The following is a 56411-nucleotide window of genomic DNA, read 5'->3' as shown; positions in this document are numbered from 1 at the left end:
GTGAACAGGCCGGCGCCGGAGTACAGATCCGCCACCGTTGCGCCGACGACGTCGCCGACACCGGCCCGGACCGCGTCGACCAGCACCGCCGGAGCCGCTCGGTGCACCTGCCAGAACCCGGCCGCGGACACGCGGTAGACGTTGTCGCCGACCCGCTCGTGGACGGACGACCGCGCGTTGGGACGGGTGTCCGGGCGGCCGCGGCGCAGGTCGAACGGGACACCCTCCAGCAGCACCAGCGGCTCGTCACCGCCGGCAGGCGCGACTGCCTCGATCCGCGCCCCGGCGGGCCAGCGGCGCTCGAACAGGTCGAGCCCGGCGATCGTCTCGGTGGCGAGCGGCATGGACTCCAGCGCCTGGACGTCGTGCGACCGGAAGCGCCGCATGCCGCCACGGCCGGAGCCGTCGGCCACGAGGTCGATCCGGGTGCGGTAGGCCAGCCCGTCACGCTCCTCGTCGCCCGGCGCGGCCAGCACCGGCACGTCCAGCTCGACGTGCGCCAGCCGGCGCAGCTGCTCGTCGAGCACCGCCGCCTTCCAGGCGCGCTGCGCAGGCAGCGCCACATGGGCGAGCTCACCGCCGCCCACACCGCCGGGCCCCGCCGCCGGCCAGACGGACGGCACCCGGTCCGGCGAAGCCTCCAGCACCTCGACGGCGTCGGCGCGCCAGAACCGGCGTCCCTCGCCCGACTCGGTCAGCCGAGCGCGCACCCGCTCGCCGGGCAGGCTGTGCCGCACGAACACCACGCGCCCGTGCAGGCGCGCGACGCAGTGGCCCCCGTGCGCGACCGGACCGACCTCCAGCTCGACCAGGGCGTCACCAGGCACGTGGCACTGTCCCCGGGGTGCGCTCCTCGAGGCCGGTCTGGCCTTCGCTCGACGCCAGCTGCCACGGGACCGACGCGACCACGACGCCCGGCGTGAACAGCAGGCGTCCCTTCAGCCGCAACGCGCTCTGGTTGTGCAGCAGGGCCTCCCACCAGTGCCCGACCACGTACTCGGGGATGTACACCACGACGAGGTCGCGCGGGCTCTCACGGTGGATCGACCGGACGTAGGCGACCACCGGCCGGGTGATCTCGCGGAACGGCGAGTCCAGCACCTTCAGCGGGACCGGCACCTCGAGCCGCTCCCACGCGGTCCGCAGCGCCGCCACCTCCTCCGGCTCCACGCCGACGGTCACCGCCTCGAGCACCTGCGGCCGGGACGCCCGGGCGTACGAGAGCGCCCGCATCGTCGGCCGGTGCAGGTGGGAGACGAGCACGATCGCGTGCACGCGGCTCGGCAGCGCCTTCGCGGAGCCGACGTCCTGCAGCGCCAGCTCGCGGCGCACGCGCGTGTAGTGCTTGTGGATCGCCTGCATGAGCAGGAACACCGCCGCCATGGCGAGGATCGCGATGTACGCGCCGCGCACGAACTTGGTGATCAGGACGACGAGGAGCACGGCGGACGTCATGCAGAAGCCGAACGCGTTGATGATCCGCGACCGCTTCATCGCCGCACGCTTCGCCGCGTCCTGCTCGGTTCGCAGCTCGCGCGTCCAGTGCCGCGTCATGCCGAGCTGGCTCAGCGTGAAGGAGACGAACACGCCGACGATGTAGAGCTGGATCAGCCGGGTGACCTGCGCGTCGAACGCCCAGATCAGGATGACCGCGCCGGCCGCGAGGGTGACGATGCCGTTGGAGAACGCGAGCCGGTCACCGCGGGTGTGCAGCTGCCGGGGCAGGTACCCGTCGCGGGCCAGGATCGAGCCGAGCACGGGGAAGCCGTTGAAGGCGGTGTTCGCCGCCAGGGTCAGGATGAGACCCGTCACCACGGCGGTGATGGCGAACATCCAGCCGGCGCCGTGGAACACCGACGCGGCGAGCTGGCTGATCACCGGGTGCTGCACGTAGGAGTCGCCGACGGGAACCCCGTCGCGCAGCAGCTGCTCGGACGGCCGGTCCGCGAAGGTGACGCCGGTCGCGCGGGACAGCAGCAGGATCGACATGATCATCGTGATCGAGATGCCGCCGAGCAGGGCCAGGGTGGTGGCGGCGTTCTTCGACTTCGGCTTGCGGAAGGCCGGCACGCCGTTGGAGATCGCCTCGACACCGGTGAGGGCCGCCGAGCCGGACGCGAAGGCCCGCAGCACCAGGAAGGCGCCTCCCAGGCCGGTGACCCCGGTCTGGTACCCCGCCTCCGGGTCGAGGGTGAAGCCGGCGCTCTCGGCCATCGGGAGGTGCCCGGTCATGTAGCGGATCGCGCCGACCACGGCCAGCAGGCCGATGACGCCCATGAAGCAGTACACCGGGATGGCGAACGCCGTCCCGGACTCCTTGACCCCACGCAGGTTGATCAGCATCAGCACGACCACCAGCCCGATGGCGAAGTCTCGCTCGTGACCCTGCAGGGCGGGGATCGCCGTCGCCGCGTACTGGGCGCCCGAGGAGATGGACACGGCCACCGTCAGCACGTAGTCGACCAGCAGCGCGCTCGCGACGGTGACGCCCGCGTTCGGACCCAGGTTCACGGTGGCGACCTCGTAGTCGCCGCCGCCAGAGGGGTAGGCGTGCACGTTCTGCCGGTAGGAGGCGACGACGGTCACCATGACGACGACCACGGCGACGCCGATCCAGGGCGAGACGACCAGCGCGGCCACCCCGGCGATGGACAGGGTCAGCAGGATCTCGTCCGGGGCGTACGCGACCGACGAGAGTGCGTCGGAGGCGAACACCGGCAGGGCGATGCGCTTGGGCAGCAGCGTGTGACCGAGGCGGTCGCTGCGCATGGGACGGCCCAGCAGGAGCCGCTTGGCCGCATCGGCGATCTCGGACACGAGGCCAGATCGTATGCCCCGGGTGCGCCCGCCACAGCCCGGCCCGGCGGGTCGCCAGGCTGGCCCTGGTGCGGACCCTGACGGTCCTCGAGCGGCCGTTCGGCGCCGGCCCGCCGCCCGTGGGGCCCCCTCACCGCCGGGCCGCGGCCCTCCGACCGAGGCTGTAGCGTGACCGCCTGTGCACTTCGTCATCATGGGCTGCGGCCGCGTCGGCGCGACGCTGGCCCTCTCGCTCGAGGGCCGCGGCCACTCCGTCGCGGTGATCGACCAGAACCCCGAGGCGTTCCGCCGGCTCGACTCGAGCTTCGAGGGCAAGAAGGTCACGGGCCTCGGCTTCGACCGCGACACGCTGACGGGCGCCGGGATCGAGGACGCGTTCGCGTTCGCCGCCGTCTCCGACGGTGACAACTCGAACATCCTCGCCGCGCGCGTGGTGCGCGAGACGTTCGGGGTGCAGAACGTCGTCGCGCGCATCTACGACCCGCACCGCGCGGAGATCTACCAGCGGTTGGGCATCCCGACGGTCGCGACGGTCCGCTGGACCGCCGACCAGGTGCTGCGCCGCATGCTGCCGATGGGCGCGCAGGACCAGTACCGGGACGCCTCCGGCCACATCAGCCTGGCCCAGGTGGACGTCCACGCCGGCTGGATCGGCCGACCGCTGCGCGCGATCGAGGCAGCCACCGGGGCGCGCGTCGCCTACGTCACCCGGTACGGCGACGGCATCCTCCCGGCCGCCGACACGGTGCTGCAGGAGAACGACGTGCTGCACGTGCTGCAGCGTGTCGAGGACATGGACGCCGTCGAGCGCGTGCTCGGCACCGCACCGGGGGTGACGGAGTGAGGGTCGTGATCGCGGGTGCGGGATCCGTGGGCCGGTCGATCGCGCGCGAGCTGCTCGCGCACGAGCACCAGGTCACGCTGATCGACCGGCAGCCGTCCGCTATGCGGGTCGCCCAGGTGCCGGACGCCGAGTGGCTGCTGGCCGACGCGTGCGAGCTACCGACGCTGCGCGAGGTCAAGGCGGACGAGTGCGACGTGATGGTCGCCGCGACCGGTGACGACAAGGCGAACCTGGTCGTCGCGCTGCTGGCGAAGACCGAGTTCGGCGTGCCGCGCACGGTCGCGCGGGTGAACAACCCGAAGAACGAGTGGATGTTCGACGAGGCGTGGGGTGTCGACGTCGCCGTCTCGACGCCACGGATCATGACGGCGATGGTCGAGGAGGCCGTCGCCGTCGGCGACCTGGTGAAGATCTTCACCTTCCATCAGTCGCGCGCGGACATCCTCGAGCTCACGCTGCCGTCGGACTCGCCGCTGGTCGGCGTGCGCGTCGGCGAGATCGTCTGGCCGACCGACACGGTGCTCGCCGCGATCGTGCGCGACACCCGACCGCTGGCACCGAGCGCGGACGACACCCTCGAGGGTCGCGACGAGCTCCTGTTCGTCACCGGGCGGGATGCTCAGGAGCAGCAGCTGGAGGACCTTCTGCTGCACGGACCATCCGCCAGCTGACCCAGAGCACCAGCGCCGTCAGCGGCAGGCCCATCGCCAGCTTGGCGGTCCCGAGCCAGGCGACGTCCGACTGCAGGTAGAGCGGGACCTGGACGGCCAGCCGGACGGCGAACATGCCGACCCAGGGCCAGGTGGCCAGGGCGTACGCGCGGCGCCGCGACCGGTCGCCGCGCCAGGCGAGCACCGCGGACCACGGGCCGCCCGACAGGGGGCCGTCCTTGGCGAACAGGCCGACGACCAGACCGACCAGCGGGAAGCCGAGGACGATCGTCAGCGCCGTCCCGACGAGGTAGGCGCCATTGGTCAGCAGCCCGACCAGGAAGTAGTTGCTCGCGGCGCCGGACCGCCAGGCCCACACGACGCCGACGGCCACACCGAGCAGTCCCGAGAACGCCTGCGTCACCGGCGTCCGCTGCACCAGCCGCGCCACCACGGCCAGCACCGCCGCGGCCACCGCGGCGATCAGCGCCGGCCGCAGCCGCTCCCCCGCCACGAGGTACACCACGACGAAGAGCAGGCCCGGCGCCACCGACTCCACCACGCCGCGGACGCCGCCGAGCGCCTCCGTCGCGGAGAACTCCTCGCCGGTCAGCGCCCTGAGCCCACGCGCGGACGCGCCCTGCTGCTCACTCACCGGGTCGGGGCTGGAGCTCGTACCGGGGGTTGAAGACGGTCCGGCGCCCGTCGACCACGCACACGAGACCTTCGGCACGCAGTCGTCGTCCCGGGCTGATGCCGGCGATCTCCCGTCGGCCCAGCCAGACGAGGTCGAGCGTGCCGCTCCCGTCGTACAGCTCCGCCTCGAGGGCGGCCACGTTCTCCCGCGGGCGCAGGGTGACCGAGCGGACGACGCCGGACACCCGCGCACGGGTGCGGTCCCCCACCTTCTCGACAGGCGTGCAGCCGCCCATCCGACGCACCTGGTCGCGCTCCTCGTCGGCCTCGAGCTCGGCCTGGGAGGCGAGGAGGTGGTGCAGCCGTGACTTCAGGCTCATCGGGTCCTCATCTGATCTCGGTGATCTCGGGGCCGCGCCGCAACGGGTCGAAGTCCGGCTCGGCACCGCCCTCCGGACCGGCAGGTGCCGGTCCGCTCTGGTCCGGGAGACGCAGCGGCAGCAGATCGCGCGGGGGCCGGGCGTCGGTGCCTCGTACGACGACGATCTGCGCGAACACCTGCTCGAGCGCCGACGCCGCCTCCGGCTCGACGGCGGCCCTGCCGGTCAGCACGCCGCGCAGGAACCAGCGGGGGCCGTCGGCGCCGATGAACCGCGCGGGGCGGTGCCCGGTGCGGCCCTCGGGCGTCCGCACGGGCATGCGCGCGAGCAGCTCGCGGCCGAACGGGCCGGGCAGGTCGTCGACGGTGCCGCCCTGCTGCGTGATCGATGCGGCGATCTCGGTGCGGATCTCGTCCCAGATGCCCTCCGTCCGCGGTGCGGCGAAGGCCTGGACCTGCATGATCGAGCCGTCGAGGGCGACCGAGACGCCGGACACGGTGCGGCTGGCCTCGTCGATCTCCATCCGGAGCTCCATGCCCTCGATGCCGGGCAGCTGCACGGCACCGAGGTCGACCCGCGGCACGTCGACGGGGGCGTCCTCGACGTCCCACGGTCCCGTGGTGGGCGCGGACTGCGGGGACGACGTCTCGGGCGTCGTCACGTTCTCGTCCTGCGGGACGGCGTCGTCGGCGGCAGCACTCTTGCTGCCGCGCCGGAACAGGGCCACTCCATCTCCTCCCCGCCGTGCGCGTGCACGTCGGTCTCAGGCTCCAGTGTCGCTCTTCTGCGACGTGGACGTGCGATCGCCCGCTCCGCCGGCCGACTTCCAGCCCCCGCTCGAGCCGAACCCGCCGTCACCGCGGTGCGAGCCCGGCAGCCGCTCCGCCTCGACGAACCGTGCCCGCTCGACGCGCTGCACCACGAGCTGGGCGATCCGGTCCCCGCGGTGCAGCACCAGCTCGTGCTCGGTGTCCGTGTTGAGCAGGGTGACCGAGATCTCGCCGCGGTAGCCGGCGTCGACGGTGCCAGGGGCGTTCACGATGGTCAGCCCGTGCCGCGACGCCAGGCCGGAGCGCGGGTGCACGAAGGCGGCGTAGCCGTCGGGCAGCGCGATCGCCACCCCGGTCGGCACCGTGACCCGGCCCTGGGCAGGCACGGTCACGTCGATCCGGCTCACCAGGTCCGCTCCGGCGTCCCCGGGGTGGGCGTAGGAGGGCACCGGCAGCTCGGGGTCCAGCCTCAGCAGCAGCACCTCGACGGTCGGCTCGGTCACGGGTGCCGACCCTACAGGCCGCTCGACGGGTGCGATGCTGTCCGCATGGCCGACAGCAGACCCGTGGACGGGGCGACCGGGTCCCCTGGTGGCACCTCGTACACCGAACGGCTGTGGCTGGGTCCGCTCGGGTGGCTGCTCGTCGTCCTGTTCGGCATCGTGCTCGGCGTCGCCGTCCTGCCGGTGGACGACACCTTGGCCCTCGTGGTGGCCGTGCTCGGAGTCGCGGGCGGCCTGCTGGTCGCCGTGCTGACCACCACGCGGGTCGAGGTCGACCGCGGCACCCTGCGCGCCGGTGCGGCCCGGATCCCGGCCCGTCTGGTCGGTCCGGCGACCGTCCTGGAGGGCGAGGCGCTGCGCACGGAGCTCGGCCCGGCGCTGGATGCCCGGGCGTACCTCTGCCTGCGGGGCTGGGTGCACCGGGCCGTGCGGATCGAGCTGCACGACCCGCAGGACCCCACCCCGTACTGGGTGGTCAGCACGCGCCGACCCGACCGGTTGGTCGCCGCACTCTCGGCGGCAGGTGCTCGTACGTCCGCCCCGACCGGGGCGTGACCGCGCGGGCACGACGACGGCCGGCCCCGGAGGGACCGGCCGTCGGTGGAACGGTCGCGTGGTGCGGGACGGCTCAGGCGGCGCACTCCGAGCAGACGGGCTGGCCGTCGCGCTCGTAGGCGAGCTGGCTGCGGTGGTGCACCAGGAAGCAGCGCGAGCAGGTGAACTCGTCGGCCTGCCGGGGCAGCACGCGCACCGACAGCTCCTCGCCGGACAGGTCGGCACCGGGCAGCTCGAAGCCTTCGGCTGCTTCGGTCTCGTCCTCGTCCACCACGCCCGAGTTCTTGTCCGAGCGCCGGGCCTGGAGCTCCTGCAGCGAGTCCTCGCTGAGGTCCTCCTCCGTCTTGCGGGGCGCGTCGTAGTCGGTCGCCATGGGGGCTCACATTCCGTGGACTGGTCTGGGGTACGGGTGCTCAATGCTCAGCGGGCGCGGTTTGTTCCCCGCGCGGAGGGGATTGTGCACCACATCCCGAGGGGATGCGAACGCGGTGCCGGCCGGTCTCGCCGAGCACCTCGCCGAGCCCCGACGTCACTCGTCCGAGTCGGCGCCCAGCGCCTCGAGGAGAGCCACCACCTCGGCGACGAGGACGGGCGCACCGGCGACCGTCATCTCGGCGTCCGCGGGGCGACCGCGCAGCCCCGTCACGACGGCTCCGGCCTCCTGGGCGATCAACGAGCCCGCCGCCATGTCCCAGGGCTGCAGACCCCGTTCGTAGTGCAGGTCGAGGGTGCCCGCCGCCACCGAGCAGAGGTCGAGCGCCGCTGACCCGATGCGGCGGATGTCCCGCACGCGCGGCAGGAGGTCGGCCACCACGCGGGCCTGTGCGCGTCGACGCTGCGCGACGTAGCCGAAGCCCGTGCTGAGCAGGGCGTCCGGCAGTGCGGGTGCGGACGGCAGGTGCAGCGGTCGGCCGTCGAGGGACGCACCGGAACCGCGTCCCGCGGTGTACGTGATGCCGATGGTCGGGGCGTGGACGCATCCCGCCAGCACCGTCCACGTGTGCGGCGACGGCGCCACGGTGGGGTCGGGGGACGTGACCGCCGCGACGGAGACGGAGTACGACGGCAGGCCGTACAGGTAGTTGACCGTCCCGTCGATCGGGTCCACGACCCAGGTGATGCCCGTGCTGCCCGGCTCGAAGCCGCCCTCCTCGCCGAGCACGGCGTCCCCGGGCCGCAGCTCCGCGAGCCTGCGACGCAGCAGCGCCTCGGAGGCGAGGTCCATGGCGGTGACCACGTCCTGCGGGCTCGACTTCGTCGCGGCGACGGTGACCCGGTCCGGGCGTCCGTCGCCGACCAGGGCGCCGGCCTCCCGGGCCACCGCCTCGGCGACGGAGCGGAGCTCTGCGACAGCGTCGGGGTCCGTCGGGGTGCGGGGCTGGCTCACACCTCCATCCTGCCGCAGGGCTCGCGGCTCACCGGCCGAGGTGCGCCGCGCTGGGCCGGATGGGTGGCAACCTGGGCGCCGGAAGGGAGGCGAGAGGCCATGGGTGAGCTCGAGCTGGTGGGACTGCACGAGGACGGGGAGCACCTCGTGCTGTCCGGCCCCGACGGACAGCGGTTCCGGTTGCGCATCGACGAGCCGCTGCGGGCTGCCGTCCGCCGGGACCGTCCGCAGCTCGAACAGCTGCGGTCGGAGCGCGCAGGCACTCTCAGCCCCCGAGAGATCCAGGCGCGGATCCGTGCGGGTGCCACGGCGCAGGAGGTCGCGGACTCCGCAGGCCTGCCCGTCGAAGCGGTGCGTCGCTACGACGGTCCGGTGCTCGCCGAGCGCGAGTACATCGCCGAGCAGGCGCGGTCAGCGCACGTCGGGCACGAGAACGGCTCCCCCGCGCTGGGCGACCTGGTGACCGACCGTCTGGCCGCGCGTGGGGTCGACGTCAGCACGCTCGGCTGGGACGCGGCCCGTGACGGTGCGTCGCCGTGGACGGTCCTGGCGCACTTCGTCGTCGGAGGTGAGCCGCGCGAAGCCAGGTGGAGCTTCGACGCCGCCTCCCACGCTCTCGTCGCACTCGACGACGAGGCGCGGTGGCTGTCCGAGACCGAGCTCGACGAGCCCGTGGGACGGCGCCACCTGGCGGCGGTGCGCGACGTCGTCTTCGACTTCCGCGCAGATCCGGCACCGCTCGGCGGCGAGGTCGACGAGCCGGTCGTGGACGCGGTCGAACGAACGGCCGCCCTGCTCGACGACCTGCGCAGCCGCCGCGGCGTCCGTCAGGGCCTCGACGTCGAGGACGACGAGGACGACGGGGACCGGTTCGAGGGCTTCGGACCGCAGCGCGCGTTCGACCTCGGCACGTTCGAGCAGCAGGTGCCCGGCGCCCACCCCGTCGACGCCGACCCCGTCGCCGAGGCCCGGGTGCTGTCGGTGACGCACCTGCACGCGGCCGGCTCCGGCGAGACGGAGGACGCGGCCGGCGAGACGCCGCCGGTCGCGACGGTCCCGGCGCCTGCGCCGTCGCCGGACGAGCCGGCACCCGCGGCGGACCGCCCGCGGAGCCGGCGGGGCCGGGCCAAGGTGCCGAGCTGGGACGAGATCGTCTTCGGAGCCAAGCCCGAGTGAACCGGGCGGCTCAGACCTCGGCGGGCTGCCCGGTGGTGGCCGTCAGCAGGGTCTGAGCGGTCGGGGCGGCGGCACGGGCGGTCGCCGCCGTCATCCGGCGCATGTGGTGCCGGCGGCACAGCACCTCGTAGGCCACCTCGGCGGTGCCCGCGACGTCGCCGACGACCACCTGCTCCCCCTCGACCACCATCACGCCGCCCACGGTGCGGGCGTTGTGCGTGGCGCGCTGCCCGCACCAGCACAGGGCGCGCACCTGCAGCACCTCGACGCGGTCGGCGAGCTCGACGAGACGTGCCGACCCCGGGAACAGCCGGGCACGGAAGTCGGTGCTGATCCCGAACGCGAACACGTCCACGGCCAGCTCGTCGACGACCCGCGCCAGCTGGTCCACCTGCGCGGCGGTGTAGAACTGCGCCTCGTCCGCGATCAGGTAGTCGACCGGGCGACCGTGCGTGCGGCGGTGCACCACCTCGGCCCAGAAGTCCGTGCCGTCGTCCACCTCGTTCGCGCGCCGGGCCAGGCCGAGGCGCGAGGAGATGGTCGCGGTGCCCGCGCGGTCGTGGCGGGTGAACAGCACCCCGTCGCGCCCCCGTGCGGCGTGGTTGTGGTGCATCTGCAGCGCCAGCGTCGACTTCCCGCAGTCCATGGTGCCGGAGAAGAACACCAGCTCGGCCATCCGCGTCTCCCTCGAAGCTCTCTCACACCTGCGTGACGAGGCAGGGCACCAGCATCTCCTGGCGGGTCAGCGACCCGTGCACCCCGACCAGCCCCAGCGACGCGGGGGTCTGCGTCCGGGAGTCGACCACCGTGACCCGTCCGGTGGTGGCGACCACGACGTCGCCGATCACCGGCCGCACGCGGTCCGCCACGACGCCGAACCAGCCCGTCGCGACGGCCTCCTCGCGGGTCCGCACCACGGCCCCGTCTCCGAGCACGTCCTGCCAGCGCCGCACCACGTCGGCTGCCTCGGCGGCCGGGTCGAGGTGCAGGTGCAGCGCCCGCGGCTCCCCTGCCACGAGCGCGACACCCTCGGCGAGCGCCGGTGTGCCGGCGACGTCCCAGCGCAGCGACGGGTCGACGTCCACCATGCCGTGGTCGGCCGTGACCAGGAGCAGCGTGCCCGACGGCAGCAGCCGGGCGAGGCGGGCGAGCTGGGCGTCGAGGGCCTCGAGCGCGTCGCCCCACTCCCAGGAGTCGCAGCCTGCGTGATGGCCGACCTTGTCCACGTCGCCCCAGTAGAGGTAGGCCACCCCGGGCCGCCGCAGCTCACGGGCGACGACGTCGACGCGCTGGTCGAGCGACTCAGCCGGACGGTACGTCGCGCCGGAGAGCGCCGCCCGGGTCAGTCCCGACCCCTCGAAGCGCGCCGGCCCGACGCTGAGCACCCGCACGCCGGCGTCCGCCAGCCTGCCCAGCACGCTGCGCTCCGGCTGCCACGTCTCCGCCGGGGGAAGGTCCGTCCAGGAGACGAGGTTCCCCAGCCTGCCCGTCGCAGGGTCACGGACGGTGTATCCCAGCATCGCGGTGCGGCCCGGCGGGAGCCCGGTGCCGAAGGTGCCCATGGCCGTGGCGGTCGTCGACGGGAACGTGGTCGTCAGGGGCGCCGAGTCGAGCAGGAGGGACCGCAGGAACGGCGCGTGGCCCGACCGCTGCGAGAGGTTGGTGTGGCCGAGGCCGTCCACCAGCACGACGCACACCCGCTCGGCCGCCGGCAGGCCCAGGAGCGCGCGGGCGGCGGCGGTTCCGGGCAGGTCGACGCCGAGGGCGCCGGCCACGGCGGGGAGCACCTGTCCGAGCGACCGGCCGAGCAGGTCCGGCTCGATCAGCTCGTCGTCGGCACCAGGGGTGCGCGCACCACCGAGGAGATGCGTCACCGGGTTGCCGCGGTGGCGGCGGACAGCCTGCGGGCGAACGTCTGGGCCGCGCGCACGGCCTCCGCACCGTCCGCGACCGAGCTGACCCGGAGCACGACGTCGTCTGGGGCCAGGGTGCCGGTCAGCCCGTGGTCGGCCTCGCACTCCGGGTCCCCGCAGGTGGCCGGCTCGAGGTCCACGCGCGACACGGCGCCCCAGCCGATGACCATCGTGAGCTCCACCGCGCCGTGGCCCTGGCGGTGCCGCTGCGGGTCGTCGACCACGTGGGTGAGCGCCACCGACCGGAGCTCGCGCAGGGGCACGGCCTCGGTGGTGGCCGAGGCCGAGGCCGACGGGTGCTCGGCGTCCGGCGCGTGGTCGTCCACGTGGGCGACGACGAGGCGCGTCGGTGTGAGCACCAGGACGGTCACGTGACGGCGGACCTCCGCGTCGTCGAACGTGGTCTCCGGGTGCACGAGGTGCGCCTCGACGGACTCACCCGCGAGCGCGACGTCGAGCACGTCGGCCACCAGCTCGGGGTAGTACCCCGCCCGGTGCAGGTCGCGGTGCAGGTCCTTGTCCAGGGGTGTCACGGCAGGCACCGCACCATCCTCCCACCCCGCCGGGCGACGCCGCGGGTCACGAGCGCGGCAGGCGGCGGGTGGCGTCCGAACGGTCGGCGTGCGCGAGGGTCGCGGCCGCCGCGAGCACCACCGCACCGTGCTCGGCGACCACCACGGGGTTCAGCTCGAGACGGCGCAGCTCAGGCAGCCCGTCCGCGAGCACCGAGACGCGGGCGACCACCTCCTCCAGCGCCACGACGTCGAGGGCGGGCAGCCCGCGGTAGCCGAAGAGCCGCGGTGCCGTGCGGGGCGTCCGCACGAGCTGGCCGACGTCGACGTCCGTCAGGGGCGGCACGCCGTAGGCGGTGTCCCCCAGCAGGTCCGTGGCGTCTCCGGCGAGGCCGAAGCTGATCACAGGGCCGAACAGAGGGTCCTCGGCCGAGCGGATCACGCACGCGGAGCCGTGCGGCGCCATCGACTGGACCTCCAGGGGGTGGCCCGCGGGCGACGGTCCGAGCGAGGCGGCCAGCTCGAGCACCTCGGCCACGTCGGCCCGGAGCTCGGCCTCGTCACCCACGTCGAGCCGCACGCCCCCGAGGTCGGCACGGTGCCGCAGGGCCGGGACGGTCGTCTTGACCGCGACGGGCCACCCGAGCTCGTCCGCCGCGGCCACGGCGGAGTCTGCGTCGTCGACGCCGATCGTCCGCTGCACGCCGATGCCGGCGCAGGCCAGCAGCTGGGCGGTCCGGCTCGGCTCCAGCCGCACCTCCGGTCCCGCGTCGGCGGGCAGCCACTCGTCGACGAGACGACGCGCGGCCCGCAGGTCGAAGCCCTCGGGATGCAAGGGGGCACCCCGGTCCGCCGCCCGCCACCGGGCGTAGCGAGCGGCGTGGCCCAGCGCGAGCACCGCGTCGGCCGGCGTGGCGTATGCCGGCACGGTCCGTGGCGCGCCGTCGGGACCGGGCGCCGTCAGCTCGTCCGTCACACCGTGCAGACCGCTCATCACCGCCACCGTCGGACGTCCCGTGCGGGCTGCTGCCTCGGCGACCGCCCGCGCCACCGTCGGGTCGAGGTCCCCGACCACGGGGATCCGCACGGCGATCACGGCGTCGAGGTCGGGCTCGTCGTACAGCTCGTGCACCGCCCGGTCGAGCACCTCCGGTGCCGCGTCCTCCGGGACGAGGGACACGTGCCGCCCGATCCGGAGACCGTGCGTCGCGGCGAGCTCGGCGACCAGCGTCGCCGCCGACGCGGAGCTGGCCAGGATGCCGGTGCGGCGTCCCGACGGCAGCGGCTGGTGCGCCACGAGCTGCAGCACGTCGAACATCTGGTGGGTGTTGTCCACCCGGATCACGCCGGACTGGCGCATCACCTGGCTGAGCACCCGCGCCGGCGCCTGGGTCGCCCGCACGGCATGCCCGGGCGGCACCACCTGTCCCGAGCGGCCCGCCGTCATCACGACGACCGGCTTCACCGCCGCGAGCCGGCGCGCGACCCGGGAGAACTTGCGCGGGTTGCCGACCGACTCCATGTGCAGGCCCACCGCGAGGGTCTGCACGTCCTCTGCCCAGAACTGCATGAGGTCGTTGCCGGACACGTCCGCGCGGTGGCCCGCGGAGACGAACTGCGACAGGCCGAGGTTGCGGTGCTCGAGCGCTGCCAGGAGGGCGACCGAGAACGGTGCCGACTGGCAGAACAGCCCGATCCCACCGGGCCCGGGCACGCTGCGCGCCAGGGACACGTCCAGCGTGCCGTCCGGACCGGTCGCGAGCACCCCGTACGACGCCGGTCCGACCATCCGCATGCCGGCACCGTGCGCGGTCCGCAGCAGCCGACGTTGGCGCTCGAGGCCCGCTGCACCGTCCTCGGCGAAGCCCGACGACAGCAGCACGACCGCGCGCACCGACAACCGGGACAGTGCCCGGACCACCGGTTCGGCCCGCTCCCCCGCCACGGCCACCGCCGCGAGGTCCACCGGACCGGGTACCGCGTCGAGGTCCGGCCACCAGGCGGCTCCCGTGCCGGCGACCGACTCCGGCGGGACACCGGTGGCGTGGACGACGACCGCGCCGCTGGTCGCCGCCGCGGTCAGACCGGCGAGCACCCGCGTCACCATGCCGACGTGCAACGGCCGAGGGTCGTCGGTGCCGGGCCCGACGACGACGACGGACCTCGACTCGAGCAGCCCGCGCATCGACCGCGCCTCGGCCCGGTGTTCACGGTCGGCCATCACCTCCTGCGAGCGGTCGGTCGGGTCGATGCCGGACGACACGGCGACCACACCGTCCTCGGTCCGCTGGCGCACCTCGTAGCCGGCCTCTCGGAAGACCGAGATCATCCGGCCGTTCTGCGGCAGCACCTCGGCGACGAACCGGCGTACACCGCGCTCCCGCGCCGCTGCGGCCAGGTGCTCGAGCAGCACGGACGCCAGGCCGAGGCCCTGCCGCGCATCCGCGATGTTGAACGCGACCTCGGCGGTGTCCGGGTCGATCCGGTCGTACCGCGCGACGCCGATGATCCGTTCCTCGCCGGCCGACCCCGCCAGCGCGACCAGGGCCACCCGGTCGCGATGGTCCACGGTGACCAGCCGCTCGAGGTCCCGGTCGGACAGGCGACCGAGCGGTGCGAAGAACCGCAGGTAGGTGGATCGCTCCGACTGCCCGACGTGGAACGCCTGCAGGGCGTCGGCGTCCAGCGGGCGGATGGGGCGCACCCGCGCCGTGGAGCCGTCGTGCAGCACCACGTCCGCCTCCCAGGCGGCGGGGTAGCCCGCCGGGCCGTCGGGGGCCGTGGCGTCGGGGTACGACATGGTCCGAGGCTATCGGGCCGCCCTCACGGCGAGCCCGTGCGGGCGTGCCGTGCGGGTGCGACGCCGGTCGGCGACGACAATGGTCGCGATCCGCCCCCGCCCGACAGGAGTCCCGCCCGCATGGCGCGCCGCCCGGCCACCCCCTCGCTGCCTCCCGACGACCTCGTCGAGCACATCGTCGACATCGACGTCGCGAACGAGATGGAGGGCTCCTTCCTCGAGTACGCGTACTCGGTGATCTACGCCCGGGCCCTGCCGGACGCACGGGACGGGCTCAAGCCGGTGCAGCGCCGCATCCTGTTCCAGATGGGCGAGATGGGTCTGCGCCCCGACCGGCCCTACGTGAAGTCCGCCCGGGTGGTGGGCGACGTGATGGGCAAGCTGCACCCGCACGGCGACTCGGCGATCTACGACGCGATGGTGCGTCTGGCCCAGCCGTTCTCCCTGCGGCTGCCCCTGGTGGACGGGCACGGCAACTTCGGCTCCCTCGACGCAGGTCCGGCCGCACCCCGGTACACCGAGGCGCGCCTGGCGCCGGCCGCGCTGGCGATGACCCAGGGTGTCGACGAGGACGAGGTCGACTTCGTTCCGAACTACGACAACAAGCTGATGCAGCCCTCCGTGCTGCCGGCCGCGATCCCGAACCTCCTGGTCAACGGCGCGACCGGCATCGCCGTCGGCATGGCGACCAACATGGCCCCGCACAACCTGGTCGAGGTGATCGCCGCCGCCCGGCACCTGGTGCTGCACCCGGAGGCGAGCCTCGAGGACCTCATGCGGTTCGTGCCCGGGCCCGACCTGCCCGGTGGCGGCAAGATCGTCGGCCTGGACGGCGTGCGGGAGGCGTACCGCACCGGCCGTGGGGCGTTCCGGACGCGTGCGACCGCCCGGATCGAGAACGTGACACCCAAGCGCAAGGGCATCGTGTTCACGGAGCTGCCCTTCGGCGTCGGGCCGGAGAAGGTGATCGAGAAGATCTCCGAGGGCGTCAAGGCCAAGCGCATCTCGGGGATCAACGACGCCCTCGACCTGACGGACGGCACGCACGGCCTCCGCCTGGTCGTCGAGGTGAAGTCCGGCTTCGATCCCGATGCCGTGCTCGAGCAGCTGTACCGGCTCACGCCGCTCGAGGAGTCGTTCGCGATCAACAACGTCGCGCTGGTGGACGGTCAGCCGCGCACGCTGGGGCTGCGCGAGCTGCTGCAGGTGTGGGTGGACCACCGCGTGACCGTGGTGCGCCGCCGGTCGGCGTTCCGGCTGGCGCGACGGCAGGAGCGGCTGCACCTGGTCGAGGGCCTGCTGGTGGCGATCCTCGACATCGACGAGGTGATCCAGGTGATCCGCTCGTCGGACGACGCGGAGGCGGCCCGCGCCCGCCTGCGGACGGTCTTCGACCTGTCCGAGCCCCAGGCGGAGTACATCCTCGAGCTGCGGCTGCGGCGGCTGACGCGCTTCTCGCGCATCGAGCTGGAGCGGGAGCAGACCGAGCTGACGGCCGAGATCGCGCAGCTGCAGGCGCTGCTGGCCGACGACGCGCTGCTGCGCACGCAGGTGTCCGACGAGATGGCGCAGGTGGCTGCCGCGTACGGCACGCCTCGACGCACGATCCTGCTGGAGTCGGCGGGCGGCCCCTCCGTCAGCGGCGCCCCGGCTGCGCGCACCGCCGCCGGTGCCGCGCCGCTGCAGATCGCGGACTCCCCGTGCTGGGTGCTGCTGTCCGCCACCGGCCTGCTGGCCCGCACGGCGTCCGACGAGGTCCCGTCGCGCGGGGCCGACGGTCAGCGCCACCGGCACGACGCCCTCACGTCCGCCGTACCGACGACAGCGCGGTCCGAGGTCGGCGCCGTGACCGACCGGGGTCGGGTCGTCCGGGTCCCCGTGGTCGACCTGCCGGGGCTGCCTCCCACCGACGGAGCGCCGTCGCTGTCGGGCGGTGTGCCGGTGGGCGAGGTGATCGGTCTCGAGCGCGGCGAGCACGTCGTCGGGCTCGCCTCCCTCGCGGTCGACGCACCACCGCTCGCCCTCGCCACGGCGCAGGGCACCGTCAAGCGGGTGCTGCCGGGTGATGCGCCGGGCAACCGGGACTCGTGGGAGGTGATCGCCCTCAAGGAGGGCGACGCGGTGGTCGGTGCGGCCGCAGGCCCCGACGACGCCGAGCTGGTGCTGATCTCCTCGGACTCGTCGCTGCTGCGCTTCGGTGCCGCTGCGGTGCGCCCGCAGGGCAGGGCCGCCGGTGGCATGGCCGGCATCAACCTCGCCGCCGGCCGTCGGGTCGTGGCCTTCGCCGTGGTGCCGGCCGGTACGGCGGACGACGCCGTGGTCGCGACCGTCGCGGGAAGCGCGGACGCCCTGCCCGGCACGCAGGCGGGTACCGCCAAGGTGACGCCGTTCGCGCTGTACCCGTCAAAGGGCCGCGCGACCGGCGGCGTACGGTCCCAGCGGTTCCTGAAGGGTGAGGACACGCTGCTGCAGGCCTGGGTCGGCCCCGCACCCGCCCGCGCCACCGGCTCCGGCGGCCAGGCCGTCGCGCTGCCGGCTCTCGACGAGCGCCGTGACGGCTCGGGCACTCCCCTCGCCGCTCCGGTGCATGCGATCGGCTGACCGTGCACACCCCGTCCACCCTCGAGCTGCCACGGTCGGTGGTGCTCGCGCTGTGGCTGGCGGTCCGCGCGGATGCGACGACCGCCAGCGACGCGGTGGAGGGCGACGACGAGCCGCACACGGTGCTGGGCGTCGAGCCGCCCGATCTGCGCGGACTGCTCGCGGGTACGGCCCGCCCCGTCGCGCAGGCCGCCGCCGTGCTGCCGGTGCCGGGCGACCCCGCATCGGCGCCGCGAGAGGTGACGGAGGCCGCCACGGTGGCCGGCGAGGCGGTGCTGCTACGGACGGCCGACGGCGGCTGCCGCGCGCTGGTGCCGCACATCCAGCGGTTCGGCTCCGCGATCGACTTCGGTCACCTGGTCACGTGGACGGTGGTGGAGACGAGCGACTGGCGGCCCGGTGTGCTGGCGCACCTCGGATCGCTGGCGGACGCCGAGCGGGAGCTGCGCGAGGGTCTCGCGACCGCCACCGAGGCGCTGGTGGACCTGGACGTCGCCCGGTGGCGGCCGGAGGCTGCGGCGCAGATCGGCGCCGTCCGGGACGCGGTGCTGCCGGCGTCCCGACTGCCGGTGGGCATCGAGGGCCGTCGCGTCCGGGTGCTCGCCAGCGCCGCGCGGCTGCGCGCGATCGTGCGGCTCGCGACGCAGGACGACGGCGGCGCGGTGAACCTGTGGCAGGCCGACCAGCGGTCCACCGCGCTGCGCGAGGTGGACCGGGTGGCTCGTCGAGCGCTCGCCGCAGCCGCGACGACGTTGGACACCTGACCCGCCGCGCGACGACCGCTGCTCGGTCCCGCCCACCCGGGCGTCCTGGCGCGCGTCAGGCCAGCACGGACCGGTACACCTCGAGCGTCCGCTCACCGATGGCCGACCACGAGAAGTGGTCCTCCACCCGCTGCCGCGCCGCGTGTCCCCACTCGGCGGCCCGCACCGGGTCGGAGACCACCTCGGTGAGCGCGGCGGCGAGGTCCTGCACGAACCGGTCCGGGTCGGTGGGCGTCCCCGTCCCGTCCTGCACCTGGTCGATGGGCACCAGCCGACCGGTGACGCCGTCGTCGACCACCTCGGGGATGCCGCCCGTGGCCGTGCCGACCACCGGCAGGTCGACGGCCATCGCCTCGAGGTTGACGATGCCGAGCGGCTCGTACACCGACGGGCAGGCGAACACCGTCCCGTGCGACAGCACGGCCACGAGCTCGGCGCGGGGCAGCATCCGCTCGATCCACACCACGCCCGTGCGCCGCTCGCGCAACCGCTCCACCAGGCCGCTGACCTCGGCGAGGATCTCCGGGGTGTCCGGCGCGCCGGCGCAGAGCACCAGCTGGACGTCCGCCGGCAGCAGCTCGGCGGCACGCAGCAGGTAGGGCAGACCCTTCTGCCGGGTGATGCGCCCGACGAACACGACCGACGGCCGGCTCGGGTCGATGCCCAGCTCACGCACCGTCTGCTCGTCGCGTGCCAGGTCCGCCTCCGAGGTGGGCCGCCGCCAGGTCTGCAGGTCGATGCCGTTGTGCACCACGTGCACCTTCGCCGGGTCGACGGCCGGGTACGAGCGCAGGATGTCGGCCCGCATGCCACCGCTGACCGCGATCACCGCGGCGGCCGCCTCGTAGGCCGTCTTCTCCGCCCAGCTCGAGAGCGCGTAGCCGCCGCCGAGCTGCTCGGCCTTCCAGGGTCGCAGCGGTTCCAGGCTGTGCGCCGTCACCACGTGCGGCACGCCGTGCAGGAGCCCCGCCAGGTGGCCGGCGAGGTTGGCGTACCAGGTGTGCGAGTGCACCAGGTCGGTACCGGCCGTGATGCCGGCCACCATGGCCAGGTCCACGCCGAACGTCTGCAGGGCGGCGTTGGCGTCGCTCAGCTCGGCCGGGACGTCGTAGCCGTGGACGCCCGGGGCGTCCCGGGGTCCGTCGAAGCAGTGCACCTGGACGTCGACGACGTCACGCAGCACCGCGGTCAGCCCGGCGACGTGCACGCCGGCGCCGCCGTACACGTGCGGGGGGTACTCCCGGGTCAGCAGATCGACGCGCACGTCAGGCCTCCTCGCCAGGCCCCCGCGGGGCCACGGGCGACACGCTAGCGCGCCTTGCGGGAGCCGCCTCGCTGGCGCTGGTCCGTGGGCCTAGGGTTCGTGCCATGGCAACGCCGCGCGTCCTCGCTATCGTCCTCGCAGGTGGGGAGGGCAAGCGGCTGATGCCGCTCACCGCCCACCGAGCCAAGCCGGCGGTGCCCTTCGGCGGGATCTATCGCCTCGTCGACTTCGCCCTGTCGAACGTCATCAACTCCCGGTACCTGCACGTCATCGTGCTGACCCAGTACAAGTCGCACAGCCTGGACCGGCACGTGGCGCAGACGTGGCGGATGTCCCAGCTGCTGGGCAACTACGTCGCCGCCGTGCCCGCGCAGCAGCGGGTCGGCAAGCACTGGTACCTGGGCAGCGCGGACGCGATCTACCAGTGCCTGAACATCATCGACGACGAACGTCCCGACATCGTGGTGGTGGTCGGCGCCGACCACGTCTACCGCATGGACTTCTCCCAGATGGTCGACTCGCACATCGACTCGGGAGCCGAGCTGACGGTGGCCGGCATCCGGCAGCCGATCAGCTGGGCGGACCAGTTCGGCGTGATCGAGACCGCGGAGGACGACCCGACGCGCATCGCCGCCTTCCGCGAGAAGCCGAGCGACCCCGTCGGCCTGCCCGACTCCCCGGGCGAGATCCTCGCCTCGATGGGCAACTACGTGGCGAACGCCGACGCCCTGGTCCGGGCCGTCACGCTGGACGCCGAGGACGTCAACTCGCGCCACGACATGGGCGGCGACATCGTGCCGTACTTCGTCGGGCAGGGCACCGCAGGCGTCTACGACTTCATCCGCAACGACGTGCCCGGGTCCACCGACCGCGACCGCGACTACTGGCGGGACGTCGGCACCATCGACGCGTACTTCGACGCGAACCAGGACCTGATCTCCATCGAGCCGGTGTTCAACCTCTACAACGACGACTGGCCGCTCTACACGGGCTACATCGGGCTGCCCCCGGCGAAGTTCGTGCACGCCGGCCCCGGACGTCTGGGCCACGCCGCCGACTCCATCGTGTCCCCGGGCGTGCTCGTCTCCGGTGCGACGGTGGCCGGCTCCGTGCTGTCCCCCGGCGTGCGGCTGCACTCCTGGGCCCAGGTGACGGACTCGGTGCTGATGGACGGCGTGCAGGTGAACCGGTACGCGCAGGTGCACCGGGCGATCCTCGACAAGAACGTCATCGTCCCCGAGCGCGCCCGGGTGGGCCTGGACCACGAGCACGACCTCGCTCGCGGGTTCACCGTCACGGAGAGCGGCGTGACCGTCGTCCCCAAGGGCACCGTCATCGCGGACTGACACCACAGGACGCTCCCCCGCGCCGGCCCGCTAGCCTGCGCGCGTGACCACCATGCCCTTCGCGGCCCGTCCGGACCGGCTGGTGGTGATGGACGTGGACTCCACGCTCATCACCGGTGAGGTGATCGAGATGCTCGCCGGGCACGCGGGCAGCCGGGAGCAGGTCGCGGCGATCACCGACCGTGCGATGCGAGGGGAGCTCGACTTCGCCGCGTCTCTGCGGGAGCGTGTCGCCACGTTGGCCGGGCTGCCGTTGCGGGTGCTCAGCGAGGTCCTCGACGAGGTGGAGCTGACCCCGGGGGCCGAGGAGCTCGTCGCCGGGCTTCGGGAGCGGGGCTGGCCGCTCGGGCTGGTGTCCGGCGGGTTCATCGAGGTGGTCGGCCCGCTGGCGGAGCGGCTCGGGATCGAGCGGCGCCGGGCGAACCGGCTCGAGGTGGCGGGCGGCTACCTGACCGGACGCGTCGCAGGGGCGGTCGTCGACCGGGCCGCGAAGGCGGCGGCGCTGCGCGAGTGGGCGACGGAGCTGCGCGTACCGCTGGACCGGACGGTGGCGATCGGCGACGGGGCCAACGACCTGCAGATGATGGCGACGGCGGGGTTCTCCGTGGCGTTCAACGCCAAGCCGGTGGTGGCGGCGCAGGCGGACGCGGCCGTGACCGGACGGCTCGACGCGATCCTCGAGCTCCCGCCGCTGCTGGTGCCGCGCCCCCGCTAGCTCGCCCCCTCAGGGTCGGTGCACGGCCACCAGCCGCGCGCGGCCCCGGCCCAGGTCCGGCCAGCCGTCGTACGGCCGCAGCACGCTCCACGCCGCCGTCGGCACACCGGCGCGCACCTGCGCCACGGCGGCCGGGTCCGACCCGAGCGCGGCGAGCACCGCCGACACGGCCGAGATGGACGGCTCATGGCCGACCACGGCGACCGTCCGCGCGTCCGTGGGCGTCGTGCGCAACAGCTCCACGAGGTCGGAAGCGCCCGCGTCGTACACGTCGTCGCTCAGCAGCAGCCGGGCGTCCGCGCCGGAGGACCGGGCGACCAGCTCCCACGTCTGACGCGTCCGCAGCGCCGACGAGCACCAGACGACGTCGGGCAGCAGCCCCGCGGCCGCCCACCGGGCGCCGACCTGCGCCGCCTGCCGGCGTCCCTCCAGCGACAGCGGACGTTCGTGGTCCACCACGCCGTGCGGGCGGTCGGCCTTGGCGTGCCGGAGGAGCAGCAGCGTGCGCGTCGGCGCGGCAGCACCTGGCTGCACCGCCTCGGTCTCGTCGTCGGCCACCTGGGTCCCCCTCCCCCACGGCGGCCCGCGGGCTACTGGCCCATCGCGTGCACGCCACCGTCGACGTGCACGATCTCACCCGTCGTCGCGGGAAACCAGTCCGACAGGAGCGCGGCGACCGCGCGTGCCGTCGGCTCCGGGTCGTGGACGTCCCAGCCGAGCGGCGCCCGGTCCGGCCAGCCGCCCTCCATCGCCTCGAACCCCGGGATCGACTTGGCCGCGGTCGTGCGGATCGGCCCGGCGGACACCAGGTTCACGCGCACCCCCGACGGGCCGAGGTCGCGGGCGAGGTACCGGGCCGTGGACTCGAACGCCGCCTTGGCGACGCCCATCCAGTCGTAGACCGGCCAGGCGTAGCGGGCGTCGAAGGTGAGGCCGACGACGGCCGAGCCGCGCACGAGGAGGGGCTGGGCCGCCACCGCGAGGGACTTCAGCGAGAACGCGGACACGTGCAGCGCGGTCGCCACGTCGTCCCACTGGCCGGCGAGGAAGTTGCCGCCCATCACGGACTGCGGCGCGAACCCGATGGAGTGCACCACGCCGTCCAGGTGGTCGGTGTGCTCGCGCACCCGGCGGGCGAGCGCCGCGAGGTCGTCCTCGCTGGTCGCGTCGAGCTGGACGACCGGCACCGCCTCGGGGAGCCGCCGGGCGATCACCTCGGTCAGCCGGAACTGCCGCCCGAACGAGGTGAGCACCACGTGGGCGCCCTCCTGCTGGGCCAGGCGGGCGACGTGGAACGCGATCGAGGTGTCGGTGAGCACCCCGGTGATCAGCAGCGACTTGCCGTCCAGCAGACCCATGGCGGGACCCTTCGTCGATCGGATGCGTCAGGTGTCAAAGGTCGCGAGGCCGGGCGTCAGTGGCCCATGCCGAGGCCGCCGTCGACCGGGATGACGGCGCCGCTGATGTACGCGGCGAGCGGGGAGGCGAGGAACTCCACGACGCCGGCGATGTCGTCCACGTGGCCGAAGCGGCCGGCGGGGATCGCGGCGAGGTACGCCTGCTGCCGCTCCTGCGGGAGCGCCTGGGTCATGGCGGTGTCGATGAAGCCGGGTGCGACCACGTTGGCGGTGATGCCGCGGCCGCCGAGCTCGCGGGTGACCGAGCGAGCCATGCCGACCAGGGCCGCCTTCGAGGCCGAGTAGTTCACCTGGCCGGGGCCGCCGTACAGGCCGACGACCGACCCCATGAGGACGATCCGCCCGCGGCGCATCCGGATCATGCCCTTCGACGCGCGTCGCACCACCCGGAAGGCTCCGGCGAGGTTGACGTCCAGGACGTCGTCGAACTCCTGGTCGGTCATCCGCAGCAGCAGCTGGTCGCGCGTGATGCCCGCGTTGGCGACGAGCACCTCGACGGGTCCGTGGGCCGCCTCGACCTCGCTGAAGGCCGCGTCGACCGACGCGGTGTCGCGCACGTCCCCCACGACGGCCAGCGCACCCGCAGGCGAGTCGGCGGTCCGGTCCAGGGTGGCGACCTTGTCGCCCAGGGCGAGGAAGCGCTCGGCGATGGTGCGGCCGATGCCTCGTCCGGCACCGGTCACGAGGACGCTGCGGGGAGCACGGGCCGGCTGGGGCTGGGTCTCGTGGGAGGCAGGCACGGGTCACGACGCTAGCCGACGACGACGGCCGGAGGCCGGAGGGCGCGACTAACGTCGGCCGGTCCGCTGTTGTGGAAGGTCCACAAGGGACTGCCGACCTAGGATCTGTGGGTGAGCACGCCGAGCGGGCTGCCGCCGGAGCAGCCTCCGGTGCACCGCATCACCACAGCACCACCCTCGTTGTCGGCGGACCAGTCCCGCCGGCAGCGCAGCTACCTGATCCAGATGGGCATCCGGGTGGTGTGCTTCGTCGGGGCGGTGGCCACGTTCCACCGGGTGCCCGTGGTCGTGACGGTGCTGCTGGTGATCGGCGCCGTGGTGCTGCCGTACACGGCGGTGCTGGTGGCCAACGCCGGTCGTGAGCGGCAGGCGCGCGACGCGTCGTTCCTCGACCCGCGGCTGATCGGTTCGTCGCGCACGGACGGCCGCCCGGCCGCGCCAGACCCCAAGGACACCGGTACCACGGGCGACGGCACGGCGTCCCGTCCGACGCCCGAGGAACGACGACGGCAGGCCGGAGGAGACCGATGAGCGAGGCGGACCGGGGCACGGGCGTGCCGGACGCGGTCGGCGAGCTGGTCTGCAGCGGGCGCGGCTGCCGTCGGCCGGCGGCGTGGGGGCTGCTGTGGAACAACCCGCGCCTGCACACCCCGGACCGGCGCAAGGTCTGGCTCGCCTGCGAGGAGCACCGCGGCTCGCTGTCGGAGTACCTGCAGGTGCGGGCGTTCCTGCGGGACGTGGTGCCGGTCGGCGAGCTGGTGCAGTCGGACCAGGGCGGTCCCACACCGTGAGGCCGGCCGTCCGCCGGGCCCTCGGGCTGGTGCTGATCGGTGTCGTCGTGGCGGTGACCTGCACGTTCCTCGGTCGGTGGCAGTGGCACCGGCACGTGGTGAAGGACCGGCTGATCGCCGTCGTCCAGGCGAACTGGGCGGCAGCGCCGGTGCCGTTGAGCACCCTCGCGCCGCCGGGGGCCGGCCTGACGCCGGCGTCGGAGTGGCGCTCCGTCCGTGCGGAGGGTCACTACGTCCCCGCCGCCACGGTGCTGCTGCGCAACCGGCCGGTGGCGAGCCACTCGGCGTACCACGTGCTGGTGCCGTTCGTGACGCGGGACGGGTCCGTGCTGGTGGTCGACCGCGGCTGGGTGCCGATCGGCAGCAACGGGTCGACCGCGCCGACCCCTGCCGCGCCGCCGGCCGGCACGACCACCCTGGTCGGCCGCGTGCGCATGCCGGAGGCCGCGTCGACCCGTGGGGCGCCGGCGGGTCAGGTGCAGTCGATCGACGTCCCGCAGGTGCTCGCGGCCGCCGGAGCCGCTGCCCCCGCCGGCACCGCGTACCCCTTCTACGTGGCGGTCTCGACCGAGGACCCCGCCCCGGCGCAGGCGCTGGGCACCCTGGACCCGCCGGACACGGACCCCGGACCCCACCTGTCGTACGCGTTCCAGTGGTGGGTGTTCGCCCTGGGCGGGTTCGCCGCCTGCGTGTGGTCCGCGCGGCGCGAGCTTCTGGAGGAGCGCCAGGAGCGCGCCGCCGCACCGGCACGGCGCGTCGGCGACGCGGACGACGTCGCGGCCACGAGCGCGCCGGCGGCCCACGACGCGGGACGGGACGAGACGGCCGGCCCGACGACGGCACCGGCGGAGGGCTCGGGTGCGGCCGACGAGGGCCGTGCTGCGGCCGGGCCGTCGCACAAGCGGCCACGCCGCCGGCCCGGGCGTGACGAGCTCGCCGAGGACGCGTTGGTGGACGCGCAGCTCGGTGGCGGGTCGCCGGGCCGGCCACCCGGGCGTCCGGAGGACGCCGAGCCACGCTGAGCGGCGGCCGAGGCTCGGTACGACGTCGGCCGCTCCGGGTGGTCCCGCGCGGGTGGCGTCAGGCCAGCGCGATCAGGTCCAGGTAGTCCGGTCCCCACAGGTCCTCGGCACCGTCCGGGAGCAGCAGCACGCGCTCCGGGTTCAGCGCCGCGACGGCACCCTCGTCGTGGCTGACGAGCACGACTGCGCCCGCGTAGCCGCGCAGCGCGGCGAGGATCTCCTCGCGTGACGCCGGGTCCAGGTTGTTGGTCGGCTCGTCCAGCAGCAGCACGTTGGCGCTCGAGACCACCAGCGCCGCGAGCGCGAGCCTCGTCTTCTCCCCGCCGGAGAGCACGCTCGCGGGCTTGTCGGCGTCGTCCCCCGAGAAGAGGAACGAGCCGAGCACCGAGCGCACCTGCGTGTCGGTCAGGTCGGGGGCTGCCGAGCGAAGGTTCTCCACCACCGTGCGGGACAGGTCCAGGGTCTCGTGCTCCTGCGCGTAGTAGCCGAGCTTGAGGCCGTGACCAGGGCGGACCTCGCCGGTGTCGCTCGGCTCCAGGCCGCCGAGGATGCGCAGCAGCGTCGTCTTGCCCGCGCCGTTGAGGCCGAGCACGACCACCTTGGACCCGCGGTCGATCGCCAGGTCGACGTCGGTGAACACCTCGAGCGACCCGTACGACTTCGACAGGCCCTCCGCCGTCAGCGGGGTCTTGCCGCACGGCGCCGGGTCGGGGAACCGCAGGTGCGCCACCTTGTCGGACGCGCGCACCTGCTCCAGGCCGGACAGCAGCCGCTCGGCGCGCTTGGCCATGTTCTGCGCGGCGACGGCCTTGGTCGCCTTGGCGCGCATCTTGTCGGCCTGCGCCAGCAGAACCGCCGCCTTCTTCTCGGCGTTGGCGCGCTCCCGGCGGCGGCGCTTCTCGTCCGTCTCGCGCTGGGTCAGGTAGGCGTCCCAGCCGAGCGCGTACTGGTCGATCACCCCGCGGTTGGCATCGAGGTGGAACACCTTGTTGACGCAGGCGCGCAGCAGCTCGGCGTCGTGGCTGATGACGACGAACCCGCCGGAGTACGCCTTGAGCCAGTCGCGCAGCCAGGCGATCGAGTCCGCGTCGAGGTGGTTGGTCGGCTCGTCGAGCAGCAGGGTCTGGGCGCCCGAGAACAGGATCCGGGCGAGCTCTACCCGGCGGCGCTGACCGCCTGACAGCGTGCCGAGACCCTGCGACAGGACCCGGTCGTCCAGACCCAGGTTCGAGGTGATCCGGTGGGCCTCGCTCTCGGCGGCGTACCCGCCGGCGGCGGTGAACCGGGCCTCGAGGCGGGAGTACCGCTCCATCGCGGTCTCGCGGGTGGCGTCGTCGGCGCTGGCCATCGCGCCCTCGGTCTCCCGCATCGCCCGCACCACCTCGTCCAGCCCGCGGGCGGACAGCACGCGGTGCAGCGCCAGCTGGTCGGCGTCCCCCGTGCTCGGGTCCTGCGGCAGGTAGCCGATCTCACCGCCGCGGGTCACCTGACCACCCGTGGGCTGGCCCTGACCGGCGAGCACGCGCGTCAGGGTGGTCTTGCCCGCGCCGTTGCGGCCGACGAGGCCGATCCGGTCGCCGGCGGCGACGCGGAAGCTGGTGGGCTCGAGGAGGACGCGGGCGCCGATGCGCAGCTCCACGCCCTGGGCGACGATCACTGGTGGGTTCCTCCGACGACGGGCGCTCGGGCCTTGGGCCGGGGCACAAACGCCCGCCAGTCTACGACCGGCTAGCGTGACCGAGGTCCGAGCAGCCTCTCCTGCCGGCTACCGGTGCCACCCACACGGCGAGGCCCGGGCCACGACTGCCAGACGCTCGACGCGTCCGACCACCCGACCCTGACGACCGGAGCAGCCGATGTCCAGCGGATTCCCCCACCCGACGCCCGCCGACGACGCCGCCACCGGAGGGGCCGGCACCGACCGCCTGGCGGCCCTCGGGGTCGATGCCGTCCTGCCCGCACCCGTCAGCCGACGCTCCCCCGCCGGCGACATCGCCCTGGTGGGCGTGCTCGCGGCGTTCATCGCCGCCTGCGCGGTGCTGCCGCCGATCCCCACCGGCACGGCCGTACCGATCACGCTGCAGACGTTCGCCATCACGCTGGCGGGGCTGCTGCTGGGCGCACGGCGAGGCGCGCTGGCGGTCGCGCTCTACCTGGCGGTGGGGCTGGCGGGCGTCCCGGTGCTGGCCGGCGGCACCGGCGGCATCGGTGTGCTGGCCGGTCCGACGGTCGGCTACCTGGCGGCGTTCGTGCCCGCCACCGCGTTGACGGGGTGGTTCGCGGGTCTCGCGCGCAGGGCCCGGCCGGCACGTCGGTTCCTGGTGCTCGCGGCCGCCGGGGTGGCCGCCACCTGGCTCGTCGTCCGGCCGCTCGGCATCGCCGGCCTCGCCTGGCGCACCGGCATGTCGGTGCAGGGGGCGTTCGTCGTCGACCTGCGCTTCTGGCCTGGCGACCTGATCAAGTGCCTGCTGGCGGCGGCCGTCGCCGCAGCGGCGCTGCGGGCGTTCCCGGACCTGCTGCGCGACCGTCGGTGATCGAGCTCGACCGGGCGGAGGTGACCGTCTGGACCCCCGATCCGGTCAGCGGTCGCGACCGCACCGTCCGGATCCTCGGCCCCGTGACGCTGTCGCTCTCCGAGCGCAGGGTGGCCGTGGTGGGCGCGAACGGTTCCGGGAAGTCCACCCTCGCCCGGCTGCTCGACGCTCTGGTGCTGCCCTCCGCCGGCACGGTCCGGGTCGACGGTCTCGACACCGTGCGGGACGGGGCGGCGGTGCGCCGCCGGGTCGGCTTCCTGTTCACCGACCCCGACGCGCAGGTGGTGATGCCGACTCCGGCGGAGGACGTGGCGCTCTCGCTGCGCCGGACCACGGGCACCGCCGCGGAGCGCCGCTCGGCGGCCCGCGCCTGGCTCGACCGGTTCGGCCTCGCGGACCACGCGGACCTGCCGGTGCACGCGCTGTCCGCGGGCCAGCGGCAGCTGCTGGCGCTCGCCGCCGTGCTGGCCACCGAGCCGGCGGTGCTGGTGTGCGACGAGCCGACCACCCTGCTCGACCTGCGGTGGCGGCGCGTCGTGGACCAGCTCCTCGACGCCCTGGAGCAGCAGGTGGTGCTGGTCACCCACGACCTCGAGGCTGCGGCGCGGGCCGACCGGGTGCTGGTGGTCGACCAGGGGCAGGTGGTCCACGACGGTCCCCCCGGTCCCGCCCTGGGGCGGTACCGCGAGCTGATGAGCGAGGCGCCGCGCGCCGCCGGGGTGCGGGCGTCGTGAGTCGCCGTCGGGGCCGCGGAGCCTGGACGGGACCGCTCGGTCTCTACGTACCAGGGACCAGCCCGCTGCACCGCCTGCCGGTGTGGGCGTCCCTCTGCGGCACGGCGGCGTTCACGGCCGCGGTCGTCCTGGTCCCGGGCCTGCCGGCCGCGGCGGCCGGTGTGCTGGTCGCGTCGGCCGCTGCCGCGGTCGCCCGCCTGCCGTGGCGCCGGGTGGTGCTCGGCTTGCGGCCGGGTCTGGTCGCCGCGGCGTTCGTCGGCCTCGGTCGCTGGTGGACGAGCGGAGCCGCGGCCGGCGTGGCCGGCGCGCTCGACCTGCTCGCCGTGGTGCTCGCCGGCGTCGTGCTCGCGGCGACCACCCCGGCGGACGAGCTGGTGAGCGTGGTGACGGGTGCGACCACAGGTCTGCGGCGGTTCGGCGTCCGGCCGAGCTCGATCGCGCTCGGGGTCGCTCTCATGCTGCGCAGCGTCCCCGTGCTGGTCCAGGTCCTCGGGGAGTCCGCCGACGCGGCGCGGGCCCGCGGTCTGGACCGGTCACCGCGCGCGCTCGTCGTGCCGGCCGGGGTGCGGACCGTCGCGCATGCCCGACGGGTCGGGGAGGCGCTCGCCGCCCGTGGGCTGCCGGACGACTGAACCGCACCGACCCACCGCCGGTGCACGGGCCATCCGGTGGCCGCTCCTCCGATGCCGGGTTAGCGTCCCCGCGTGACCTTCCACGAGGGCGGCGACTTCGAGGGCGGCCGGGTGCAGAGCCGCGGACCCGGACGCGGCATCGCCATCGGCGGCGGCGTGACCGGGCTCGTCGTGGTCGTCCTGGTCACGCTGCTCAACGGTGGCAACCTCGGCGACGTGCTCAACGCCGTCGGCGGTGGGTCGCAGTCCGGTGGCACGTCGCAGGGCACCACCATCCAGCGCTGCTCCGCCGAGCAGGCGAACACCCAGCGCGACTGCCGGCTGTCGGCGACCGTGCAGGGTCTCGACGCCTACTGGCAGCAGGCGCTGGCCGCCCAGGGGACGCCGTTCAGCCAGCCGCCGGTGGTCTCGTTCACCTCGCAGACGAGCACCGGCTGCGGCGCCGCGTCGAGCTCCACCGGACCGTTCTACTGCCCGACGGACCGGACGGTGTACCTGGACCTGGGCTTCTACGACCAGCTGCAGAGCCAGTTCGGCGCCCAGGACGGACCGCTGGCGGAGATGTACGTCACGGCCCACGAGTACGGGCACCACGTGCAGAACCTGCTCGGCACGATGAGCAAGATCGACCACCAGGGCACCGGGGCGACGTCCGACTCGGTCAAGCTCGAGCTGCAGGCCGACTGCTACGCCGGCATCTGGATCGGCCACGCCGCGACGACCAAGGACCCGCAGACGGGCGTGGTGCTCCTCGACCCCGTGACGCCGCAGCAGCTGTCGAACGCGCTCGCAGCGGCGCAGGCCGTGGGCGACGACCACATCCAGCAGCAGTCCGGCGGCGGGGTCAACCCGGACACGTGGACGCACGGGTCGAGCGCCCAGCGTGAGAAGTGGTTCACCACCGGCTACCAGAAGGGCACGCTGGCGGCCTGCGACACGTTCTCGGCACCGAGCCTCTGACAGCACCCGGACGCGCCGGGGCGCAGCGGGACGCACGGTCCCGCGGGGACGACGACGCCCCCCACGACCGCAGTCGCGGGAGCGTGCCGGAGCGGCGGTGCTCAGATGTTGAAGCCGATGGCCCGCATCTGCTCGCGACCGTCCTCGGTGATCTTCTCCGGGCCCCACGGCGGCATCCACACCCAGTTGATGCGGAACGCGTCGACGATGCCGTCGAGCACCTGAGCCGTCTGGTCCTCGATCATGTCGGTCAGCGGGCAGGCCGCCGACGTCAGCGTCATGTCGATGGTGGCGGTGTTGGTCTGGTCCACCAGCACGCCGTACACCAGCCCGAGGTCGACGACGTTCACGCCCAGCTCGGGGTCGATGACGTCGCGCATGGCCTCCTCGACGTCGGCAGCCGTGGCCGGCTCCGTGCGGGCGCCGGGGTTCTGGTCGATGCTCATGCGTCCTCCTGGGTACGGGCGCCGGACAGGATGAGGGCGTCGGACATGGCGACCCAGCCGAGCAGGGCGCACTTGACGCGTGCGGAGTAGCGGGAGACGCCGGTGAACGCCGCGGCGTCGCCGAGCGCCTCCTCTGCGGCCTCGTCGTCCAGGCCGGCACCGCGCGACTGCATGAGCGCGCGGAAGGAGTCGTGCAGCGAGTCCACCGTGCGCAGGTCCTGGCCGACGACGAGGTCGTGGAGCACCGACGCCGACGCCTGGGAGATCGAGCAGCCCTGGCCGTCCCAGCGCAGGTCGCGCACCACCGGCACGGGGCCGCTGGTGTCGACGTCGACCCGGACCGTCAGCTCGTCGCCGCAGGTCGGGTTGACCTGGTGGGACACCCCGCAGGCGTCGGCGTGCTCGGCGATCGCCACCGCGACCGTCCCCGAGCCCTCGGGCAGGCCGCGCCCGTGCGGGTACTTCGCGTGGTCCAGGATCACCTGCTGGTACAGCTGTTCCATCGAGCTGGCGCTCACGCCTCACCTCCGTGTCGGTGGACGCGCGCGTCGTCGTCCGCACCGAAGAACGCCCGGACCCCCGCCAGCGCTTCCCGGAACACCTCGATCTCCGCCTCGGTGGTGTACACGGACGCGGTGGCGCGAGCCGTCGCGGCCACGCCGAAGCGGCGGTGCAGCGGCTGGGCGCAGTGGTGGCCGACGCGCACGGCGACGCCGGCGTCGTCCAGCACCTGGCCGACGTCGTGCGCGTGCACCCCGTCCACCACGAACGACACAGTGGCGAGCCGGTCCCGGTTGTCCGTCGGGCCGATCACCCGCACGCCGGGCACGGACGCGACGGCGTCCAGCAGCAACCCGGCGAGCTGCCGCTCGTGCGCCGCCACGGCGTCCATGCCGAGCTCCGCCAGGTAGTCCGCCGCGACACCCATTCCGACAGCCTGGGCGACCATCTGGGTGCCGGCCTCGAACCGCTGCGGCGGCGGGGCGTACGTCGTCTGCTCCATGGTGACGACCTCGACCATCGACCCGCCCGTGAGGAAGGGCGGCAGGTCCGCCAGCAGCTCCCGGCGCCCGTACAGGGCGCCGACACCGGTGGGACCGAGCATCTTGTGGCCGGAGAAGGCGGCGAAGTCCACGCCGAGCGCGTGCAGGTCCACCGGCAGGTGCGGGACGGACTGGCAGGCGTCCAGCACGGTGAACGCGCCGACCTCGCGAGCCCGGGCGACGAACGCGTCGACGGGCGTGATCGCCCCGGTGACGTTCGACGCGTGCGTGAACGCCAGCACGCGCGTGCGCTCACCGACGACCGTCGCGAGGTCCTCCAGCCGGATGCGCCCGTCGTCGTCCACGCCCAGCCAGCGCAGCGTGGCCCCGGTCCGCGCGGCGAGCTCCTGCCACGGCACGAGGTTCGCGTGGTGCTCGGCCTCGGTGACGACGATCTCGTCGCCCGGGCCGAGCGCGAAGCGGCGTGCCGCCGCACCCCCGCGGCCGAGGCTCGCGTTGGACATCGCGTACGCGACGAGGTTGATCCCCGCCGTCGCGTTGGACGTCCAGACGAGCTCGTCGGCCGCCACGCCGACGAACGACGCGACGCGCGACCGGGCGCCCTCGAACGCCTCGGTCGCCTCCTCCGCGAGCTGGTGCGCACCGCGGTGCACGGCGGCGTTGCGCTGCGTGTAGAAGTCCTGCTCGGCGTCGAGCACCACCTCGGGCTTCTGCGAGGTGGCACCCGAGTCCAGGTACACCAGCGGCCGCCCGTCGCGCAGGGTGCGCGACAGCAGCGGGAAGTCCGCCCGCACCGCGGCGAGCTCCTCGGGGCTCAGGGTGCGGGTGGCGTCCAGCGTGCTGGTCATCGGTCCTCCGCTCGGACGGTCGGCTGGGTGGGTAGGTGCAGGCCGTGCTCAGACGAGCGGGGCACCCTGGGTGAAGCGGTCGTAGCCCTCGTCCTCGAGCCGGTCGGCCAGGTCGGAGCCGCCCTCCTCGGCGATGCGCCCGTCGACGAAGACGTGCACGAAGTCGGGCCGGATGTACCGCAGGATCCGGGTGTAGTGCGTGATCAGCAGCACGCCGACGTCCGTCTTGCTCGCCACGCGGTTCACGCCCTCGGACACGATGCGCAGCGCGTCGACGTCCAGACCGGAGTCCGTCTCGTCGAGGATCGCGAACTTCGGTGCCAGGAGCTCCATCTGCAGGATCTCGTGGCGCTTCTTCTCGCCGCCGGAGAAGCCCTCGTTCACCGACCGCTCGGAGAACGCCGGGTCCATGCGCAGGTTGTCCATCGCGGTGCGGACGTCCTTGACCCAGGTGCGGAGCGCCGGAGCCTGGCCGGACACGGCCGTCTTGGCGGTCCGCAGGAAGTTCGACACCGAGACGCCGGGCACCTCGACCGGGTACTGCATGGCCAGGAACAGGCCGGCACGAGCGCGCTCGTCGACCTTCATCGCGAGGACGTCCTGGCCGTCCAGCGTCACGGAGCCGGAGGTGACGTGGTACTTGGGGTGACCGGCCAGCGAGTAGGCCAGCGTGGACTTGCCGGAGCCGTTCGGCCCCATGATCGCGTGCGTCTCGCCGCTGTTCACGGTGAGGTCGACGCCGCGCAGGATGGGCTTGGGGCCCTCCTTCGTCTCGACGCTGACGTGCAGGTCGCTGATCTGCAGGGTGGACATGGTTCTCCTCAGGGTCTTCAGAGCGGGGCGTCGACGTCGACGAGCACCTGCTCGCCCTCGACGGTCAAGGGGTAGACGGGTACGGGCCGGACGGCGGGCGGGGACAGCGGCTTGCCGGTGCGCAGGTCGAACCGCGACCCGTGCAGCCAGCACTCGATCGTGGCGCCCTCGACCTCGCCGTCGGACAACGAGACCTGGCCGTGCGAGCAGATGTCGCTGATGGCGTGCAGCTCGCCGTCCTCGTCGCGGACGACGGCCACCTCGACGGTGCCGTCGGCGCCCTCGAGCTCGACCCGCAGGGTGCCCGCCACGGGGACCTGTGCGGCGAGGCACGCGCGCTGAGCGCTCATGCCTGCTCGCCCTCGGCGGCCGCCCCGTCCGGGGACTCGAGGACGACGGCGCCGGACGCCGCCAGCTCGCTCTCGATCGACGCGAGCAGCCGCTCCTCGATCTCCGGGACCTCGATCTGGTGCAGCAGCTCGGCGAAGAAGCCGAGCACCACCAGACGCCGGGCGTCCTGCTCGTGGATCCCGCGCGAGCGCAGGTAGAACAGCTGCTCGTCGTCGAACCGGCCGGTGGCGCTCGCGTGCCCCGCACCCTCGATCAGACCGGTCTCGATCTCGAGGTTCGGCACGGAGTCCGCACGCGCCCCGTCGCTGAGCACCAGGTTGCGGTTCAGCTCGTAGGTGTCGGTGCCCTCGGCCTGCGCCTGGATCAGCACGTCGCCGACCCACACCGCGTGCGCACCGTCGCCCTGCAGGGCGCCCTTGTACGTGACACGGGAGCGGCACGACGGCACCGCGTGGTCGATGAACAGCCGGTGCTCCTGGTGCTGGCCCGCGTCGGCGAAGTACAGGCCGAGCGCCGTGACGTCGCCGCCCTCACCCGTGAACTCGGCGTCCGGGGTGATGCGCACCACGTCGCCGCCCAGCGTGACGACGATGTGCCGCACGGTGGCGTCCCGGCCGACGCGCAGGCGGTGCGCCGCGTCGTGCACCGAGCCCGGGGCCCAGTCCTGCAGCGACACCACGGTCAGGTGGGAGCCCTCGTCGGCGACGATCTCGATGGTCTCCGCGAGCGTCGCCTGGCCGACGTGGTCGATCACGACGGTGCCCTGGGACATCGCCTCGGCGTGCACCAGCAGGTGCGCGGCGGTCGGGTCGAGGGACGAGCCCTCCAGCACCACGGAGGTGACCTGCGAGGCGACCGCCTCGCGCGGGAACGTCACGACGGTCGACCGCGGGAAGGACGCCCACGACGCGGCCGCGATCCGGTCCCCGGGCCGGCCCGCCAGGCCCAGCCGTGCGTCGTCGCGGTCGACGATCTCGACGCGCACCTCCGGGCTCTCCACCACGGTGGTGAGCACGCCGTGGCCGGTCAGCACGCCGCCGTCGGCCGCCACCAGCGGCGCCAGGCGGTCCATCGGCGAGAACCGCCACTCCTCCTCGCGGCCGGTCGGCACGGGGAAGTCGGCGACGTCGAAGCTGGTCCGCCGGGCGGCCCGGCTCGTCTCGGGGACGGTCGCCATGCCGTGGCTGTGCGCCTGGTCGGCGACCGCCCGCGAGTGGTCGGTCGACAGCCCCGCGGGCTCGTTCGTCGTGGTCGTCATCAGCCGACGGCACCTTCCATCTGGAGCTCGATGAGGCGGTTGAGCTCGAGCGCGTACTCCATGGGCAGCTCACGGGCGATGGGCTCGACGAACCCGCGCACGATGGTCGCCACGGCCTCCTGCTCGGGCAGGCCTCGGGACATCAGGTAGAACAGCTGGTCCTCGCTCACCCGCGAGACCGTCGCCTCGTGGCCCATCGTCACGTCGTCCTCGCGGACGTCGACGTACGGGTAGGTGTCGGAGCGGGATATCTGGTCCACCAGGAGTGCGTCGCACAGCACGGAGGAGCGCGACCTCTCGGCGCCCTCGAGGATCTGCACCAGCCCGCGGTACGAGCACCGGCCACCGCCCCGCGCCACCGACTTGCTGATGATGTGGCTGGAGGTGTTCGGCGCCGCGTGCACCATCTTCGAGCCGGTGTCCTGGTGCTGACCCTCGCCGGCGAACGCGATCGACAGCGTCTCCCCGCTGGCGTGCTCGCCCATCAGGTAGACGGCCGGGTACTTCATGGTGACCTTCGAGCCGATGTTGCCGTCGACCCACTCCATGGAGCCGCCCTCGGCGACCGTCGCGCGCTTGGTGACCAGGTTGTACACGTTGGTCGACCAGTTCTGGATGGTCGTGTACCGGACGCGGGCGTTCTTCTTGACGATGATCTCGACCACCGCGGAGTGCAGCGAGTCGCTCTGGTAGATCGGCGCGGTGCAGCCCTCGACGTAGTGCACGTACGAGCCCTCGTCCGCGATGATCAGCGTCCGCTCGAACTGGCCCATGTTCTCCGTGTTGATGCGGAAGTAGGCCTGCAGCGGGATGTCGACGTGCACGCCCGGCGGCACGTAGACGAACGACCCGCCCGACCACACGGACGTGTTCAGCGACGCGAACTTGTTGTCCCCCGGCGGGATCACCGAGCCGAAGTACTGCTCGAAGATCTCGGGGTACTCCTTGAGACCGGTGTCGGTGTCGAGGAAGACGACGCCCTGCTTCTCCAACTCCTCCTGGATCTGGTGGTACACCACCTCGGACTCGTACTGCGCGGCGACGCCGGCGACCAGGCGCTGCTTCTCCGCCTCCGGGATGCCCAGCCGGTCGTACGTGTTCTTGATGTCCTCGGGCAGGTCCTCCCAGCTGGCGGCCTGCTTCTCCGTCGACCGGACGAAGTACTTGATGTTGTCGAAGTCGATGCCGGACAGGTCGGCACCCCAGGCGGGCATCGGCTTCTTGTCGAACAGGCGGAGCCCCTTCAGGCGCGTCTTCAGCATCCATTCCGGCTCGCTCTTGAGCGCCGAGATGCCCCGCACCACCTCCTCGGACAGGCCGCGGCGCGCGGTGGCACCGGCGACGTCGGTGTCGTGCCAGCCGTAGCCGTAGGTGCCGATCGAGGCGATGGCCTCGTCCTGCGTCAGCTGCGGGGCCAGAGGCGTGGTGATCGGCTCCGTGGGTGCGCTCATGCTGTCGGTCCTTCCGTCGCGATCACGGGGGTGGTCGGTGGTGCTGGGACCCGGCGGGTGCCGGTGGGGATGCTGGTGGTGCAGACGTGGCCGCCGGAGGTCAGCGTCGCCAGGCGCTGCACGTGCACGCCGAGCAGGTGGCCGAACGCGCGGGTCTCCGCCTCGCACAGCTGCGGGAACTGGGCCGCGACGTCCTGCACGGGGCAGTGACCCTGGCACAGCTGCACGGCGTCGGTACCCGGGACCGGACGCGCCGACGCGGCATAGCCATGGTCGTCCAGAGCCCGCGCGAGCGCCTCCGCACGGGCGGTCATGTCGGTCCCGGCTGCGTCGACCGCGGGGGCGATCTGCCGCTCGAGGTCGCCGACGCGCTCGGCGGCGAACTTCTCGACCGCCTCCTCGCCGGCGGCGCTGGCGAGGAACGCGAGCGCCTCCGCGGCGATCTCGGCGTACCGGTGCTCCAGGTCGTGCTGGCCCCGGGTCGCGACGACGAACCGGCGGGCCGGACGTCCGCGCCGGGCCGGTGCACCGCCCGTTGCCGTGTGCGGTGCGATCTGCCCGTTGTGCTCCAGCGCGGACAGGTGGCGCCGCACTCCCGCCGGGGTCAGGTCGAGGGCAGCGGCCAGCTCGACGGCGCTGATCGGCCCGTCCGCGGCGATCAGCTCGAGCACGCGCTGCCGGGTCCGGGTCTCCAGGTCGTCCACCCGCCCGGAGGACGCTCCGGCGAGCACGCCTCCGGCCGGCACGACGACGGGCAGCAGGCTGCTCATGCGCACCTCCACAGGAGACGGGGTGACCGGTGCGACGAGCACCGTTCGAGATGTCCGGGACCGACGCGGTGGTCGCTCCCGATATCGGCAACATCCTTGTTGCCAAAATACATCCCGGCAAGCAAGGCCTGCCTTCCTCGTCCGCGATGCGGCCGCCGCGCGGGACGCGACGCGCGACCTGCCCGGTCAGGCGCCCTTCGCGTCGCCGTACGACGTGGCCGTCCCCACGGAGAGCGGGAACTCGACCGGGAAGTCGCCGAACAGCAGCCGCCCGGCGGCTACCGCGGCGGCACGGACCTCCTCGACCACCACGGGGGCCAGGGCCGTCGGGGTGTGGACCACCAGCTCGTCGTGCAGGAAGTAGACGAGGTGCGGACGCGCGGCGAACGGCTCCGCCGCGCGACCGACCGCAGCCGTCGGTCCCATCGCCCACAACCTGCGCCGGGTCTCGGCGATCCAGGCCAGGGCCCACTCCGCTGCCGTGCCCTGCACGACGAAGTTCCTGGTGAACCGGCCCCAGCCCCGGCTCGCCGCCCGCGCCCGTGACTCCTCGCCGGTGCCGCCCTCGTCCGACAGCGCATCGAGCTGGGTCTGTGCCCAGGCCGCCCCGGGGCGCGGCGATCCGCGTCCCAGCAGGGTGGAGACCACCTCCCCGCGCTCGCCGGCACGAGCGGCCGCCTCGACGTACGCCAAGGCGTCCGGGTACGCCCGGGCGATCCGCGGCAGCACCGCTGCGCTCGCGCCGGTGGTGCCGCCGTAGAGCGCGCCCAGCATGCCGACCTTCGCCAGCGCCCGCTCCGGCACCACCCCGGCCGCCACCATCGCGGTGTAGAGGTCGTGGCCCCGGCCGGCTGCGGCGAGCTGCTCGTCGTAGGCCAGCCCGGCCAGCACCCGCGGCTCCAGCTGCGCCGCATCGGCGACGACCAGGCTCCACCCCTCGTCGGCACGCACCGCACCCCGCAGGTGGCGCGGCAGCTGGAGAGCACCACCGCCGCTGCTCCCCCACCGGCCGGTGACCACCCCTCCGACCACGTACTCGGGGCGGAACCGACCGTCGTGCACCCAGGTGTCCAGCCACGTCCAGCCGTTGGCGGTGTGCAGGCGCGACAGCCGCTTGTACTCCGTCAGCGGTGCGACAGCGGCGTGGTCCAGACCCTCGAGCTCCCACTTCCGGGTCGAGGTCACGGGCAGCCCCACGCGGCGCAGCGCACGGAGCAGGTCCGGCTGCGAGTCGGGGTTCAGCGCCGGTGCGTCCAGCTCCGACCGGAGCTGCTCCGCGAGCTGCTCGAGACGGCGGGGCCGCTCGCCGGCGCGCGGACGTGGCCCGAGGAGCGAGCGGAGCACCTCGTCGTGCACCGCCGGGTCCCACGGCACACCGGCGTGGCGCATCTCCGCCGCGGCCAGCGCACCGGCCGACTCGGCAGCCAGCAGCAGCCGCAACCGTGCCGGTGGGGTGGCGTGCTCGACCGCCTCGTCCTGCGCGGTCAGCTCCGCCAGGCACGTCTCCTCGTCGAGCGGCCGCTCGGCCCGGACCTCGTCGAAGAGCGTCTCGGCGGAAGGTCCGGGCTCGGCCGGAGCCGGCGCGTCGAACGGGGCGGCCGCGGCGGTCGCCAGCGGCGAGGTCGCGACAGCCGGTGCCAGGCGCAGGACGCGATGTGCGAGCCGCAGGTCCAGGCAGCGCTCGACCCGGACCCCGTCGGCCAGCAGGCCGGGATACAGGGCCGACGTGTCGCTCCACACCCAGCGCGGCGCCGACTCGCGGCCGACCACGGCGTGCGGCACCTCCTGGTCCACGCGGCGCACCCGTACGGTCGCCCCGTCGGGGCGCCGGGTGACCAGGAGCAGCACCTGACCACCCTCCCGCACACCGCCCACACGGCGCGCGGTCCGCCACCGCCCGCGCCGGAGGCCACAGGGCGCCGGGATAGAGTCGCGCCCGTGCCGCTCTCCCCAGCCGTCGAGGTGACGGGGCTGCTCAAGCGCTACGGCACGGACGTCGCGGTCGAGGGGCTCGACCTGGTCGCGGAGTCCGGACGGGTGACCGCGGTGCTCGGCCCCAACGGCGCCGGCAAGACGACCACCGTCGAGATCTGCGAGGGTCTGCGGCATCGCGACGGCGGCGACGTGCGGGTCCTCGGGTTCGACCCCGCGCACGACGCCGCGGCCCTGCGCCCCCTGGTCGGCGTGATGCTCCAGGACGGCGGGCTGCCGAACACGCAGCGGGCCGGTGACGTGCTCGAGCACGTCGCGCGCATGTACGCGGACCCGGTCGACACCGGCGAGCTGACGGAGCGCCTCGGCCTGCGCACGTTCGCGCGCACCTCCGTGCGACGGCTGTCCGGCGGTGAGCGGCAGCGGCTCGCGCTCGCCGTGGCGCTCGTCGGACGTCCCCGCCTGGTGTTCCTCGACGAGCCGAGCGCGGGGCTGGACCCCCAGGCGCGACGTGCCGTGTGGGACCTCGTCGGTGAGCTGTCCGCGGACGGGGTGTCCGTGGTGCTCACCACCCACTTCATGGCCGAGGCGGAGGCCCTGGCCGACCACGTCGTGATCGTCGACCACGGGCGTGCGATCACCTCGGGCACGGTCGCCGACCTCGTCGCCTCAGGGGGCACCACCACGCTGCGCGTCGAGGCCGCCCAACCCCTCGACCCCGCCGCGCTCGCCACGGCGCTGGGATCGACGTTCACGGTCGAGGCGGCCGGCCGGACGGCCTGCAGCGTCGCCGGACCTGTCAACCCCAGGTCGGTGGCCGCCGTCACGGCGGCGCTCGCCGACGCGGACGTGCAGGTCACCCGCCTGGAGCTCGGCCGCCGCACGCTCGAGGACGTCTTCCTCGACCTGACCGGTCGGAGCCTGCGATGACCACCGCCGCCCCCGCGTCCCGGCGGATCACCGCGCAGAGCACCTTCGAGCTGCGCGCGGTGCTCCGCAACGGCGAGCAGGTGATGGTGACCGTCCTGCTGCCCCTCATCCTGCTGGGCGGTCTCGCGCGGGCCACCTTCGTCGCGCTGGACACCGGCGGCGCCACCCGGATCGACCTGGTCACACCGGGCGTGCTCGCGTTCGCGCTGATGAGCTCGGCCTTCACCTCACCGGCGATCACCACGGCGTTCGACCGGCGCAACGGGGTGCTGCGCCTGATGGCGACCACCCCGCTCGGCCCCACCGGGCTGCTCGTCGGCAAGCTCGCCGCCGTGCTGGCCGTGCAGGTGATGCAGGTCGTGGTGATCGGCGGTGCGGCCGTCGCGCTCGGCTGGCGACCCGAGCCGGGCGGCATCCTGCCGGCGGTCGTCGCCTGGCTGCTCGGCACCACGGCGTGGGGCGCGGCCGCCCTGCTCGCCGCAGGACGCGTCCGTGCCGAGGCGGTCATCGCGCTGGCGAACCTCGTGCTGGTGCTCCTCGCCTTCGGCGGGGTGGTGCTGCCCGCGAGCGTGCTGCCCGCCGGGCTCGCCCACGTCGTCGGGTGGCTGCCGTCGGGCGCGCTCGGCGAGGCGCTGCGTGCAGCGCTGCTGCACGGCACCTGGGCCGCCGGGCCGCTGGCGGTGCTCGCCGTGTGGGCGGTCGCGCTGTCCGCGGCGGCCGCCCGCTGGTTCCGCTGGTCGTAGCGCGCCGGGACCGGTTCCGGCGGCGATCTACCCTGGTGACCGTGACCAGCGCAGCGGCCTCCGCACCTCCTGTCCGCGACCGCCTCGACGTCTGGCGCCGGCGCGCGGTCGTGGCCAACCTCGTCGCGCAGGTGCTGATCATCGTCACCGGAGGTCTGGTGCGCCTGACGGCATCCGGTCTCGGCTGCTCGTCGTGGCCCAGCTGCGAGCCGGGGCACTTCACGCCGACCGTGCACGACGCGACCAGCTACCACCCGTTCATCGAGTTCGGGAACCGCACCATCACCGGTGTCCTCGTCGTCGTCTCGCTCGCGGTCGCGCTCCTCGTCGGCATGGACCGCCGTCGCTCGGCGTCCTACCGCACGATGGCGTGGGTGCCCCTCGTCGGCGTGGTCGTCCAGGCCGTCGTCGGCGGGATGGCGGTCCTGTACCAGCTGCCGCCGGCCGTCGTCAGCGGCCACATGCTCCTGTCGATGGTGCTCGTCGCCGTGTCGACGTGGCTGGTGGTCCGCTCGCGCGAGAGCGACGCGGCGTCGACCCCCGTGGTGGACGGCGTCACACGCCGGCTGGTCGCCGGCCTCGGCGTCGCGGCCGTCGCCGTCGTGGCCCTCGGCGTCGTGGTGACCGGGGCCGGTCCGCACTCGGGCGACGACCGGGTCGGCTACCGGTTCGCCGTCGACCCGTTCCAGATGGCGCGCGTGCACTCGCTGGCGGTGTGGCTCTTCGTCGCACTGCTCGTCGCCGTCCTGCTGCGGCTGCGCCGCACCGGACCGGCCGCCGCCCGTCGAGCCGCCTGGCTGCTCCTCGCCGTCACCGCGGCGCAGGCGCTGATCGGCTACGTCCAGCTGTTCACCGGGCTGCCCATCGCCCTGGTCGACCTGCACATGCTGGGCGCCGCGGTGCTCGTCGTCGCGGTCGTCCTGCTCGCCGGCACCCTCCGCACGCGCGGTCCGGTACCTGCTCTCCCGGCGCCGGGTCCGCAGCCCGCTGCAGCGGCCCGCGCCGCCTGACCGCCTCTCGGGGTCGGTCCACCGTCCCGCCGCGAGGCTCAGGCGCCCGACGGCGGTGACCTCGTTACGCCGTGACGGCCTCGAGCGTGGACCAACCCGCAGCGCGGGCGGCCGCCGCCGCGAGGATCCCCACCACGGCCGTCGGGTTGTGCAGCCGTCCGCCGAGCACCGAGGCGACCGCCTCGTCGAGCGGCAGCCAGGACGCGACCATCGTCGCCTCCTCGTCGATGCGCTCGTAGCGGTCGCCGTGCGGCACCGGCGAGAGGTCCCGCGCCAGGTAGACCGTGATCGACTCGTCGGAGCTGCCCGGTGAGGTGAAGAAGTCGACCAGCCGCCACCACGAGCCCGCCCGCAGGTCGGCCTCCTCGGCGAGCTCGCGCGCTGCCGCAGCGACCGGGTCCTCCCCCTCGACGTCCAGCAGCCCGGCCGGCGGCTCCCACAGCTCCCGACGGACCGGGTGCCGGTACTGGGACAGCAGCAGCACCCGGTCGTCGTCGTCCAGCGCGATCACACCGACCGCACCGGGGTGCGCCGTGTACTCGCGCAGCACAGGCTCGCCACCCAGGTCGACGTGGTCGGCGACCACGTCGAACACCGTCCCGTCGTGCAGCACGCGGTGCTGCACGACGGGACGGCTCGCGACCGTGTCGGTCGGCTCCGGGGTGGCGGGCCGGGTGGTCATGCGGAGCGCCGCTTCAGCGCCGCACCGACGAGGCCGGCGAACAGCGGGTGCGCCCGCGTCGGGCGCGACTTGAACTCCGGGTGCGCCTGCGTCGCCACGAAGTACGGGTGCTCCTCGCGCGGCAGCTCGACGAACTCCACCAGCGACGTGTCCGGCGACACGCCGGAGATCACCAGGCCGGCCTCCTCGAGCTTGTCGCGGTAGGCGTTGTTCACCTCGTACCGGTGGCGGTGCCGCTCGGACACCTTGTCGGCGCCGTACAGCTCCGCGACCAGCGAGCCCGGCGTCAGCACGGCCTCGTAGGCGCCGAGCCGCATGGTCCCGCCCAGGTCGCCCTCGCCGCCGACGATCGCCAGCTGCTCCGCCATCGTCGCGATCACGGCGTGCGGCGTGTCCGGGTCGAACTCCGAGGACGATGCCCCGTCCAGCCCCAGCACGTTCCGGGAGTACTCGATCACCATGCACTGCAGGCCGAGGCACAGGCCCAGCGTCGGGACCTTGTTCTCGCGGGCCCAGCGCAGCGCGCCGACCTTGCCCTCGATGCCGCGAACCCCGAAACCGCCGGGGATCACCACACCGTCCACGCCCTCGAGCGCGGCCGCCGCACCGTCCAGCGTCTGGCAGTCGTCGGAGGTGACCCAGCGGATCTTCACCCGGGCGTCGTGGTGGAACCCACCGGCACGCAGCGCCTCCGTGACGGACAGGTAGGCGTCCGGCAGGTCGATGTACTTGCCGACGAGCGCGATCTCGACCTGGTGCGCGGGGCGGTGCACGCGCTGGAGCAGCGCGTCCCAGCCGCTCCAGTCGACGTCCCGGAAGGGCAGCGCGAGGCGCTGCACCACGTACGCGTCGAGGCCCTCGGAGTGCAGCACGCGCGGGATCTCGTAGATGCTCGGCGCGTCGGCGGCGGTCACCACGCCCTCGACGTCGACGTCGCACATCAGCGCGATCTTGCGCTTCGTGGACTCCGGCACCTCCCGGTCGGCGCGCAGCACGATGGCGTCCGGCTGGATGCCGATGCTCCGCAGGGCGGCGACCGAGTGCTGGGTCGGCTTGGTCTTCAGCTCGCCCGACGGGCCGATGTACGGCACCAGCGACACGTGCAGGAAGAAGACGTTCGCGCGGCCGACGTCGTGGCGCACCTGGCGCGCCGCCTCGAGGAACGGCAGCGACTCGATGTCGCCGACGGTGCCGCCGATCTCGGTGATGATCACGTCGACGTCGTCACCGGCCTGCGCGCGCATCCGGGACTTGATCTCGTCGGTGATGTGCGGGATCACCTGGACGGTGTCGCCGAGGTACTCCCCGCGCCGCTCGCGGGCGATCACCGTCGAGTAGATCTGGCCGGTGGTCACGTTGGCCGAGCCGACCAGGTTCACGTCGAGGAACCGCTCGTAGTGGCCGACGTCGAGGTCGGTCTCCGCACCGTCGTCCGTGACGAACACCTCACCGTGCTGGAACGGGTTCATGGTGCCCGGGTCCACGTTGAGGTAGGGGTCGAGCTTCTGCATGGTGACCCGCAGACCGCGCGAGCGCAGGAGGCGCCCGAGGCTGCTGGCCGTCAGGCCCTTGCCCAGAGAAGAGGCGACGCCTCCGGTGACGAAGATGTGCCGGGTCAGAGAATCCGACCGCCCGGAGAGTCGGTGCGCGCGATCCATCACGGGCTTCCACCCTACCGGACCGTTCGACCGGCCCGACGCCGCGGCACGCCCCGCGGCGTCGTCGGGCGGTCCCTAGCACCGGTCAGCTCCGGGCCGGCTCGTGCTCCGCTCGCAGCATCCCGTGCACGGTCTCGCGGTCCAGGCCCAGGACCGCCCCGACCACCACGAGCAGCGCGACGAGCCCGGCTCCGGCCGCCGCCCCGAGCGCGGTCCACGCGCCGGTGCCGGCGACGTGCGACACCGCATCCGCCACCCACCGACCCGCGACGGCTGCCACCGCACCGGCACCGCCAAGGACGAGCAGCGTGCGGGTCAGTCCGTCGAGCGCCACCGGACCCGCCGCCCGCCGCAGCGCCACGAGCGTCGCGCCGCCCCCGGCCGTCATCCCGGCCGTCGTGGCGAGGCCGAGCGCGGTCAGCACGGCGGCACGGTCGGGTCCGTGCGACGTCAGCGCGACGACGGCCACCACCGCGACGACCGCCACCGTGCCCCAGCCGACGGCGGCGCTCACGACGGCCGAACGCGCCCGCTCGAGGGCGTACAGCGTCCGGGACACGTGGAACATCGCCGCGAATCCGACCACCCCCGGGAGCATCCACGTGAGCAGGGCCGTCATGTCGGGCTGCACGGACGGGCTGTGCGACAGCGCCGCGAACACCCGGGCCACCGCCGGTGCGGCCGCCAGCAGGGCCGCGGCTCCGGCCGCCGCGGCGGCCAGCACGGCGCGGGTGGTGAGCGCGGACAGCCGTGCGAACCCGTCCTGGTCCGAAGCGGCGACCTGCGCGGCGACCCGCGGGAAGGTCGACGTGGCCAAGGGCACGACGAGGATCGCGTAGGGCAGCAGGTACACCTGCTGCCCGTACACGAACGTCGTGTACGAGCCTGCCGTGCCGCGGGTGACGGCGAGCTGCAGCACCACCAGCACCGAGAGCTGCTGGGCGGCGACGGCCGCGACACCCGCGAACGCCAACGACCTGAACCGGCGTGCCACGCCCGGGGGGAACCGCAGCGTCGGACGGATGGTGACCCCGAGCCGACGTACCGGGACGAGCATCGGGAAGCACATGGACGCCACGCCCGCCGTGGTCCCCCAGGCCAGCACCTGCAGGGCGGCGCCGGGGACGGCGGCCGGGTCGTCCCGCTGGCCGTGCGCCAGCAACCCGTACCCCAGGAACGTCGCGACGACCACCAGGGACGACATCACGGGCGCGAAGGCCGGCCAGAAGAACCGCCGGTGCGCCTGCAGCACCGCGTACAGCAGCACCGTCAACCCGTACATCGGCACCTGCACCGCGAACACGACGACGAAGAAGCGCAGGACCTCGACCGCCCCCGCACCGCGGTCGCCGGCGAGGAGCCGAGCCACCGGACCGGACACGGCCGCCAGCAGCAGCCCGAGCGGGGTGAGGACGAGCAGGGTCCAGCCGAGCGCGGCACCGACGATCCGGTCCACCTCCGCCACGTCGCGGCGCAGCACCGGCCCTGCCAGCAACGGCACGAGCGCACCGGCGAGGGCTCCGCCGGCTGCCACCTCGAACAGCACGTTCGGCAGCACGTTCGCGGAGTTGTAGGCGTCGGCCACCCCACCCATCCCGACGGTGCCCGCGCCGACCAGGTAGCGGACGAAGCCCAGCACGCGGGACAGCGCGGTGACCACGGCGATCATCGCCGCGGCGCCCGCGAGCCCGCCTAGCAGCCGGCGGCGCACGGGACTCACCCCCGGCCTGGCCGGCGACGCCGGCCCCAGGCGTCGACGGCCGCGAGCGCCGGCGTCCGCTCGATCACGGCAGTGAAGCTGACCCGTTCGCTCGCCACCGTGAGGGCACCGACGGTCACCAGCCACGCGATGCGGACGCCGCGCGGAGCGCTCTGCGCGATGGCCGTGCCGAGGGCCGCCCCGAGCGCGTTCGCACCGCAGTCCCCGAGCATGTCGGTCTCGGCCAGATCGGGCTCAGAAGCCGCCACGGCGGCGCCGAGCACCGCGCTCGCCGGCACCGCACCGGGTCCCCCGGCCAGCGCCACGGGTCCGGCGACGGCGGCGGCGGCCTTCAGCGCGCGACCCGGGCGCAGGTCGAGCAGGTTCACCAGGTTCGCCGTCCCGGCGATGATCGTGGCGTCCACCAGCACGTCGGCGGTACGCCGTCCGCGGGGGCCCACGCGTGGGAGCAGCGCTGCCGCCACCACCGCCGAGGCGCCGATCCCCAAGACCTTCAGGCCCCCGGTGGTCAGCCGGCCCCGCGCCAGCGCGCCCAGGTGCCCGCGCAGCCCCTTGGTCGGCTCCGTACCGGTTTCACCCATGTCGTCGAGCAGCCCGAAGCCGCCGGCGCCCAGCACGGCCACCGCCGCCGCAAACCCTCCCTGAGCGGTCGTCGCCCCGCTCAGCGCTCCCGTCAGCACACCGACGGTCACGGCGGGTCCCTCGAGCAGGCTGACCGGCTCGCCGGCGTGGTTCCGGCGCGTCCACCGGGCCGGCCCGCCGGGGGGCTGCCAGTCCAGCGCACCGCGGACCACCGAGGTGGTCGCGGCCGCCGCGAGACCGGTGAGGGTGCGGCGAAGCGGCCCGACGCTCACCCGGCGGTCCGGGCGCCGGCAGTCGTCGGCACCGCCGTGCGCGCCGGCATCGGCGACAGTCCGCTGCCGAAGCCGTAGTGACCGTTGGTCCCCGCGATGCGCGCCGCGAGGGCGAGCGGCACGGTGACCTGGCCGGTGATCGTGTCCGCGCCGGAGACCGTGGTCACCGCACCGTTGAGCGACTTGTCGGCCAGCACGGCCGACACCAGCGAACCCGCCGCGACCGACCCGTCCACCAGCACGGCGCCGTGCGAGAACGACTGTGCCGCGCCGACCACCGCGAGCGCCGAGCTCGTCGCGTCCTGCGCCGGGGTCGGTGCCGGGGTCGCCGCGCTCGTCGTCGCGACCGGGACGGCCAGCACCACGATGGCGTCGGCCGGCGCCGTGACGGGGTTGGCGAGCGTGATCAGCGGTGTCTGACCCGAGGACAGCAGCTGCAGCAGCACCGTGGAGTCCTGCGTCAGGGTGTCGGGCTTGCCGGACTCGGCGCGAACCAGCCCCTGCACCAGCGCCTGCGCCAGCTGCGCCTGCACGCCCGCCCCCTGGTCGGGGGCCGGGTTGAGGTAGCCGAGGAGGTAGCCGACCAGGCCCTGCCGGAAGCTGCGCTGGTCCGTCGACGACCACGCGTCCGTCAAGGTCACGTGGGCGCTGACCGTGGCGCCGGCCTGCGTGAGCCGGGCGTCGACGGCGGTGCGCTCGTCCTGCGGGACGGCGCCGAGCGCGACGACCGCGACGCGCCGGTCCTTCAGGGTCCCCTGCACCAGCTGCCCGCTCGCCGCGTCGAGGTAGGCATCGCTGTTCTTCAGCTGGCCCGCCGTGTCGTCGAGCTGGCTGCGCAGCTGCGCCTTCTCGGTGCGGAGCTGCTGCACCTGGCCCGTGAGGGTGTCGCCCAGCGTCTGCTTCAACGGGCCGGCGCCGAGCGCGATGCCCACGGCGAGCGCGAGGAAGACGGAGATCAGGGAGACGAGGTGGTACCGGAAGTCGATCACTGGACGCGCTCTCGGTCGAGGTCGGGACGGGCAGCAGGCGGGTCGGACGTCACGGCAGGCCCCCGAAAAGCCCGCGTACCCACGAGACGACGTCGTCGAACCGCGCACCGAGCAGCCCGTACAGCGCCTGGCCGCCGACGGTCGACGCGAGCGCGACGCCCAGCGCGAACAGTCCTGCGGCGATCAGCAGCACCAGCTGGAGGTTGGAGATGCCGTGCCGGTACAGCTGCGACACCCCCTTGGCGTCCACCAGCTTGCCGCCCACCCGGAGGCGGGTCAGGAACGTGCTTGCCATGCCGGAACGGCCCTTGTCCAGGAACTCCACCAGCGTGGCGTGCGTGCCGAGCGCCACGATCAGCTCCGCGCCCTTGTCGTCCGCGAGCAGCATCGCCACGTCCTCGCTGGTCCCCGTCGCCGGGAACACCACGTACGGGATGCCGAGCGCCTCGACGCGCGCCAGGCCGGGTGCCCGCCCGTCGCGATAGGCGTGCACCACCACCTCGGCACCGCACCGCAGGGCCCGGTCGGAGACGGAGTCCATGTCGCCGACGATCAGGTCGGGCCGCGCACCGGCCTCGAGGATCGCGTCCGCACCACCGTCCACCCCGATCAGCACGGGGTGGAACTCCCGGATGTACGGGCGTAGCGCGACGAGGTCCTCCTTGTAGTGGTAGCCCCGCACGACGACGAGTACCTGACGGCCCTCGATGGGCGTGCGGACGTCCGGCACGCCGACGCCGTCGAGCAGCAGCTCGCGTTCCCGCCGCAGGTAGTCCATCGTGTTGGCGGCGAACGACTCGAGCTGTACCGAGAGGCCCGCACGCGCCGCCTCCATCGAGGCAGCGACGGACTCCACCGTCTGCAGCTCCCCCTCGGCGATCAGGCGGTCCTGGTCGAACACGGCGCCGTCCGCGACCCGGATCACCCGTCCGTCGGACACCGACATGACATCAGGGCCGAGGTCGTCGATGAGCGGGACCCCTGCCGCCACCAGGATCTCGGGACCCAGGTTCGGGTACCGGCCGGAGGTGGAGCGCGCGGCGTTCAGGACCGCCGCGGGACGGCAGGCGACCAGGGCCTCCGCCGCCACGCGGTCGAGGTCGAGGTGGTCGATGACCGCGACGTCACCAGGTCGGAGACGCTTCGTCAGGGCCTTCGTGCGGCGGTCGACCCGTGCCGGGCCCACGACCTCGTCGGCGCCGGCCGTATGACCGTGCCTGCGCAGGGAGAGTTTCATCGCGGTTCATCGTCCCACGCCCGACTGCGCCAGGAGCTCCGCCGCGTGCGCGCGAGCCGCCTCGGAATCCTCCTGACCAGCCAGCATGCGTGCCAGCTCTCGGACCCGGTCCTCGCCCGCGACCGATCGGACGTCCGACTCCGTGACCACGTCGTGCCCGCCCGCCGTGGACTTCGTCACCACGAGATGCGTGTCGGCGAACGCGGCGACCTGCGCCAGGTGGGTGACGACGAGCACCTGCGCCGACCGGGCGAGCTGCGCCAGGCGTCGTCCGACCTCGACTGCCGCCTTGCCGCCCACGCCGGCGTCCACCTCGTCGAACACGAAGGTGCCCGGCATCTGCGCCCGAGCGCCGCCCGACGTCGCCAAGGACACCTCGATCGCGAGCATCACGCGGGACAGCTCGCCGCCGGACGCCCCCTTGCCGAGCGGTCGCGCCGGGGCGCCGGCGTGCGGTACCAGCAGCAGCTCCACCCGGTCCGCGCCGTGCACCGAGGGCTCGTCCGCGTCCTCGACCGCCACCTCGAGGCGCGCGCCCGCCATGGCGAGACCGGCGAGCTCGGCCGTGACGCTCTCTGCCAGCCTGGTCGCGGCCGCGCGCCGGGCCGCGCCGATCTCGCCCGCCAGAGCCTCGACCTCGGCGTCGAGCTCGGTGCGGCGCGTCAGCAGCGCCTCGATCCGGCCGCCGTCGTCCTCGAGCTCCAGCAGCCGCAGACCGGCCTGCCGGGCCCAAGCCAGCACACCCGCGACATCGCCGCCGTGGCTCCGTGTCAGGGTGGCCAGCTCGGCACGCCGAGACTGCACGGCCTCGAGCCGCGCCGGGTCCGCCTGCAGGTCCTGCAGATACCCGGCGAGGTCCGTCGCGACATCCGCAAGCAGGTACCCCGCCTCGGCAACCCGTGTCGCCAGGGCCGCCAGCGTCGGGTCGTGCGCGCCCGCCTGGTCCAGCAGGCGCCGCGCGGCGTCCACGAGGAGCGTCGCTGCCGGGGCCTCGCCGGCCTCGTCCTCACCGGCGAGCGCGCCGTGCGCCGCGCTCGCGGCGGACCGCAGGTCCTCGGCGTGGGTCAGGCGCTCCGCCTCGTCGGCCAGCGCGACGTCCTCCTCGGGCTGCGGGTCGATGCGCTCCACCTCGGCGAGTCCGAGGCGCAGGAGCTCCGCCTCGCGCGAGCGGTCCTGCGCCCGCTCGACGAGCTCGGTCAGCTCGGCGTCCACCTGGGCGCGGGTCGTCCATGCCACCCGGTAGGCCGCCAGGCGATCCCGGTGCTCCGGCCCGACGAACTCGTCGAGCGCCTCCCGCTGGGCCGCCGGCGTCCGCAGGCGCAGCTGGTCCGCCTGCCCGTGCACCGTCACCAGCGCGTCCGTGATCTCTGCCAGGACCCCCTGAGGGACGGACCGACCGCCGAGGTGGGCGCGGGACCGGCCCACGCTGTCCGGCCCGGCGGCCGTCACGGTCCGCAGCAGCACCAGCGAGCCGTCGTCGTCCAGCTCCGCGCCCGCGTCGGTCGCACGCGCGATCGCGTCCGGGTGGCCGTCGAGGTGCACCCGTCCCTCGACGGCGGCCGCCGTCGCGCCGACGCGCACGGTCGCGGGGTCCGCCTTGCCTCCCAGCAGCAGCGAGAGTGCGGTCAGCACCATCGTCTTGCCGGCGCCGGTCTCGCCGGTCAGTACCGTCAGGCCCGGCCCCAGGGCCATCTGGGCCTGCCCGATGACACCGAGGTCGCTGATCCGGATCTCTTCGATCACGGCACGTCCTCCGCGGGCGCCTCAGTCTGCTGCGCGGGCCTGGCCGGCCGGGCACCTACCTCGCCGGGCGCGACGGGTCGACCCCTGCGCGGCCGCACGACGGCGGAGTGGCCGCGCCAGCCCTGGACCGACAGGCCGAACTTGTTCACGAGCCGGGTGGTGAACGGCGCCGGCGTCAGGCGGGCCATCCGCACCGGCACGTCGCTCAGCCACACCTCCAGCCGGGACCCGGGGGGTGCGTCGAGCCTGCGTCGTCCGTCGTTCGTCAGCACCGCCCCCGAGGGTGACCGTTCGAGGATCTCCACCGCGACGACGCTGTGCGGACCGATCACCAAGGGCCGAGCGAAGAGGGCGTGCGCCGCCAACGGGACGACGATCAGGCCCTCGACGTCCGGCCACACCACCGGGCCGCCTCCGGAGAAGGCGTGCGCGGTCGAGCCGGTCGCGGTCGCGACGACGATGCCGTCCGTGCCGAACGAGGCGAGCGGTCGGTCGTCGACCTCCGTGATCACCTCGATCATCTTGGCCGCCTCGGTCTTCTGCAGCGCGGCGTCGTTCAGCGCCCACCCGGTGCGCTCCTCGCCGTTCGGGCCGATGACCCGCACCTCGAGCGTGCTGCGCTCCTCGACGACGAAGTCGCCGCTCGTCAGCCTCCGGACGGCCGCGGTGACGTTGTCCGGCTCGATCTCCGCCAGGAAGCCGACATGGCCGAGGTTGACGCCGAGCATCGGCACACCGGTCCCGCGGGTGAGCTCCGCGGCCCGCAGGATCGTGCCGTCGCCCCCGAGCACCACGGCGAGGTCGAAGGTGGGCAGGTCCGCTGCCGTCGCGTCCTCCTCGGCCGTGACCGGCTCCACGCCGGCGCGCTCGAGCTCCCGCACCACGACCAGCGTCGCGGCCACGGCCTCCGGCCGGCCGCGGTGGGTGACGACCAGTGCACGACGTGTCATGCGTCCTCCTCCAGCACGACCGAGTCGACGCGGCCGACGGGCATCGGCTCGACCCGTCCAGCGGCACCCGGTGCGACGAGCCGCATCAGGTACTCGACGTTGCCGCTCGGCCCCGGCAGCACGCTCCGGAGCAGGTCCACAGGGGTCAGGTCCGCCGCGTCGGCCGCCTCGAGCACACCGAGCACCGCGTCCCTGCGGAGCGCCGGGCTGCGCACCACACCGCCGGAGCCGAGCCGCTCGCGCCCCACCTCGAACTGCGGCTTGACGAGCAGCACGAGGTCGGCGCCCGGTGCCGCGACGGCCGAGAGCGGCGGCACGACCAGGCGCAGCGAGATGAACGAGAGGTCCGCGACGACCAGCTCCGGCGGCGGTTGCACGTCTCCGGCAACCAGGTCACGGACGTTGACGCCCTCGCGCACGTCGACGCGCGGGTCGGAACGCAGCTCCGGACGCAGCTGCCCGTGCCCGACGTCCACGGCGACGACCGATGCGGCGCCCCGTCGCAGCAGCACGTCCGTGAAACCGCCCGTGCTCGCACCGGCGTCCAGGCAGCGGCGTCCCGCGACCGCGACACCCTGCGACTGCCACACGTCGAGCGCACCGGCGAGCTTGTGGCCCGCACGGGACGCGTACCCCGGGTCCTGGGCGTCGGGCTCCACGACGAGCACGCGCTCGGGCTCGACCGCCGCGGAGGCACGCACCACGCGAGACCCGTCCAACCGCACCCGGCCGGCCGCGATGAGCTGTCCGGCATCGCCGCGCGACCGCGCGAGCCCGCGACGCACCAGCTCGACGTCGACCCGTGCCACGACGGTGCTCAGCGGTCCGACTCGGCGAGCCGGTCCTGGAGCGCGGCGTGCACGGCCTCGAAGGCAGAGACGTGGGCCCGCAACGGGGCGTCCGAGAGCTCAGCCAGTGCGCCCAACGCCTCGTCGACGCCGTCGTCGCCCGTGCCCTCGCCCTGCAGGGACTCGGTCACCCGCCATCCTTCCGATCGCGCCTGCCGTCGCTGCGGCCCTCGTCCACGCTACCGGCTGCAGCGGCACCCCACCCTCCACCACGCACAGGGTCGGACCGCACGCCTCAGACCGACGGCAGATCGGGGACGCTCGACGGCTCGACGGGCAGGCCGGCGTCCGCTGCCGCCCATGCCGCGGCGCACGCCGCTCGCACCAGGTCGACCGCGTCTCCGCCCGGTCTCAGCTCCAGCCGGCCACCGGCCACCCGTGCCGCGGCTTCGCGGCACACCCACCACTCGTCGTTCGGCACCGGCACCGGGTGCGGCTGCAGCAGCGCACGCAGATCCGCGCCGATGTAGTGCGGCCGCTGACCCGGCACGGCGAGAACGTCGTCGCGGGCCGTGCTCACGCCCGTGAGCACGTGCAGCCCCGGGAGGTCACCCGCACGCGCACCTGCGAGATCCGTGTCCAGCCGGTCACCCACGACCAGCGTCCGCACCCCGCCTGCACGCGCGATCGCCAGCTGGTACATCGTGGGCTCCGGCTTGCCCGCACTGTCCGGCGTCACGCCGGTCGCGGACGTCACGGCAAGCACGAGAGAGCCGTTCCCGGGAGCGAACCCCCGTGCGGTCGGCAGACTGAGGTCGCGGTTCGAGGCGACGTACCAGGCGCCGTCCGCGACGGCGTAGGCAGCCTCCGCCAGCTGCGGCCAGCCGATGTCCGGGCTGAAGCCCTGCGCGACGGCGTCGGGGTGCTCGTCGGCCGACGACACCACCTCGAACCCCTGGGCCCGCACGGCGTCCCTGAGTGCGTCGGCACCGACCACCAGCACCTTCGCCCCGCCGGCGAGGCGAGTGGCGAGCAGCTGCGCGGCTGCCTGTGCCGCGGTCATCACATCGGGACCCGACGTCGGGATGCCGAGCTCCGTCAGCTGCTCCGCGACCACGTCCGGCGAGCGCGAGGCGTTGTTCGTGACGAACAGCGTCCGCATCCCTCGTTCCCGCGCCTCGACGAGGCTCTCGGACGCCCACGGAACGCGCTCGTGCCCGCGGTACGCGACGCCGTCGAGGTCGACCAGGGCCAGGTCGAAGAGCTCGGCCAGCGGGCGGTCGGCTGCGAGCAGGCCTCCGCTCACGCCTCGTGCCCCGGACCGTCGACGTCGGCCGCTGGCGGCGGGCCGTCTCCCTCCGGGGCGTCGACCTGCTCGCCTTCGACGGTGTCGTCGAGCAGGTCGTAGACCACGACGTCGTCCTCCTCGTCGAGGTCCCCGGCCGCCTCGGCCAGCTCCTCGGCCGAGTAGGGGGCGAGCTCGCGCTCCGCCTCGTCGTGCCTGCCGCACGCGTCGAGGGCCGTCGCCCGCGCCTGTGCCGCGCGTGCCGCGAGCACGCCCGTCGCGGCACGCACCTGCGGAGTGCCGAGGGCCGCCAGCGCCGCCTCCGGCTCGTCGAGGTCGAGCCGCGCACCACTGACCACCATCGCCAGCTCGACCATCGCCTCGGCGGAGAGCTCCGCGACCTGCGGATCCTGCGCCACGACCAGCGCGCGCTCGGGACGGCCGAGCCCACGCTCGCAGTCCGCCATCACGGGGAGGTGCTCCGGTGACCCGTTCAGGCGGCGCACGGTGCGGAGCTCACGGAGCGCCTCGCCATACCGGCCGGTGCGGTACGCCGCCAGACCCGCCGCCTCGCGCACCACGTCGACCCGCCCGCCCCGCCGCACGGCGGCCTGCGCGTGCTCGTACGCCAGCTCGGGATCGGACTGGAGCAGCCTGCCCACCATCACCAGGTGGCGGCCGACGCGTTCGGCGCTGTCCTTGCTCAGGGTGCGCAGCCGCCCTCGCACGTCCCTGTCGAGCATGCTGAAGGTGACGTCCTCGGCGACCTCCGGGTCGTGGGCGCGCGGCGGAGCGTCCGTGCCAGGACCGGCCTCCCTGACCGTCGCGGGGCGTCGCGCGTCATCACGCCGTGGACGGTCCTGCGCCCGGTCAGCTCGCGGTGCACCACGTCGCGGACCCGTCGACGAGCCCGTGGCGGGTCGATCGGTTCGACCCTCACGCCGGGGACCGGTCGAGGTGCGTGCCGCACGAGCGTCGTCACGAGAGCCGCCGACCCTCCGGTCGTCGGCGGACCAGGGACGCGCCGATGAGCCGGCTCGCGGTCCGGACGTGACGCCTCTGCCGGCTCCTCGCGGAGACTCCTCACGTGGGCGACCCGTAGCCTGGCTTCCGGCGAACCGATCGCCCGGTCCGTCGACGCTCCTCCGCGTGAAGGGCCGATCGCCCGCGCGCCGCCCTTCCCCGCCGTCACGGCCGCCCGACCGATACCCGGACGAACGATCGGCCGAGCCCGCGCTCGACGGCGCTCCGTCGACCGGACGACCCTCACGGCCACCGGGTCGCTGCGGTCCGTGGGGAGCCTCAGCGCTCCGGCCACCAGCCTCCCCACGGGACCGACCGGCGGTGCCGAACGGCGCCCCTGACCCAGCTCGGGCCGGACGAGTTCCCCACAGGTCACCGCCAGAGGCCGCGCCGCCCTCCTCCTGGAACGAACGCCCCTCCGAACCACCCGGGCCCCAGGCACGCCGCTGCTCAGGACGACGAGGACCGTCGAAGGCCGGACGGGAGGCTCCAGCCCGCGTCCCGCCCGACTGCCGAGCCCCACCGGCAGCGCGCGGCGACGCACCGCGATAGCCCCGCTCGTCCGCACCCGGCGCACGACCGCCGGATCCGCCGCCGGCACCCCTCTCGCGGGCGCCCTCCGCGGCTCGGGCCGCCGGTGCACCACCAGTGCTGGAACGACCGGAGCTGCTGCCCCATCCCGTCGACCGACCACCGGAACGCATCGCCCCGCCAGCCGCCCCGGCCGCCCGGCCCGCGCGCCCCTCGGCAGAATCGCGACGGTCCTCGGCGCTCCCCGTGCCTCCGCGGAATGACCGCTCGGTGCCACCGGTGCGCGGGCCTCGCGAGCCGCCCCACGACGATCGTGGAGAACCACCGCCGAAACCGGCCGACGACCCACCCGCCCGGCCGCCCGACGAACCACCGGACGCCCCGTCTCGGCCCCGTCCACCTCGGGACGCACCACGGTCCCGCTCGTTGCCGCTACGGCTGTCGCTGTTCATCAGGTCCTACCTCCACGATTCAAAGGGACATCATCCCATCCCGTTGAGCTGCAGACACGCGCCCGACAAGCAGTAGCCCAGACGCGAAGCAGCGGACATCTCGAACCGGGTCGTGACCACCGGAGGACACCGGCCGACCACAAGGGCCGCGGAAGCCATGCCCGCGTAGGCCTGCACGTAGACCAACCCGCAAATCGAATGGATGTGGCCCTGCCCGGACGGCTCGGCGTACCGTGGCCGAGCCAGGTTCGTGGGTGAACGCAGAAAGGCCCACCCGGTTGGGGGTGGGCCTTTCTGGAATGGTGTTCGGCGGCGTCCTACTCTCCCACATCCTGGCGGGTGCAGTACCATCGGCGCTGAAGGGCTTAGCTTCCGGGTTCGGAATGGGACCGGGCGTTTCCCCTTCGCTATGGCCGCCGTAACGGTATCGAGTTGTCAAACGGGTTCCCGTTCGTTGCTCGGGAACCGCACAGTGGACG

At 74.0% G+C, this 56411-nt stretch carries 56 protein-coding genes and 1 rRNA gene (1 of these 57 running past the window's edge); 18 read left to right on the top strand and 39 right to left on the bottom strand.

Annotation, left to right across the window (positions count from 1 at the left end; all coding sequences use genetic code 11):
* Both ACFQTY_RS12425 and ACFQTY_RS12420 read right to left on the bottom strand, forming a co-directional pair.
* Positions 1–827: the 5' portion of a class I SAM-dependent RNA methyltransferase gene (locus ACFQTY_RS12425; protein ID WP_378100851.1), read on the bottom strand. The gene continues 397 nt to the left of window position 1, outside the view; 827 of the gene's 1224 nt are visible here — the first part of the coding sequence; the start codon lies at positions 825–827; its stop codon lies off the left edge, out of view.
* Positions 817–2817 carry an APC family permease gene (locus tag ACFQTY_RS12420; protein WP_378100848.1) on the bottom strand — a complete coding sequence of 667 codons (2001 nt, stop codon included), beginning with the start codon at positions 2815–2817 and terminating at the stop codon, positions 817–819. The genes ACFQTY_RS12425 and ACFQTY_RS12420 overlap by 11 nt, the downstream gene beginning before the upstream one ends.
* 193 nt (positions 2818–3010) lie before the next feature.
* Between ACFQTY_RS12420 and ACFQTY_RS12415 the strand changes: the two genes are divergently transcribed.
* Positions 3011–3661, top strand: coding sequence for a TrkA family potassium uptake protein (locus tag ACFQTY_RS12415; protein WP_378101781.1), 651 nt, complete (start codon positions 3011–3013; stop codon positions 3659–3661).
* A complete protein-coding gene (locus ACFQTY_RS12410) occupies positions 3658–4332 on the top strand; it encodes a potassium channel family protein (protein WP_378100846.1) in 675 nt (224 codons plus the stop codon). Before ACFQTY_RS12415 ends, ACFQTY_RS12410 begins: the two co-directional genes overlap by 4 nt.
* On the opposite strand, the gene ACFQTY_RS12405 is transcribed toward ACFQTY_RS12410, so the two are convergent.
* From ACFQTY_RS12405 to dut, 4 genes are read right to left on the bottom strand one after another with little or no spacing between them, the layout of a single operon-like run.
* Complete coding sequence (locus ACFQTY_RS12405; RefSeq protein WP_378100844.1) at positions 4265–4966, bottom strand: DUF3159 domain-containing protein; 702 nt, start codon at positions 4964–4966, stop codon at positions 4265–4267. The two genes, ACFQTY_RS12410 and ACFQTY_RS12405, sit on opposite strands and share 68 nt — an antisense overlap.
* Positions 4959–5327 (bottom strand): OB-fold nucleic acid binding domain-containing protein, encoded by a 369-nt coding sequence (locus tag ACFQTY_RS12400; RefSeq protein ID WP_291762924.1) that lies wholly within the window; start codon positions 5325–5327, stop codon positions 4959–4961. Before ACFQTY_RS12400 ends, ACFQTY_RS12405 begins: the two co-directional genes overlap by 8 nt.
* A 7-nt stretch (positions 5328–5334) precedes the next feature.
* A complete protein-coding gene (locus tag ACFQTY_RS12395) occupies positions 5335–6054 on the bottom strand; it encodes a DUF3710 domain-containing protein (protein ID WP_378100842.1) in 720 nt (239 codons plus the stop codon).
* 36 nt (positions 6055–6090) lie between these two features.
* Positions 6091–6600, bottom strand: coding sequence for a dUTP diphosphatase (gene dut / locus ACFQTY_RS12390; protein WP_378100840.1), 510 nt, complete (start codon positions 6598–6600; stop codon positions 6091–6093).
* Between the two features lie 45 nt (positions 6601–6645).
* On the opposite strand from dut, the gene ACFQTY_RS12385 reads away from it, so the two are divergent.
* Complete coding sequence (locus ACFQTY_RS12385; protein ID WP_378100838.1) at positions 6646–7155, top strand: DUF3093 domain-containing protein; 510 nt, start codon at positions 6646–6648, stop codon at positions 7153–7155.
* 73 nt (positions 7156–7228) lie between these two features.
* Here ACFQTY_RS12385 and ACFQTY_RS12380 read toward each other — a convergent pair whose 3' ends face one another.
* Together ACFQTY_RS12380 and ACFQTY_RS12375 are read right to left on the bottom strand one after the other, a co-directional pair.
* Positions 7229–7528, bottom strand: coding sequence for a DUF4193 domain-containing protein (locus ACFQTY_RS12380; RefSeq protein ID WP_263730908.1), 300 nt, complete (start codon positions 7526–7528; stop codon positions 7229–7231).
* A 156-nt stretch (positions 7529–7684) separates the two neighbouring features.
* Positions 7685–8542 carry an inositol monophosphatase family protein gene (locus tag ACFQTY_RS12375; protein ID WP_378100835.1) on the bottom strand — a complete coding sequence of 286 codons (858 nt, stop codon included), beginning with the start codon at positions 8540–8542 and terminating at the stop codon, positions 7685–7687.
* 99 nt (positions 8543–8641) lie between these two features.
* Between ACFQTY_RS12375 and sepH the strand changes: the two genes are divergently transcribed.
* Positions 8642–9718, top strand: a complete 1077-nt coding sequence (gene sepH / locus ACFQTY_RS12370; RefSeq protein ID WP_378100833.1) for a septation protein SepH — start codon at positions 8642–8644, stop codon at positions 9716–9718.
* 10 nt (positions 9719–9728) lie between these two features.
* Here sepH and ACFQTY_RS12365 read toward each other — a convergent pair whose 3' ends face one another.
* Genes ACFQTY_RS12365 through ACFQTY_RS12350 form a run of 4 tightly spaced genes read right to left on the bottom strand, consistent with a single transcriptional unit; the run spans position 9729 to position 14943 of the window.
* The gene (locus ACFQTY_RS12365; protein ID WP_378100831.1) at positions 9729–10394 is read right to left on the bottom strand and encodes a thymidine kinase; all 666 of its coding nucleotides are present in this window, start codon (positions 10392–10394) and stop codon (positions 9729–9731) included.
* A gap of 22 nt (positions 10395–10416) precedes the next feature.
* On the bottom strand, positions 10417–11592 hold the full coding sequence (locus ACFQTY_RS12360) for an alkaline phosphatase family protein (RefSeq protein ID WP_378100829.1): 1176 nt from the start codon (positions 11590–11592) through the stop codon (positions 10417–10419).
* The gene (locus ACFQTY_RS12355) at positions 11589–12173 is read right to left on the bottom strand and encodes a DUF5998 family protein (protein ID WP_378100827.1); all 585 of its coding nucleotides are present in this window, start codon (positions 12171–12173) and stop codon (positions 11589–11591) included. Before ACFQTY_RS12355 ends, ACFQTY_RS12360 begins: the two co-directional genes overlap by 4 nt.
* Positions 12174–12210: 37 nt before the next feature.
* Complete coding sequence (locus tag ACFQTY_RS12350) at positions 12211–14943, bottom strand: GNAT family N-acetyltransferase (protein ID WP_378100825.1); 2733 nt, start codon at positions 14941–14943, stop codon at positions 12211–12213.
* A 120-nt stretch (positions 14944–15063) separates the two neighbouring features.
* Here ACFQTY_RS12350 and ACFQTY_RS12345 point away from each other — a divergent pair, with 120 nt between their 5' ends.
* Complete coding sequence (locus tag ACFQTY_RS12345; RefSeq protein WP_378100823.1) at positions 15064–17544, top strand: DNA topoisomerase (ATP-hydrolyzing) subunit A; 2481 nt, start codon at positions 15064–15066, stop codon at positions 17542–17544.
* 2 nt (positions 17545–17546) lie between these two features.
* The gene (locus ACFQTY_RS12340) at positions 17547–18308 is read left to right on the top strand and encodes a hypothetical protein (protein ID WP_378100821.1); all 762 of its coding nucleotides are present in this window, start codon (positions 17547–17549) and stop codon (positions 18306–18308) included.
* Between the two features lie 55 nt (positions 18309–18363).
* On the opposite strand, the gene glgA is transcribed toward ACFQTY_RS12340, so the two are convergent.
* Entirely contained in the window at positions 18364–19572 is a 1209-nt protein-coding gene (glgA, locus tag ACFQTY_RS12335; protein WP_378100819.1) for a glycogen synthase, read from the bottom strand.
* Positions 19573–19676: 104 nt separating this feature from the next.
* Between glgA and ACFQTY_RS12330 the strand changes: the two genes are divergently transcribed.
* Together ACFQTY_RS12330 and serB are read left to right on the top strand one after the other, a co-directional pair.
* Entirely contained in the window at positions 19677–20918 is a 1242-nt protein-coding gene (locus ACFQTY_RS12330; protein ID WP_378100817.1) for a glucose-1-phosphate adenylyltransferase, read from the top strand.
* 52 nt (positions 20919–20970) lie between these two features.
* Positions 20971–21633, top strand: a complete 663-nt coding sequence (gene serB, locus ACFQTY_RS12325) for a phosphoserine phosphatase SerB (protein ID WP_378101778.1) — start codon at positions 20971–20973, stop codon at positions 21631–21633.
* Between the two features lie 9 nt (positions 21634–21642).
* On the opposite strand, the gene ACFQTY_RS12320 is transcribed toward serB, so the two are convergent.
* From ACFQTY_RS12320 to fabG, 3 genes are read right to left on the bottom strand one after another with little or no spacing between them, the layout of a single operon-like run.
* Positions 21643–22191: a SixA phosphatase family protein gene (locus tag ACFQTY_RS12320; protein WP_378100815.1), complete on the bottom strand. Its 549-nt coding sequence runs from the start codon at positions 22189–22191 to the stop codon at positions 21643–21645.
* A gap of 32 nt (positions 22192–22223) precedes the next feature.
* The gene (gene fabI, locus ACFQTY_RS12315) at positions 22224–22991 is read right to left on the bottom strand and encodes an enoyl-ACP reductase FabI (protein ID WP_378100813.1); all 768 of its coding nucleotides are present in this window, start codon (positions 22989–22991) and stop codon (positions 22224–22226) included.
* Positions 22992–23047: 56 nt separating this feature from the next.
* Positions 23048–23791, bottom strand: coding sequence for a 3-oxoacyl-ACP reductase FabG (fabG, locus tag ACFQTY_RS12310; RefSeq protein WP_378100811.1), 744 nt, complete (start codon positions 23789–23791; stop codon positions 23048–23050).
* Between the two features lie 111 nt (positions 23792–23902).
* Here fabG and ACFQTY_RS12305 point away from each other — a divergent pair, with 111 nt between their 5' ends.
* The 3 genes from ACFQTY_RS12305 to ACFQTY_RS12295 are packed head-to-tail and all read left to right on the top strand — an operon-like array spanning position 23903 to position 25604.
* Positions 23903–24322 carry a DUF3099 domain-containing protein gene (locus ACFQTY_RS12305; protein WP_378100809.1) on the top strand — a complete coding sequence of 140 codons (420 nt, stop codon included), beginning with the start codon at positions 23903–23905 and terminating at the stop codon, positions 24320–24322.
* Positions 24319–24582, top strand: coding sequence for a hypothetical protein (locus ACFQTY_RS12300; protein WP_378100807.1), 264 nt, complete (start codon positions 24319–24321; stop codon positions 24580–24582). Before ACFQTY_RS12305 ends, ACFQTY_RS12300 begins: the two co-directional genes overlap by 4 nt.
* The gene (locus ACFQTY_RS12295) at positions 24579–25604 is read left to right on the top strand and encodes an SURF1 family cytochrome oxidase biogenesis protein (RefSeq protein WP_378100805.1); all 1026 of its coding nucleotides are present in this window, start codon (positions 24579–24581) and stop codon (positions 25602–25604) included. Before ACFQTY_RS12300 ends, ACFQTY_RS12295 begins: the two co-directional genes overlap by 4 nt.
* Before the next feature lie 58 nt (positions 25605–25662).
* Here ACFQTY_RS12295 and abc-f read toward each other — a convergent pair whose 3' ends face one another.
* Positions 25663–27261: a ribosomal protection-like ABC-F family protein gene (abc-f, locus tag ACFQTY_RS12290; protein WP_378100802.1), complete on the bottom strand. Its 1599-nt coding sequence runs from the start codon at positions 27259–27261 to the stop codon at positions 25663–25665.
* A gap of 199 nt (positions 27262–27460) precedes the next feature.
* Between abc-f and ACFQTY_RS12285 the strand changes: the two genes are divergently transcribed.
* From ACFQTY_RS12285 to ACFQTY_RS12270, 4 genes are all read left to right on the top strand, one after another.
* Positions 27461–28138 (top strand): biotin transporter BioY, encoded by a 678-nt coding sequence (locus tag ACFQTY_RS12285; protein WP_378100800.1) that lies wholly within the window; start codon positions 27461–27463, stop codon positions 28136–28138.
* Positions 28135–28872 (top strand): energy-coupling factor ABC transporter ATP-binding protein, encoded by a 738-nt coding sequence (locus tag ACFQTY_RS12280; protein WP_378100798.1) that lies wholly within the window; start codon positions 28135–28137, stop codon positions 28870–28872. The genes ACFQTY_RS12285 and ACFQTY_RS12280 overlap by 4 nt, the downstream gene beginning before the upstream one ends.
* Positions 28869–29504: an energy-coupling factor transporter transmembrane component T family protein gene (locus tag ACFQTY_RS12275; RefSeq protein WP_378100796.1), complete on the top strand. Its 636-nt coding sequence runs from the start codon at positions 28869–28871 to the stop codon at positions 29502–29504. Before ACFQTY_RS12280 ends, ACFQTY_RS12275 begins: the two co-directional genes overlap by 4 nt.
* Positions 29505–29576: 72 nt before the next feature.
* Positions 29577–30464, top strand: coding sequence for a neutral zinc metallopeptidase (locus ACFQTY_RS12270; protein ID WP_378100794.1), 888 nt, complete (start codon positions 29577–29579; stop codon positions 30462–30464).
* 101 nt (positions 30465–30565) lie between these two features.
* On the opposite strand, the gene ACFQTY_RS12265 is transcribed toward ACFQTY_RS12270, so the two are convergent.
* From ACFQTY_RS12265 to ACFQTY_RS12225, 9 genes are all read right to left on the bottom strand, one after another.
* On the bottom strand, positions 30566–30910 hold the full coding sequence (locus ACFQTY_RS12265; protein WP_263730930.1) for a metal-sulfur cluster assembly factor: 345 nt from the start codon (positions 30908–30910) through the stop codon (positions 30566–30568).
* On the bottom strand, positions 30907–31413 hold the full coding sequence (sufU, locus tag ACFQTY_RS12260; RefSeq protein ID WP_291762986.1) for a Fe-S cluster assembly sulfur transfer protein SufU: 507 nt from the start codon (positions 31411–31413) through the stop codon (positions 30907–30909). Before sufU ends, ACFQTY_RS12265 begins: the two co-directional genes overlap by 4 nt.
* Before the next feature lie 11 nt (positions 31414–31424).
* Entirely contained in the window at positions 31425–32762 is a 1338-nt protein-coding gene (locus ACFQTY_RS12255; protein ID WP_378100792.1) for a cysteine desulfurase, read from the bottom strand.
* Positions 32763–32810: 48 nt separating this feature from the next.
* Positions 32811–33575, bottom strand: coding sequence for a Fe-S cluster assembly ATPase SufC (gene sufC, locus ACFQTY_RS12250; protein WP_263730932.1), 765 nt, complete (start codon positions 33573–33575; stop codon positions 32811–32813).
* 17 nt (positions 33576–33592) lie between these two features.
* Complete coding sequence (locus ACFQTY_RS12245) at positions 33593–33925, bottom strand: non-heme iron oxygenase ferredoxin subunit (RefSeq protein WP_378100789.1); 333 nt, start codon at positions 33923–33925, stop codon at positions 33593–33595.
* Positions 33922–35184 carry a Fe-S cluster assembly protein SufD gene (gene sufD, locus ACFQTY_RS12240; RefSeq protein ID WP_378100787.1) on the bottom strand — a complete coding sequence of 421 codons (1263 nt, stop codon included), beginning with the start codon at positions 35182–35184 and terminating at the stop codon, positions 33922–33924. Before sufD ends, ACFQTY_RS12245 begins: the two co-directional genes overlap by 4 nt.
* Entirely contained in the window at positions 35184–36635 is a 1452-nt protein-coding gene (gene sufB, locus ACFQTY_RS12235) for a Fe-S cluster assembly protein SufB (protein ID WP_378100785.1), read from the bottom strand. Before sufB ends, sufD begins: the two co-directional genes overlap by 1 nt.
* The gene (locus ACFQTY_RS12230) at positions 36632–37405 is read right to left on the bottom strand and encodes a helix-turn-helix transcriptional regulator (protein ID WP_378100783.1); all 774 of its coding nucleotides are present in this window, start codon (positions 37403–37405) and stop codon (positions 36632–36634) included. Before ACFQTY_RS12230 ends, sufB begins: the two co-directional genes overlap by 4 nt.
* 186 nt (positions 37406–37591) lie before the next feature.
* Complete coding sequence (locus tag ACFQTY_RS12225) at positions 37592–39253, bottom strand: bifunctional 3'-5' exonuclease/DNA polymerase (protein WP_378100780.1); 1662 nt, start codon at positions 39251–39253, stop codon at positions 37592–37594.
* 90 nt (positions 39254–39343) lie between these two features.
* Between ACFQTY_RS12225 and ACFQTY_RS12220 the strand changes: the two genes are divergently transcribed.
* The 3 genes from ACFQTY_RS12220 to ACFQTY_RS12210 are packed head-to-tail and all read left to right on the top strand — an operon-like array spanning position 39344 to position 42020.
* Positions 39344–40267: an ABC transporter ATP-binding protein gene (locus tag ACFQTY_RS12220; protein WP_378100778.1), complete on the top strand. Its 924-nt coding sequence runs from the start codon at positions 39344–39346 to the stop codon at positions 40265–40267.
* Positions 40264–41010 carry an ABC transporter permease gene (locus ACFQTY_RS12215; RefSeq protein ID WP_378100776.1) on the top strand — a complete coding sequence of 249 codons (747 nt, stop codon included), beginning with the start codon at positions 40264–40266 and terminating at the stop codon, positions 41008–41010. Before ACFQTY_RS12220 ends, ACFQTY_RS12215 begins: the two co-directional genes overlap by 4 nt.
* Positions 41011–41051: 41 nt before the next feature.
* On the top strand, positions 41052–42020 hold the full coding sequence (locus ACFQTY_RS12210) for a heme A synthase (protein ID WP_378100774.1): 969 nt from the start codon (positions 41052–41054) through the stop codon (positions 42018–42020).
* A gap of 64 nt (positions 42021–42084) precedes the next feature.
* Here the strand turns inward: ACFQTY_RS12210 and ACFQTY_RS12205 are convergent, their stop codons facing one another.
* From ACFQTY_RS12205 to rrf, 13 genes are all read right to left on the bottom strand, one after another.
* Positions 42085–42702 carry an NUDIX domain-containing protein gene (locus ACFQTY_RS12205; RefSeq protein WP_378100772.1) on the bottom strand — a complete coding sequence of 206 codons (618 nt, stop codon included), beginning with the start codon at positions 42700–42702 and terminating at the stop codon, positions 42085–42087.
* Positions 42699–44360 carry a CTP synthase gene (locus tag ACFQTY_RS12200; protein WP_378101775.1) on the bottom strand — a complete coding sequence of 554 codons (1662 nt, stop codon included), beginning with the start codon at positions 44358–44360 and terminating at the stop codon, positions 42699–42701. The genes ACFQTY_RS12205 and ACFQTY_RS12200 overlap by 4 nt, the downstream gene beginning before the upstream one ends.
* Positions 44361–44445: 85 nt before the next feature.
* Complete coding sequence (gene murJ, locus ACFQTY_RS12195; protein ID WP_378100770.1) at positions 44446–46071, bottom strand: murein biosynthesis integral membrane protein MurJ; 1626 nt, start codon at positions 46069–46071, stop codon at positions 44446–44448.
* 5 nt (positions 46072–46076) lie between these two features.
* The gene (locus tag ACFQTY_RS12190) at positions 46077–46934 is read right to left on the bottom strand and encodes a hypothetical protein (RefSeq protein ID WP_378100768.1); all 858 of its coding nucleotides are present in this window, start codon (positions 46932–46934) and stop codon (positions 46077–46079) included.
* Positions 46931–47923: a copper transporter gene (locus ACFQTY_RS12185; RefSeq protein WP_378100766.1), complete on the bottom strand. Its 993-nt coding sequence runs from the start codon at positions 47921–47923 to the stop codon at positions 46931–46933. Before ACFQTY_RS12185 ends, ACFQTY_RS12190 begins: the two co-directional genes overlap by 4 nt.
* Positions 47924–47972: 49 nt before the next feature.
* Positions 47973–49160, bottom strand: coding sequence for a putative cytokinetic ring protein SteA (steA, locus tag ACFQTY_RS12180; RefSeq protein WP_378100764.1), 1188 nt, complete (start codon positions 49158–49160; stop codon positions 47973–47975).
* A gap of 6 nt (positions 49161–49166) precedes the next feature.
* Complete coding sequence (recN, locus tag ACFQTY_RS12175) at positions 49167–50903, bottom strand: DNA repair protein RecN (protein WP_378100762.1); 1737 nt, start codon at positions 50901–50903, stop codon at positions 49167–49169.
* Positions 50900–51853 (bottom strand): NAD kinase, encoded by a 954-nt coding sequence (locus tag ACFQTY_RS12170; protein WP_378100760.1) that lies wholly within the window; start codon positions 51851–51853, stop codon positions 50900–50902. Before ACFQTY_RS12170 ends, recN begins: the two co-directional genes overlap by 4 nt.
* Positions 51850–52662, bottom strand: a complete 813-nt coding sequence (locus ACFQTY_RS12165; protein ID WP_378100758.1) for a TlyA family RNA methyltransferase — start codon at positions 52660–52662, stop codon at positions 51850–51852. The genes ACFQTY_RS12170 and ACFQTY_RS12165 overlap by 4 nt, the downstream gene beginning before the upstream one ends.
* 8 nt (positions 52663–52670) lie before the next feature.
* Positions 52671–52832 (bottom strand): hypothetical protein, encoded by a 162-nt coding sequence (locus tag ACFQTY_RS12160; protein WP_378100756.1) that lies wholly within the window; start codon positions 52830–52832, stop codon positions 52671–52673.
* A 104-nt stretch (positions 52833–52936) separates the two neighbouring features.
* Complete coding sequence (locus tag ACFQTY_RS12155) at positions 52937–53947, bottom strand: HAD-IIA family hydrolase (protein ID WP_378100754.1); 1011 nt, start codon at positions 53945–53947, stop codon at positions 52937–52939.
* Positions 53944–54669, bottom strand: a complete 726-nt coding sequence (locus ACFQTY_RS12150; protein WP_378100752.1) for a hypothetical protein — start codon at positions 54667–54669, stop codon at positions 53944–53946. Before ACFQTY_RS12150 ends, ACFQTY_RS12155 begins: the two co-directional genes overlap by 4 nt.
* Before the next feature lie 1567 nt (positions 54670–56236).
* Positions 56237–56353 (bottom strand): 5S ribosomal RNA (gene rrf, locus ACFQTY_RS12145).
* Positions 56354–56411 lie beyond the last annotated feature (58 nt).

It is taken from the genome of Cellulomonas sp. T2.31MG-18, assembly GCF_964266755.1.
GTDB lineage: Bacteria > Actinomycetota > Actinomycetes > Actinomycetales > Cellulomonadaceae > Cellulomonas.
This window is presented reverse-complemented; position numbering and strand designations above follow the sequence as displayed.

Bases quoted from the DNA above. Each gene is read 5' to 3' on its own strand.
- ACFQTY_RS12415 (WP_378101781.1), top strand. From the start codon at position 3,011: ATGGGCTGCGGCCGCGTCGGCGCGACGCTGGCCCTCTCGCTCGAGGGC.
- ACFQTY_RS12400 (WP_291762924.1), bottom strand. From the start codon at position 5,327: ATGAGCCTGAAGTCACGGCTGCACCACCTCCTCGCCTCCCAGGCCGAG.
- ACFQTY_RS12385 (WP_378100838.1), top strand. From the start codon at position 6,646: ATGGCCGACAGCAGACCCGTGGACGGGGCGACCGGGTCCCCTGGTGGC.
- ACFQTY_RS12380 (WP_263730908.1), bottom strand. From the start codon at position 7,528: ATGGCGACCGACTACGACGCGCCCCGCAAGACGGAGGAGGACCTCAGC.
- sepH (WP_378100833.1), top strand. From the start codon at position 8,642: ATGGGTGAGCTCGAGCTGGTGGGACTGCACGAGGACGGGGAGCACCTC.
- ACFQTY_RS12365 (WP_378100831.1), bottom strand. From the start codon at position 10,394: ATGGCCGAGCTGGTGTTCTTCTCCGGCACCATGGACTGCGGGAAGTCG.
- ACFQTY_RS12350 (WP_378100825.1), bottom strand. From the start codon at position 14,943: ATGTCGTACCCCGACGCCACGGCCCCCGACGGCCCGGCGGGCTACCCC.
- ACFQTY_RS12345 (WP_378100823.1), top strand. From the start codon at position 15,064: ATGGCGCGCCGCCCGGCCACCCCCTCGCTGCCTCCCGACGACCTCGTC.
- ACFQTY_RS12330 (WP_378100817.1), top strand. From the start codon at position 19,677: ATGGCAACGCCGCGCGTCCTCGCTATCGTCCTCGCAGGTGGGGAGGGC.
- serB (WP_378101778.1), top strand. From the start codon at position 20,971: ATGCCCTTCGCGGCCCGTCCGGACCGGCTGGTGGTGATGGACGTGGAC.
- fabI (WP_378100813.1), bottom strand. From the start codon at position 22,991: ATGGGTCTGCTGGACGGCAAGTCGCTGCTGATCACCGGGGTGCTCACC.
- ACFQTY_RS12300 (WP_378100807.1), top strand. From the start codon at position 24,319: ATGAGCGAGGCGGACCGGGGCACGGGCGTGCCGGACGCGGTCGGCGAG.
- ACFQTY_RS12285 (WP_378100800.1), top strand. From the start codon at position 27,461: ATGTCCAGCGGATTCCCCCACCCGACGCCCGCCGACGACGCCGCCACC.
- ACFQTY_RS12265 (WP_263730930.1), bottom strand. From the start codon at position 30,910: ATGAGCATCGACCAGAACCCCGGCGCCCGCACGGAGCCGGCCACGGCT.
- sufU (WP_291762986.1), bottom strand. From the start codon at position 31,413: ATGGAACAGCTGTACCAGCAGGTGATCCTGGACCACGCGAAGTACCCG.
- ACFQTY_RS12255 (WP_378100792.1), bottom strand. From the start codon at position 32,762: ATGACCAGCACGCTGGACGCCACCCGCACCCTGAGCCCCGAGGAGCTC.
- sufC (WP_263730932.1), bottom strand. From the start codon at position 33,575: ATGTCCACCCTGCAGATCAGCGACCTGCACGTCAGCGTCGAGACGAAG.
- ACFQTY_RS12245 (WP_378100789.1), bottom strand. From the start codon at position 33,925: ATGAGCGCTCAGCGCGCGTGCCTCGCCGCACAGGTCCCCGTGGCGGGC.
- sufD (WP_378100787.1), bottom strand. From the start codon at position 35,184: ATGACGACCACGACGAACGAGCCCGCGGGGCTGTCGACCGACCACTCG.
- sufB (WP_378100785.1), bottom strand. From the start codon at position 36,635: ATGAGCGCACCCACGGAGCCGATCACCACGCCTCTGGCCCCGCAGCTG.
- ACFQTY_RS12230 (WP_378100783.1), bottom strand. From the start codon at position 37,405: ATGAGCAGCCTGCTGCCCGTCGTCGTGCCGGCCGGAGGCGTGCTCGCC.
- ACFQTY_RS12215 (WP_378100776.1), top strand. From the start codon at position 40,264: ATGACCACCGCCGCCCCCGCGTCCCGGCGGATCACCGCGCAGAGCACC.
- ACFQTY_RS12205 (WP_378100772.1), bottom strand. From the start codon at position 42,702: ATGACCACCCGGCCCGCCACCCCGGAGCCGACCGACACGGTCGCGAGC.
- ACFQTY_RS12200 (WP_378101775.1), bottom strand. From the start codon at position 44,360: ATGGATCGCGCGCACCGACTCTCCGGGCGGTCGGATTCTCTGACCCGG.
- steA (WP_378100764.1), bottom strand. From the start codon at position 49,160: ATGAAACTCTCCCTGCGCAGGCACGGTCATACGGCCGGCGCCGACGAG.
- ACFQTY_RS12170 (WP_378100760.1), bottom strand. From the start codon at position 51,853: ATGACACGTCGTGCACTGGTCGTCACCCACCGCGGCCGGCCGGAGGCC.
- ACFQTY_RS12150 (WP_378100752.1), bottom strand. From the start codon at position 54,669: ATGCTCGACAGGGACGTGCGAGGGCGGCTGCGCACCCTGAGCAAGGAC.